This is a genomic window from Methylobacterium sp. D48H, from assembly GCF_053345715.1.
On record NZ_JBKFAP010000011.1, the window covers coordinates 112,204 to 167,693 of the forward strand.

Here is a 55,490-nt window from a genome sequence, read left to right on the forward strand (position 1 = left end):
GCGCTCGCCGCCGCGGGGGTTGACCCGCGGCGCCTCGAGCTGGAGATCACCGAATCGGTCCTGCTCGCCGACAGCGCCGCCAACCTCGCGACGCTGCACGCGCTGCGGGCCATGGGCATCCGGATCGCGATGGACGATTTCGGCACCGGCTATTCCAGCCTCGGCTACCTGCGCAGCTTCCCGTTCGACAAGATCAAGCTCGACCGCTCCTTCGTGAGCCAGGTCGGCGAGAACACCCACTGCACGGCGATCGTGCGCGCGGTGGCGAGCCTGGGCACCAGCCTCGGCATCGCCACCACCGCCGAGGGCGTCGAGACCGCCGAGCAGCTCGCGATGCTCCGCGCCGAGGGCTACGACGAGGTTCAGGGCTTCCTGTTCAGCCGCGCGGTCCCGGGCCCCGAGGCCCGCCGCCTGATCGAGCGCGCGCGGGCGGCGGTCCCGGACGACCGGGCGGCCTGATCCGCCCGGCCCGCGCGGGACCTACTTGGTGACCTTCACCGAGACCGGGTCGCTCGACGGGAAGGTCTCCTCTAGGGCGTCGTCCAGGCGCTCGTTCAGCTTCTCCTGCTTGTTGTCGGGGTTCTTGGCGTCGCCCGGCTTGGCGCTGCCCTGCTGGAAGCCCGGCTTGGTCTCGTTCGGCTTGTGGGTCTCGGCCATGTCGCTCGCTCGTCCGTGACGGAGGCACGCAAGGGTGCCGGTGGGCATCAACGCGAGGGAGGGCGGGTGTTTCCGATCTTTCGGGCCTGATCGGTGCGCCCCGTCATCGCGCGCGCAGCGGAGCGACGCAGAACCGCGCCGCGTGCCGAGGCGACCCGCTGCCCTGGATTGCTCCGCCGCGCTCGCGAGGACGTGCGCACCGGAATCTCCGTCAGGCGGTCGCCAGCGGCCGCCCGAGCGGGCCGCGGGCCGGCGCGCGGGCCGCGGCCTCGCGCAGGACCGTCCCGTAGACGGCCTCGAGACGGTCGAGATGGGCATCCAGGGTCAGGGGGGCGGCCCAGTAGCGCTCGTGCGCGGCCCGGCCCATCCGGGCGGCGAGGCCGTCGTCGGTCAGGCGGCGCAGGTGCGCGGCGAGGTCGTCCGGGTCGCCCGAGCGGAACCAGAATCCGGTCTCGCCGTCGGCCACGGCCTCGCGACCCGCGCAGGCGTCGCTCACGATCACCGGCGCGCCGCAGGCGAGCGCCTCGTAGACGGTGAGCGGCTGGCCCTCGTACCAGACGCTCGGGAAGACCAGCGCCCGGGCCCGCCGCATCAGCGCCTGCACGGCCGCGGCGTCGCGCCAGCCGAGCATCACCGCCTCGGGATAGCGCGCCGCGAGCTCGGCCCGCTCGGGGCCGTCGCCCACGAAGGCCGCCCGCACGCCCGCCCGGCGGGCCGCCTCGGCGAAGATCGGCGCGCCCTTCTCGGTGGAGATCCGCCCGACGAACAGGAAGTCGCCCGGCGGCCCGTCGTGGACCGGCGCCGGCGCCACCGCGATGGGGTTGTCGACCCGGTGGAAGGCGGTGCCGCGGGGCAGGAGTGGCCGCACGACGCTCTCCTGCAGGTCGCTGATCGTGATGACGTGGGCGAACAGCTCCGGCAGCCGGGCCACGTGGGCGAGCCCGGCATGGCGGACCATCCGGGCCACCTTGCGCGGGTAGCTGCGCGCGTCGCAGTTCGCCACGATGCAGGCGGGCGACATCGGGGTGCGGTGGCAGATCCGCTGCGCCGGGTAGGCGTAGAAGCCGCCGGTCGGGCAGACGAGGAAGAACTCGTGCATCGTGTAGAGGCAGGGCAGCCCCGAGGCCCGGAGCGCGGTGCCGATCGACGGCGACAGCGCCTTGGCGAAGGCGTGGACGTGGACCAGCGTGTCGCGGGGATCGCAGGCGGCGAGTTCCGCCGCCAGGGCGCGGCAGGCCGGCCCGTTCCAGATCGCCTGGGCCGCGAAGGCGAGCTTGCTGCGCGCCGTGGTGACGTCGTCCTGGTCCAGGCAGACCACCCGGACGCCGGCCGGCTCGAGCCGCGGGTCCACCGGGCCGACCGCGGCGAACAGGCTGACGCGGACCCCCCGGGCGGCGAGCCCCAGGGCGGATTCGATGGCGACCTTGGCCTGGCCGCCGTTGATCGCGGCGTGGTCTGCGACGAGGACGACGTGCACGTCAGGACTTCCGCCGCTGCGATCCGGGACCGACAGCTGTATCCGGCCGCGGTTGATCGCCCGTAAACCGGTCTGCCCCATCCTCCCGGCGCGCGAGAGCGATCGATCCCCGGGAGGGTTCACCGTGCACGTCGTGATCCTGGCCGAGTTCGCGGCCGCCAGCGGCGGCGCCGAGAAGGTCGCGCTCGAATCGGCCCGCGGGCTCGCCGAGGCCGGCCTCGGCGTCACCTACATCCAGGCGATCCCGGGTCCCGTCGACCCGCTCCTCGACCATGCCGGCATCCGCCGGATCGACCTCGGTCTGCCCGACATCTGGTCGCTCGGCGCCGCGCGGGCCGCGGCCGCCGGGATCTGGCACGCGGCCGCCGCCCGCCGGCTCGCCGCCGCCCTCGCCGGCCTCGCGGTGCCGCCGGACTGCATCCACCTGCACCAGTGGACCCGGACCCTGTCGCCGGCGATCGTCCCGGTCCTGTCGGAGACCGGGGTGCCGCTGGTCGTCACGCTGCACGACTACGCCCTGGTCTGCCCGAACGGCGTCTACTACCGCTTCGACCGGGCCGAGCCCTGCGGGCTCGCGCCCCTGTCGGCCGCCTGCCTGGCGGCGCCCTGCGACCCGCGCAGCCGGGTGCATAAGGCCGTGCGCGTCGCCCGCGCCGCGGCGCTGCGTCAGGTCGTCGGCCGGGCCAGCCGGCGCCGCCCGCTCCACGTCGTCCATGTCTGCGACGCCAGCCGCCAGCGGCTCGGCGCCCTCCTCGGCCGCTACGCCCTGACGCATCACAGGATCGACAATCCCGTCCGGCTCCCGGAGGGGCCGGCGGCCGAGCCCGCCCGTGGCGACGCTATCGCCTATGTGGGGCGCCTCACCCGGGAGAAGGGCGCCGACCTCGTGGCCGACGCCGCCCGCGCCGCCGGGCTCCCGGCCCTGTTGATCGGCGCCGGGCCGCTGGAGGCGGAGCTGCGCGCCCGGGACGGCGTGGAGGTGATCGGCTGGCAGCGGCCCGAGGCGGTCTGGGCGACGCTCCGGACCCGCGCCCGGGCGCTCGCCGCGCCCTCCCGCTGGTACGAGACCGGGCCGCTAACGGTCTACGAGGCGCTGGCGGCCGGCATCCCGGTCGTCGCTTCCGACCGCTCCGGCGCCGCCGAGAAGGTCCGGCACGGCCGGACCGGCTTCGTGGTCGCGCCGGAGATCGCGCCCCTCGCCGAGGCGTTCGCTGCGCTCCGGAACGACGCCCTGGCGGCCGCCCTCGGGGCCGAGGCGCGCCGCCTCTTCCGGGTGGCCCCGATGGGTCTGGCGGCGCACACGGCGTCGCTCCGCGCACTCTATGCCGGCCTGGCCGAATCGGCGGCCGGTGCGATGCAGCATCCGTCCCGGCTCGCCCTGGATCAACGGTCCTGACTCCTCCGATGCGCTTGGTATACCAGAAGAATTCACGATCCGTTCGCGCCCATCTGGACAGGGAGATAGTTTTTTGCCAATCGGGTTTCCGCTGGGATCAGCAATCATAGCCGACTGAGTCAATGGTGTAGCTTGCTCGCAACCTGCTATCGGGCAGCGGCACCGTGCCGATGACTTCGTGACATCATCGGATCGGAACTTTATCGGGCCTCCGGATCCGTGAGTGCGCCCCGAACCTGCACTTGACTTCTTGTTGCAGTGCAACATATAGAGGGGCGTCAATGCGGACGCATGCGGCGTCCCGCTCCAAGGATGATGCTGGAGACATCGATGCAGACCCCGAACTTCGAGATCCCGACCGAGATGCGCGACTTCGCCGACAAGAGCGTCGATCAGGCCCGGACCGCCGTCGGCACCATGATGGCGAACGCCGTGAAGGCCGCCGAGCAGGTCCAGGCCTCGGGCCAGACCTTCCAGTCGACCCTCAGCGCCGCGGTCGCGAAGGGGTTCGATCACGCGCAGGCCAACGCCAACGCGACCTTCGACTTCGCCCAGAAGCTGGTGCGCACGAAGGATCTCCGCGAGGCGTTCGAGCTCCAGTCCGAGTTCGTCCGCAGCCAGTTCGCCGCCCTCCAGGCCCAGGCCAAGGATTACGGCACCCTGGCGCAGAACGCCGCCGCCCGCTGAGGCCGGCCGCCCCGGTCCGCGATCGGGGCACGAAGACCGGGATCCGGCAGGGCCGTCCAGGCCCGCCGGATCCCCCGCTCTGACGCCCGGGCGTCACGGGCCCGGCGCCGACACCGCCGGCGAGCCGGCCGCGCACGACCTCCGGCCGCCGTTCCGTCGGGATGGGCCGACGCCGACAGGAGGAGATCGCGCGATGGGAAAGCCGCGTCGACCGAGGAGCCGTCCCGCCGGGACGCCCCAGCCGTTGCAGGACGCGTCGGCCAACCCCGAGATCCCGGCCGCGAACGTCCCGATCGCGGCGGATGAACCCGCTCAAGCACCCGCAACAGCGCCTGACCAATCGCCTGACCACTCCGCCGAGGCCGTCCGGACCGGCGCCGAGACGGAGGACGCGGTCATGACCGCCGCGGCACCCGGTGGGGCGTCCGAAGCCGAGACCGCGCCCGACGGCGCGGTGGACGTCCCGTCCGACCCGGTGGCCACAGCCGCTACGACGACGTCCGAAGCCGAGTTCGAAGCCCGGTCCGAAGCCGAGTCCGGAACCGGGGCGGTGATCGACATCGCCCCCCCGCCGGTGCCGGGCGCGGGTCTGGGACTCGCCGCGGCCGCGAACCGAATCAGCTTCACCCCCGACCGCCTCGACGTCGTCGAGATCGGCTCGATCATCGCCCGCTACGTGCGCGGCGAGGGCGAGGCGGCCGTCGCGCATCTGCGGGCGCTCTCGGGTGCCCGCTCGCCGGCCGACGTCATCCGCCTGCAGGTCGGCGAGGTCCAGCGGGCCGCCGACGCGTCCCTGACCTGCTGGGTCACGGTGGTCGGGCAGGCGAGCCGGGTCGTCGCGTACCGCTGAGGCGCTGCGCGCGGGCGGCCGGGACTTGTCGCATCCCGGCCACAAGGCCGGCCCGATCGAACCCGCGGCGGCAACGGCCCGTTAACCAAGCCGGTCCCATGCCTTAACGGAGGGCACGGGAGACGACACCGGACCGATGCCGAACTGCGCGCGCCTGATCCGTTCCGCATGGCTCCGCCTCGCCGTCGCGCTCCTGCCGGCGCTGGCGGGGATGCCGGCTGCCGCGCAGAACGGCGAGAAGCCGGCCGTCGCCATCGGGGCCGACGTCGCGAGCCAGGCCGGCACCACGCGCCTCACCCTGACGCTGTCCCGGGCCGTCGAGGCCCGCGGCTTCGTGATGGAGCGGCCCGACCGGGCGGTGATCGACCTGCCCGAGGTCAACTTCCAGCTCGATTCCGGGACCGGCAGCCGCCGCGACGGCCTCGTGCAGAGCTTCCGCTACGGCCTGTTCGCGCCCGGGCGGTCCCGCATCGTGATCGACCTCACCGCGCCCGCCATCGTCGGGAAGATCGAGACCGCGACGCGGCCGCGCGACGGCGCGGTGCTGCTCACGATCCCGCTGCAGCGCGCCGACCGCGACGCGTTCCGCAAGGCCGCCGCCACCGCCGATCCCGCCCCCGCCCAGGCCCGCGCCGCGCCGCCGGAGCCCGCCGACCAGCGGCCGCTGATCATGGTCGATGCCGGCCACGGCGGCACCGATCCCGGCGCCATCGCGGTGGGCGGCGTGTTCGAGAAGGACATCGTGTTCGGCTTCGCCCAGGCCCTCGTGGCGAAGCTGGAGGCGGGCGGCCGCTACCGGGTCCGGATGACCCGCGACCGCGACGTTTTCGTGCCGCTGGCCGAGCGGGTGCGCCTCGCCCGCGACGCCAGAGCCGACCTGTTCGTGTCGATCCACGCGGACTCGATCTCGGCGGCCCCCCAGGTGAGCGGCGCCACGATCTACACCAATTCCGAGAAGGCCACGGACGCCGAATCCGCCAAGCTCGCCGAGCGCGAGAACCGGGCGGATTCCGCCGCGGGCGTCGACGCCGCCGAGGCGCCGCCGGACATCGCCGACATCCTGCAGGAGCTGACCCTGCGCGAGACGCGGGGCTTCTCGTCGGGCTTCGCCCGCACGCTGATGGGCCAGCTCGCCCCCGTGATGAAGATGAGCGCCAAGCCCCACCGCGAGGCGCGCTTCGTGGTGCTGCGCTCCCCCGACGTGCCGAGCGTGCTCGTGGAACTCGGCTACCTCTCCAGCAAGCGCGACCTGGAGATGCTGCAATCGCCGGAGTGGCGGGCCGACGTCACCGGCTCCATGGCCAAGGCGATCGACCAGTTCTTCACCAACCGCGCCACGCTCGGCCGGCCGGCCCCGACGCGCCGCGCGGCCGCCGCCGCCCCAGTTTCACCATAGATAGAGTGTCGATACGGGACGTCCGACGCCCCGTCGCACGGCCGCCGAAACCGGCATTCCGAGGGGGTCTCACGGGACCGTCCGGGGGCCGGCCGCGCAGCGCGCGGGGTGCACGCGCCGGATGAGCCGATTCCGGCATTCGGCCGGGCCAGCGACGAGCGGAACACCGGATGCGTCTGATCCTCCGTTTCTTTGGGATCCTGTTCAGCGCCGCCGCGGTGCTGTTCGTGGTCGGCGCGGCGGTGGGCGGTTACTTCTACTGGAAGTACAGCCAGGACCTGCCCGACCACGCCGCGCTCTCCAATTACGAGCCGCCGGTGATGACCCGCGTCCACGCGGCGGACGGCTCGCTGCTGGCCGAGTACGCCCGCGAGCGCCGGCTGTACCTGCCGATCCAGGCGATGCCGAAGATCGTCGTGGCGGCCTTCCTGTCGGCCGAGGACAAGAACTTCTACAAGCACGGCGGCATCGACCCCGAGGGGATCGTGCGCGCCTTCCTGACCAACGCCAAGTCGGGCAAGCGGCAGGGCGCCTCGACCATCACCCAGCAGGTCGCCAAGAACTTCCTGCTCTCCTCAGAGCAGACCTACGACCGCAAGATCAAGGAGGCGCTGCTGGCGCTCCGCATCGAGGCGGCCTACTCGAAGGACAAGATCCTCGAGCTCTACCTCAACGAGATCTTCCTCGGCACGATCGTGCCGGGCCGCAACCTGCACGGCGTCGCGGCCGCCGCGCTCGACTATTTCGGCAAGTCGGTCCACGAGCTGACCATCAACGAGGCGGCCTACCTCGCCGCCCTGCCGAAGGGTCCGAACAACTACCACCCCTACCGCAAGACCCAGGCGGCCCTCGACCGCCGCAACGAGATCATCCGCCTGATGGCGGAGAACGGCTACATCACCCGGGAGGAGGCGGAGTCCGCCAAGAAGATGCCGCTCGGCGTCAACCCGCGCGTCGCCTTCCCGAACGCCGCCAACGCCAACTACTTCACCGAGGAGGTCCGCCGCGAGATCTCCGAGCGCTACGGCGAGAAGAAGCTCTACGAGGGCGGCCTCTCGGTGCGCACGACCCTCGACCCGAAGATGCAGGCCTGGGCCCGCAAGGCGCTGGTCGACGGCCTCGTGCGCTACGACCAGGCCCATGGCTGGCGCGGTCCGGTCACCAAGGTCGACCTGACCGGGCGCGACTGGGGCATGGCGGCGGCCGAAGTTCCGGCGCTCGGCGACGTGGCGCCCTGGCGGCTCGCCGTGGTGCTGGGCAACGGCGGCGGCGGCGTGCAGATCGGCCTGCAGCCCCGGCGCGAGGCCTCCGGCCAGGTCGGCAAGGACCGCGAGACCGGCGTGATCACCCCCGAGGGCATGCGCTGGGCCGGCCGCGCCAACCTCCAGGCCGGCGACATGGTCTACGTCGAGGCGATGGACGGCGGCCGCGGGCAGTTCCGCCTGCGCCAGAAGCCCGAGGTCTCCGGCGCCATCGTGGCCATGGACCCGAATACGGGCCGCGTCCACGCGATGGTCGGCGGCTTCTCGTACGACGAATCCGAGTTCAACCGCGCCACCCAGGCGATGCGCCAGCCCGGCTCCTCGTTCAAGCCGATCGTCTACTCGGCGGCGCTGGACAACGGCTACACCCCCGCCTCGATCATCCAGGACACCCCGATCACCATCGAGGCCGGCCCCGGCCAGGAGGCCTGGACGCCCTCGAACTACGACGGCAAGTCGGGCGGCCCGCACACCCTGCGCTACGGCATCGAGCACTCGAAGAACCTGATGACGGTCCGGCTCGCCAAGGATGTCGGCATGCCGCTCATCGCCGAGTACGCCCGCCGCTTCGGCGTCTACGACGACATGCTGCCGGTGCTGCCCATGTCGCTCGGCGCGGGCGAGACCACGGTCATGCGCATGGTCACCGCCTACTCGATGCTGGCCAACGGCGGCCGGCGCATCCGGCCGACCCTGATCGACCGGATCCAGGACCGCATCGGCGAGACGATCTACCGGCACGACAACCGAAAATGCATCGGTTGCGACGCCGAGAAGTGGTCGGGCCAGGACGAGCCGAAGCTGGTGGACGATTCCGAGCAGGTGCTCGACCCGCTAACCGCCTACCAGATGGTCTCGATCATGGAGGGCGTGGTCCAGCGCGGCACCGCCACGATCCTGAAGCAGATCGGCAAGCCGCTCGCCGGCAAGACCGGCACGACGAACGACGCCAAGGACGCGTGGTTCGTGGGCTTCTCGCCGGACCTGGCGGTCGGCATCTATATCGGCTTCGACAAGCCCCGCTCGCTCGGCGACCGCGCCACCGGCGGCGGCCTGGCGGCGCCGATCGCCCTGGAGTTCCTGAAGACGGCCCTCAAGGACAAGCCGCCGACGCCGTTCCGTGTGCCCCCGGGGATCAAGCTGATCCGCATCAACCTCGCGAGCGGCACCCGCGCCGGCTCGGGGGAGGGCGCCGGGACGATCCTGGAGGCGTTCAAGCCGGGCACCGCGCCGCCGGATTCCTACTCGGCGCCGTCCTCCGGCGGCGGTGGCGGCCAGGCGGCCGCCCCGGCGGCGGTCGCGCCCGATCCCGACCGGGCCGCGCAGGCCGGCGGGCTGTACTGAGGCGGCTCGCCCCCGCCCAACTCCCTCTCTGCCGAGAGGGCTTCCGGCCAAGATCGCTATTAACCCAGGTCGGGTCCTCCGGCCTGGGCTTTCGCGTACGGATCCGGGGCGACGGTGCGACGGACGGGGCATCGCCGGGTCGAGCGGCCCGCGACCGTGACCGACGCCGTCCGGGAGCGCGCAGCTTTGTCCGAAGGGCCGGATGGCGGGGCGGCCATGTCCGCGCGGGCCGTTCTCGGGCGAGACCCGCCCCTCGGCACCGACCCGCGTCGCGCTCCGCAGGCGCACAGAAAAAAGCCGCCCCGGAGGGAGCGGCTCGAGGAGTCATCAGGGAGGCATCAAAACAGAGCGGACCAACATGTCCAACTCGACATCCAGATCACTGGATGCCTGTTTATGCCTCGAAAACCTTAATGCGAAGTTAAGACGCGTTTTCGCGCGTCGATCTCAGGCCGCCAGACTGTCGAAAAGCCCGCGCCCGTCGGTCCCGCCGACCAGATCCTCGACGAAGTTCTCCGGGTGCGGCATCATCCCGAGGACGTTCCCGGTCTCCGACAGGACGCCTGCGATGGCGTTGAGGGAGCCGTTGCGGTTCGCCTCGACGGTGATCGCGCCGGTCGCGTCGCAGTAGCGGAAGGCGACCCGGCCCTCGCCCTCGATCCGCGCAAGCGTCTCGGGATCGGCGAAGTAGTTGCCTTCGCCGTGGGCGACGCAGACGTTGATCACCTGGCCCTGCGTGTAGGCGCTGGTAAAGCGGGTATCGGTGCGCTCCACCCGGAGCGTCTGCCGGTGGCAGATGAAGCGCCGGTCGATGTTGCGCATCAGCACGCCGGGCAGCAGGCCCGATTCGCACAGGATCTGGAAGCCGTTGCAGATGCCGAGCACGAGGCCGCCGCGGGCCGCGTGGGCCCGGACCGCGTCCATGGCGGCGGCCCGGCCGGCGATGGCGCCGCAGCGCAGGTAGTCGCCGTACGAGAAGCCGCCGGGCAGGACGGCGAGGTCGGTGCCGGCGGGGAGCGCGTGGTCCGCGTGCCAGACGAGGCTCACCTGCGCGCCGGAGCGCCGCAGGGCCCGGACGACGTCCGACTCGCGGTTGGAACCCGGGAAGACGACGACCGCGGCGCGCATCAGAGGATCTCGATCGCGTAGTTCTCGACGACGGTGTTGGCCAGGAGCTTCTCGCAGGCCGTGCGCAGCGTCGCCTCGGCGGCGGCGCCGTCGGCCGCCGACACCTCGATGTCGAAGACCTTGCCCTGCCGGACGCCGTCGACGCCCTCGATGCCGAGGGACCTGAGGGCGGCCTCGATCGCCTTGCCCTGCGGGTCCAGCACACCGGTCTTCAGGGTGACGATGATACGGGCTTTCATGGATCTACGGGTCTCACGCGTGTCAGGACGGGGGTGTGACCTGCGACAACGTCACACAGACCGGCGCCGGTCGCTTCTAACAGGAAGGCCGGCGCACTGTCGAACACGCCGCACGCATAGGGATCATTCCGCCGCTGGATGCAACTTGAACGAAGAAGCCGTCCGCAGGCGCTCGTTCAGCGATGCGCCGCCGGCGCCGGGCCCCGCAGGGGCTCGATGCTGGTCGCCCGGCGCCAGAGCTGGAGCATGATCCAGGCCGCGAACAGGCTGAACAGCCCCATCAGGACGTGCCCGACCCGGTCGCCGAGATCGAAGATGCCCGCGATGGCCCAGCCCGCCGCGATGGCCACGGCGAACACCTCGGTGCCGACGAGGACCATCATGCTGATGATGGTGATGGCGTTGCGCCCGTTCACGAGATCCGCCCTCGAAAAGATTTCGGGCCCCGGACGAACCGTCCGGGACCCGCGCAGCTAGCCCACAGAGGTGGGGCGATGCAACCGACCGGACGGCGCCGGAGCGGTCCGGCCTCAGCGCGGCGCGCGCTTGGCCAGGATCCGCTGCAGGGTCCGCCGGTGCATGTTGAGGCGCCGGGCGGTCTCGCTGACGTTGCGGCTGCACAGTTCGTAGACGCGCTGGATGTGCTCCCAGCGGACCCGGTCGGCCGACATCGGGTTCTCGGGCGGGTCGGCCCGCTCGCCCGGCTGCGCCATCAGCGTGCCGTGGATCTCGTCGGCGTCGGCGGGCTTGGCGAGGTAGTCGAAGGCGCCGAGCTTCACCGCGGTGACCGCGGTGGCGATGTTGCCGTAGCCGGTGAGGATCACGCCGCGGGCCTCGGGCCGGCGCTCCTTGAGGCGGGCGATCACGTCGAGGCCGTTGCCGTCGCCGAGGCGCATGTCGATCACCGCGAAGGCGGGCGCGCGCGCCTCGACGGCGGAGACGCCGTCCGCGACGCTGTCGGCCACCTGCACGTGGTAGCCGCGGCTCTCCATGGCGCGCGCGAGGCGGGTCTGGAAGGGCTTGTCGTCGTCGACGATCAGCAGGCTGCGGTCGGAGAAGGCGGCCAGCGGATCGGCATCGTTGATCACGGCGGGGTCGGTCGCCGCCGAGGTCCCGGGCTGCGTGAGCATCCGGCACTCCTTTCGGGTTTTCGTCGTCGGGTTCTTGGTCTGTCCCTCATATAGGTACGGCATCGCCCGGTGGCAGGGGGGCGCGGATACTGAGTTCCGGAGAATGTCGCGGCGCGGCGCCGCGCTCGAAGATGTGCCGGGCCCAGGAGACGCGCACGATCGCCCCGTGGGCGTCCGGCGCCGCGACGTTCATCAGGGCGAGCTGCGCTCCCGAGCGCTCGATCAGGGTCTTGGCGATGAACAGCCCGAGGCCGAGGCCGGCCCCCACGGTCCCACCGGATTGCGGCCGGTCGTGGCTGCGGGTGGTCACGTAGGGCTCGCCCGCCCGCAGCAGCACCTCGCTGGAGAAGCCCGGGCCGTCGTCGCGGATCTCGATCCAGACCCGGTCGGGCGTCCAGCGCCCCTCGACGGTGACGCCGGCCTCGGCGAAGTCGACGGCGTTGTCGAGGATGTTGGCGAGCCCGAACATGACGCCCGGGTTGCGCCGGCACGCCGGCTCCGGCCCCTCGCCGGCGCTGGTGACGGCGAGGGCAGCGCCGAGTGCCCGCTGCGGCGCCACCAGCTCCTCCACGAGGTGGCTGAACGTCACCGTCTCCAGGAAGCCGGCCCCGGCCCCGTCCCCGTCGAGGGAGGTCAGCTTGCCGAGGATGCCGCGGCAGCGGTCGACCTGCTCGCGCAGCAGGTTGAGATCCTCCGCCACCGCCGGCGAGGCGGTGGGGCCGAGCTGGCGGATCAGCTCCTTGGTCACCACCATGATCGTGCCCAGCGGCGTGCCCAATTCGTGGGCAGCCGCGGCCGCGAGCCCGTCGAGCTGCGACAGGTGCTGCTCGCGGGCGAGCACCAGCTCGGTGGCGGCGAGCGCCTGGGCGAGGAGCCGGGTCTCCTCGGCGACCCGCCACGCGTAGACGCCCGTGAAGGCGGTGCCGAGCAGGATCGCGGTCCAGACGCCGGAGACGTACAGGAACGGCAGCTCGATCCGCCCGTCCGCGAACCAGGGCAGGGGCCGGTGCACCAGGGCGAGCAGCGTCGCGAGGCCCACCGCTAGGAGGCCCAGCGCCAGGGTCCGCTCGGGGGGCAGGGCGGTGGCGGAGATCAGCACGGGCGCGAGGAACAGCAGCGAGAACGGGTTCTGGAGCCCGCCCGTGAGGAACAGCAGGGCCGCGAGTTGCACGATGTCGAAGGCGAGAAGCAGGGCCGCGGAATCGTCGCTGAGCCGGTAGCTCGCCGGGAAGCGGATCCGCAGGGCGAGGTTCAGCCAAGACGAGGTGGCGATCACTAGGAAGCACCAGCCGAACGGCAGCGGCAGGCCGAGGCCGAACTGCGCCCCGACGACCGCCGCGCTCTGGCCCGTGATGGCGAGCCAGCGCAGGCGGACGAAGGTGTCGAGCCGCAGGTGTCGCGCGTCGCGACCGAGGCCGCTGAGATCGGTATCGGGCATGGGCTGTAATGGGCTGTATCGGTGCGTCGCCGGACGGACCCGCCGGCGCGGCGTCCCGTGGACTCCCTTCGCATGACGCGGCGATGGGAATCCCGGCTCACCGCCCCGGACACGTCGTCGCTGGCGGACGATCGCCCGCGGACGTGGTCACAGGCAAGTCGCCGCAGCTCCGGGATGTTCCGCCCGCGTTCAGGGTGGAGCATTATCCTACCGACTCGGGTTGCAGGGGGTATGGGCCGCGCGGCTCGATGCCCGCGGCCGGAGCGAGACCGCGAGGTGACGATGCTGCTGGCCTATTCCCTGTACGAGGGCGCGCGCGCCCTGATGGCACCCGCCCGCGTCGCCGCCGACCTCACCCGCTACGGGCTGCAGATGCCGGGCAATCCCCTGGCCTACGGACCCTATGCCCGCGCGGTCAGCGCCGGCTGCGAGATGTTCGAGCGCGTCACCCGCCAGTACGGCAAGCCCGCCTTCGGCTTCACCGAGACGGTGGTGGACGGCGCGGCGGTCCCGGTCACCGAGCGGGTGGTCTGGGAGCGGCCGTTCTGCCGCCTGATCGCCTTCGACCGCGCGTTCCCGGCGGCCCCCGCGGAGCCGCAGCCCAAGCTGCTGATCGTCGCGCCGATGTCGGGGCACTACGCCACGCTGCTGCGCGGCACCGTCGAGGCGATGCTGCCGAACCATCGCGTGTTCATCACCGACTGGACCGACGCCCGGATGGTGCCGCTCTTCGCGGGCCAGTTCGATCTCGACGACTACATCGACTACCTGCAGGAGATGTTCGCGGTCCTCGGGCCGGACCTGCACGTCATGGCGGTGTGCCAGCCGGCGGTGCCGGTCTTCGCCGCGGTGGCGCTGATGGAGGCGGCCGACGAGCCGGCGGTGCCGACCTCCATGACCCTGATGGGCGGCCCGATCGACACCCGCCGCTCGCCCACCGCGGTGAACTGCCTCGCGCAGGAGCGCGGCCAGAAGTGGTTCGAGCAGAACACGATCAGCCTCGTGCCGCCGATCTACCCGGGCGCGTGGCGCCGGGTCTATCCGGGCTTCCTGCAGCTGTCGGGCTTCATGGCGATGAACCTCGACCGCCACGTCACCGCCCATTCGGACATGTTCGACCATCTGGTGACGGGCGACGGCGACTCGGCCGAGAAGCACCGCGAGTTCTACGACGAGTACCTCGCCGTGATGGACCTGACGGCCGAGTACTACCTCCAGACCGTGCAGACCGTGTTCGTCGACCACGCCCTGCCGACGGGACAGATGACGCACCGCGGCACGCCGGTCGATCTCGGCGCCATCCGCCGCTGCGCGATCCTGGCGGTCGAGGGCGAGAACGACGACATCTCCGGCGTCGGCCAGACCAAGGCGGCCCTCGACCTGACGCCGAACCTTCCGGAAGCGCGCAAGGCCTACCACCTCCAGGCCGGCGTCGGCCATTACGGGGTGTTCAACGGCTCGCGCTACCGGTCGGTGATCGCCCCCCGCATCGCGGCCTTCATCCGCGCCATGCAGGCGGTTCCGGGCGCGCGGGGCGGCCACCTGCGGCAGGTGGGCTGAGGCGTCCATTCCGGTGCCCGCCGCCCCGGCTGGCCCTCCTCCGCGGGGGGCTCGCGGACTCACACAGCGCAGGCCGAAGGGCGAGGGGATCTCCGGCCTCACGCTCGATCCCAAGCTGCGAAACGCTGTGCGATCCCGTTTCCGATCGATGAAGTCGGCATAGCCGTCATCGCTGCGCTCGCGATGACGGTGCGGGACATGTCGACCGAGACGCCGCGCGCTCCGCGATCATGAATACATAACGCAGTGCCGGCCGGGCTGGCGCGGGCCTTGCGAGACGCGGCCCGTGAGTTCGAGCCGCACCGACACAGCCCCTCTCCATGCCGCCGTCGCCCCGAGGCCGGCGGCGATGCGGACGCGCGCCCGGACGTCGTTGTCACCACGGGCCATTGCGCCCGCGCATCAGAACCGTTCAAACTCGCCCGCAAGGTGCGGGCCGGCGACCGATGCTTGAGATCCGCACCGCCAGGGAGAAGACGATGGACCGCAGGACCTTTCTCAAGGGTTCGGCTGCGCTCGGTTTGGCTGCGCCGCAGCTCGCGCGGCCGGCCCTAGCGCAGGGGGGCAAGGTCCTGCGCTTCGTGCCGCAGGCGAACCTCGCGAATTTCGACCCGATCTGGGGGACCCAGTACGTGGTGCGCAACGCCGGCACCCTCGTCTGGGACATGCTCTACGGCGTCGACGCGCAGCTGAAGCCGCAGCGCCAGATGGTCGAGTCCGAGGAGGTCTCGGGCGACAAGCTCACCTGGACCTTCCGGCTGCGCCCCGGCCTGAAGTGGCACGACGGCGAGCCGGTTCTCGCCAAGGACGTGGTGGCGAGCCTCACCCGCTGGATGGCCCGCGACCCGATCGGCCTGATGATCCGCGGCATCCAGGACGACCTCGCGGCGACCAACGACAGGACCTTCCAGTGGCGCCTGAAGAAGCCGTTCCCGAAGCTGCTCTACGCGCTCGGCAAGACCAACGCGCCGATGGCGCTGATGATGCCGGAGCGGATCGCCAAGACCGACCCGTTCACGCAGATCACCGAGTATGTCGGCTCGGGCCCGATGAAGTTCGTCCGCAACGAGTGGGTGCCGGGTGCCCGGGCGGTGTTCGAGACCTTCACCGACTACAAGCCCCGCGACGAGCCGAATTCCTGGCTCGCGGGCGGCAAGCGCATGCTGGTCGACCGTGTCGAGTGGGTGATCATGCCGGACGCCGCCACCGCTTCGGCGGCCCTGCAGAACGGCGAGGTCGACTGGTGGGAGAACCCGATCTCCGACCTCGTGCCGCTGCTGCGCAAGAACAGCAACCTCAACGTCGACATCGCCGACCCGCTCGGCAATGTCGGGTCGTTCCGGATGAACCACCTGCACCCGCCCTTCGACAATCCGAAGATCCGCCAGGCGGTCATGACCGCGATGAGCCAGGAGGATTACATGCGGGCGATCGTCGGCGACGACGACAGCCTGTGGAAGACGCTGCCGGGCTTCTTCACGCCGGGGACGCCCCTCTACAGCGAGGCGGGCGGCGGCAATGTCGGCAAGGGCGACATCAAGCTCGGCCAGAAGCTGCTCAAGGAAGCCGGCTACAAGGGCGAGCCGGTGGTCTGCATCGTGGCCCAGGACCAGGGGATCACCAAGGCGCAGGGCGACATCACCGCCGACCTCCTGAAGAAGATGGGCTTCAACGTCGACTTCGTCGCCACCGATTGGGGCACCACCGGCACCCGCCGGGCCTCCAAGGCGCCGCCGTCTCAGGGCGGCTGGAACATGTTCCACACCTGGCACGCGGGCGCCGACTGCATCAATCCGGCGGGCTACCCGGCGGTGCGGGCGAGTGGCGACAAGGCGTGGTTCGGCTGGCCGAACATCCCGCCGGTGGAGACCGCCATCGCCGAGTGGTTCGACGCCGCCGACCCGGCCGCCGAGAAGGCCGCCATCGACAAGGTCAACGCCGCCGCCTGCGAGGGCGTGGTCTACGTGCCCACCGGGTTCTTCCTCGGCTACCAGGCGTGGCGCAAGAACGTCTCGGGCATCGTGAAGGGGCCGATCCCCTTCACCTGGGGCGTGTCGAAGGCGTGATGGCGCCCGCTCTCGCCACGTCGGGTTGCCCGACCCGCCCGGTCTCTCGGGCGGGCTCCCGGCTTCGGATACCGCGCTCGGCAACGCGGTCGCGGGACCGGGCGCGGGTCCCTTCTCCTGTCTCTCTCCCGCACGGGAGAGGGGGCGCGTCGCGCTCCGCCGCCGGCGTTCGCGCCCGACCCGGACGCGTGAAGGTCGGCACCCGCGAGGGGGGCAGGGGCGGCCGCACCCGCCGCGCCCTCCCGCCCACAGCCTAGCGAGGCCCCATGCTCGGCTATATCGGCAGGCGCATCCTCGCCACCATCCCGGTCATGGCGGTGGTCGGGCTGTTCGTCTTCAGCCTCCTCTACTTCGCCCCGGGCGACCCGGCGGCGATCATCGCGGGCGACCAGGCGACCCCCGACGACGTCGCCCGCATCCGCGCCACGCTCGGCCTCGACCGGCCGTTCCTGGTGCGGTTCTGGGAATGGTCCTGGCAGATCCTCCACGGGGATCTCGGCACCTCGATCTTCACCAACCTGCCGGTCACCACCATGATCGGCCAGCGGGTGCAGCCCACCGTCTCGCTGATGCTCGTCACCCTGGTCTTCGCCATCGTGGTGGCGGTGCCGCTGGGCGTCGTCGCCGCCTGGAAGGCCGGCAGCCTGATCGACCGCCTCGTGATGGGGCTCGCCGTGACGGGCTTCTCGGTGCCGGTCTTCGTGGTCGGCTACATCCTGGCCTACGTCTTCGCCCTCGAGCTCGGCTGGCTGCCCGTGCAGGGCTACACGCCGATCGAGCAGGGCGTGTGGCCCTGGCTGTCCAACCTGATCCTGCCGGCGGTGACGCTCGGCCTCGTCTACATCGCGCTGATCGCCCGGGTGACCCGCGCGACCATGCTCGACGTGCTCCAGCAGGATTACGTGCGCACGGCCCGGGCCAAGGGGCTGTCGCAGGGGCCGGTCCTGTTCGTCCACGCCCTCAAGAACGCCGCGGTGCCGATCGTCACCGTGATCGGCATCGGCATCGCGTTGCTGATCGGCGGTGCGGTGGTGACCGAGACGGTCTTCGCGATCCCCGGCCTCGGGCGCCTCACCGTCGACGCGATCCTGCGGCGCGACTACCCGGTCATCCAGGGCGTCGTGCTGCTGTTCAGCTTCGTCTACGTGCTCGTGAACCTCGCCATCGACCTCTTCTACACCGTGCTCGACCCGAGGATCCGCTATTGACCGCGACCGTCGCGCCCTTCCCCAGCAGCGCCCCGCAGGCGGGCGCCCCGCCCGAGGGGATCACCCCCAAGGCGCCCCCACCGCCGGGCCTCGCCGTCGCGGCGCCGCTGCCCGACGTCATCCCGGCCCGCAAGCGCCGGGGCCGGGTCTGGACCTATGTGCGCCGCAACCCGACCATCGTGGTCGGCGGCGTGCTGCTCCTCATCGTCTTCCTGATGGCGGTGCTGGCCCCCTATCTCGGCACCGTCGACCCGACCGCCCTGGCGCCCGCCAAGCGCACCCGGGCCCCGTCGGCGCAGTACTGGTTCGGCACTGACATGCTCGGCCGCGACGTCTACTCGCGGGTGGTCTACGGCGCCCGGGTCTCGCTGCTGGTCGGCTTCTCGGTGGCGTTCCTCGCCTCGGTCGCGGGGCTCGCGGTCGGCCTCGTCTCCGGCATGGTGCGCTGGCTCGACGGGATCGTCATGCGGGTCGTCGACGGCATGATGTCGATCCCGCCGATCCTGCTCGCGGTCGCGCTGATGGCGCTCACCCGCGGCTCGGTCCAGAACGTGATCATCGCGATCACCATCGCGGAGATCCCGCGCGTCGCCCGCCTCGTGCGCGGCGTGGTGCTGTCGCTGCGCGAGCAGCCCTACGTCGAGGCGGCGGTCACCACCGGCACCCGGATGCCGGCGATCATCTGGCGCCACATCCTGCCCAACACGCTGGCGCCCATGACCGTGCAGGCGACCTACATCTGCGCCTCCGCGATGATCACCGAGGCGATCCTGTCGTTCATCGGCGCGGGCGTGCCGCCCTCGACGCCCTCCTGGGGCAACATCATGGCCGAGGGCCGGGCCCTCTGGCAGGTGAAGTTCTACATCATCCTGTTCCCGGCCATCTTCCTCTCTATGACGGTGCTCGCCGTGAACCTCGTCGGCGACGGCCTGCGCGACGCCCTCGACCCCCGCATGGCGAAAGACGTCTGATGAGGACCGGCAGCATGAGCGGCACCCCCCTCCTGTCGATCGAGAACCTGCAGGTCCATTTCCGCACCCCCGACGGGGTGAACCGGGCGGTGGACGGGGTCTCGTTCGCGATCCAGTCGGGCGAGACCCTGGCGATCGTGGGCGAGTCCGGCTGCGGCAAGTCGGTGACCTCGATGTCGATCCTGCGGCTCCTGCCCGAGCCGCCGGCCCGCATCGCCGGCGCGATCAAGTTCGAGGGCAGGAACCTCCTCGACCTGCCGAACAGCGCCATGCGCAAGATCCGCGGCAACGACATCAGCGTGATCTTCCAGGAGCCGATGACCTCGCTGAACCCGGTGCTGACGGTCGGCCGCCAGATCGGCGAGACCCTGCGGTTGCACCAGGGGCTCGGCCGCCGGGAGGCCGAGGAGCGGGCTGTGGAGATGCTGACGCTGGTCGGCATCCCCGAGCCGCGGCGCCGGGTGCGGGAATACCCGCACCAGCTCTCCGGCGGCATGCGCCAGCGGGTGATGATCGCCATCGCGCTCGCCTGCTCGCCGAAGCTCCTGATCGCCGACGAGCCGACCACGGCGCTCGACGTGACCATCCAGGCCCAGATCCTCGACCTGATGCGCGACCTGAAGGCCCGGGTCGGGGCCGCGATCATGCTGATCACCCACGATCTCGGCGTCGTGGCCGAGGTCGCCGACCGGGTGGTGGTGATGTATGCCGGCCGCAAGGTCGAGGAGGCACCGGTCCGCGAGCTGTTCCGCTCGCCGCGCCACCCCTACACCCGCGGCCTGATGGGGGCGGTGCCGAAGCTCGGCGCCGTCGAGCACGGGGCCGACGCGCGGCTCGCCGAGATCCCCGGCATGGTCCCGAGCCTGAAGGGCCGGATCGAGGGCTGCGTCTTCGCCGGGCGCTGCCCGGACGTGACCGACCTGTGCCGCGCCTACGCGCCGGCCCTGGAGCCCAAGGCGCCGGGCCACCTCGCCGCCTGCCACTACGCGCCGAAGGACGCCCTCGCGGCATGAGCGCCACGCCCGCACCCGCCGCCCGCACCCTGCTGGAGGTCAACGACCTCAAGAAGCACTTCGCCCTCGGCGGCGGCCTGTTCGGCCAGTCCAAGCGCGTGCTCAAGGCGGTGGACGGCCTGTCCTTCACGGTGGCCCGGGGCGAGACCCTCTCGCTCGTCGGCGAGTCCGGCTGCGGCAAGTCCACCGTCGCCAAGGCGCTGATGCGCCTCTACGCGCCCACCGCCGGCCAAGTGGTGCTCGACGGGCGCCGCATCGACGACCTCTCGGCCGGAGCGCTCCGGCCCCTGCGGCGCCACATCCAGATGGTGTTCCAGGACCCGTTCTCGTCGCTCAACCCGCGGATGCGGGTGCGGGCGATCCTGGCCGAGCCGATCCGCAATTTCGGGCTGGCCCGCAACGCCGCCGACCTCGAATCCCGCCTCGCCAGCCTGATGGAGCGGGTCGGCCTGCCGCGCGAGGCGCTGGGGCGCTTCCCGCACGAGTTCTCCGGCGGGCAGCGCCAGCGCATCGGCATCGCCCGGGCGCTCGCCGCCGAGCCGGACCTGATCATCTGCGACGAGGCGGTCTCGGCCCTCGACGTCTCGGTGAAGGCGCAGATCGTCAACCTGCTGCGCGACCTGCAGCGCGAGCTCGACCTCGCGATGCTGTTCATCTCGCACGACCTCGCCATCGTCGAGCACATGACCCACCGGGTGGCGGTGATGTATCTCGGCAAGATCGTCGAGATCGGGCCGCGCCGCGATCTCTTTCTCGCGCCCAAGCACCCCTACACGCAGGCGCTGCTCTCGGCGGTGCCGATCCCCGAGCCCGGGGCCGGGCGCACCCGCATCGTGCTCAAGGGCGACGTGCCGAGCCCGATCAACCCGCCCTCCGGCTGCCGCTTCCACACCCGCTGCCCGCACGCCTTCGACCGCTGCCGGACCGAGGTGCCGGGCCTCGACGCGGTCGGCGCCGGCCATCTCGCCGCCTGCCATCTCAACGACACGGCCGCCCCCGCCCGGGCGGCCTGACGGCGCCGTCCTCGCGAGCGCGGCGAAGCGACCCAGGGCAGCGCGCGATCCCCGAGCGTGGCGGATCCCTGGGTCGCTTCGCTTCGCTCCGCTCGCGAGGACGGGTCGGATTCCCGCGAACCACATCCGGAGTCTCTCGTGCAGCACGACCTCATCCTGAAGGGCGCCCGGGTCATCGACCCGTCGCAGAACCACGACGGGATCTGCGACGTCGCCTTCGCGGACGGCCGCGTCTCGGGCTTCGGCCGCGACTTGCCGGCGGGCCCCGGCACGCAGGTCCGCGACATGGCCGGCGCGATCGTCACGCCGGGCCTGATCGACCTGCACACCCACGTCTACTGGGGCGGCACCTCGCTCGGCATCGACGCCGACGATTTCTGCCGGACCTCGGGGGTGACAACCTCGGTCGACACTGGCAGCGCCGGGCCGGGCAACTTCGCGGGCTTCCGCAGCCACGTGATCGAGCGGTCGCAGGCGCGGATCCTCGCCTACCTGCACGTCTCCTTCGCGGGCATCTTCGGCTTCTCGAAGACCATCATGGTCGGCGAGAGCGAGGATCCGCGGCTCATGGCGCCCCGGGAGGCGGTCGAGGTCGCCGACGCCAACCGGGACGTGATCGTTGGCATCAAGGTCCGGGTCGGGCGCCACGCTTCGGGCGACCAGGGCACCGCGCCCCTCGACATCGCCCTGCAGGTCGCGGAGGAGACCGGCCTGCCGCTGATGGCCCATATCGACGAGCCGCCGCCGAGCTACGAGGAGGTGCTGGCCATGCTGCGGCCCGGCGACGTGCTGACCCACGCGTTCCGGCCGTTCCCGAACTCGCCCATCACGGCCCAGGGCGCCGTGAAGCCGGCGCTCCGCGAGGCGCGGGCGCGGGGCGTGCTGTTCGACATCGGCCACGGCAAAGGCTCCTTCGCCTTCAGGACCGCGCGGGCCATGCTGGCGGGGGGCTTCCTGCCCGACACGATCTCGTCGGACGTGCACCAGCTCTGCATCGAGGGGCCGGCCTTCGACCAGGTCACCACCATGTCGAAGATGCTCTGCCTCGGCATGAGCCTCACCGAGGTCGTCGCCGCCTCCACGGTGAACGCCGCCGTGGCGCTGAAGCGGATGGAGTACGGGACCCTGAAGGTCGGAGCGCTCGGCGACGCCACGGTGCTGGCGGTGCGGGACGGCGCGTTCGACTACGTCGACACGCGCGGCGAGCACATGACGGGCGACCGGCGGATCACCGCCGAGGGCGTGGTGCTGAAGGGCCGGTGGTGGCACCCGGCCTGACCCGTCGGGCCTGACGATCGGGACGAAGATCCCATCGCATACAAAATATCGACCTTTACAGCCTCTTCCGCGGGCCGATACACTTTCCCGTGAGGGACGGACCATCTCCGGCCCTCAGCGAAACGCGGTTCAAACCGCGGCGCCAGGGAGGATGGATGGACACGGGTCAACCTCTGCTGGAGGTCGACGGCGTCACGCTCCGCTACAAGACGCCCGAGCACCTCGTCACGGCCACCTACCGGGTGAGCTTCCGGGTCTGGCCCGGGGACCGGTTCGTCCTGCTCGGGCCGTCGGGATGCGGGAAGTCGACCCTGCTCAAGGCGGTGGGCGGCTACATGGCGCCGACCGAGGGCGAGATCCGCCTGAAGGGGCGCCCGGTCACCGAGCCCGGTCCCGACCGGATGATGGTGTTCCAGGAATTCGACCAGCTCCTGCCGTGGAAGACGGTCCGGCAGAACGTGGTCTTCGCCCTCGAGGCCTCGGGCCGGCTGAGAGGCCGCGAGGCCCTGGACCGGGCCAACCTCTACATCGACAAGGTCAACCTCACGAAATTCGCCGACAGCTACCCCCACACCCTGTCGGGCGGCATGAAGCAGCGCGTCGCCATCGCCCGCGGCATGGCGATGGAGCCCGACATCCTGCTGATGGACGAGCCCTTCGCGGCGCTCGACGCGCTCACCCGGCGACGCATGCAGGACGAACTGCTCGCCCTGTGGGAGGGCACGCGCTTCACCGTCCTGTTCGTCACCCACTCGATCCCCGAGGCGATCAAGGTCGGCTCGCGCATCCTGCTGCTCTCGCCCCATCCCGGCGAGGTGAAGGCCGAGCTCAACAGCGCCGAATCGCCGGAGGCGGCGCTGCAGCTCGAGGGCCGGATCCAGCACATGCTGTTCTCGGAAGAGATCCAGGAGGCGGAGAATGTCTAGCGCGCAAGCCCTGAGCGGCGCCCCGCTGGCCGGGACGGGCCCGGCGCCGCGCCTCGCGGCCCTGCCGCCGTCCGGCCGGCCCGAGATCGTGCGCGAGACCGGCCACGCCCACGGCGCCACCGTGGTGGAGAAGCCGCTGTCGGTCGCCGAGCGGCTCTACAACCAGGCGTGGCTGCGCAAGGTCGTGATCCTCGTGCTCCTCGCCGGGATCTGGGAGGCCTACGGGCGCTACCTCGACAACGACCTCCTGTTCCCGACCTTCACGGCGACCGTGGAGGCCTTCTTCCGGGGCATCGCGGACGGCACGCTGCCGGCCCGGGCCTGGAGCTCGCTGAAGGTGCTGCTCATGGGCTACGCCGCCGGCGTCGCCCTGGCGACCGTGCTCACCGGCGTCGCCATCGCGTCGCGGATCGGGACCGACCTGCTCGAGACGCTGACGTCGATGTTCAACCCGCTGCCGGCGATCGCGCTCCTGCCCCTGGCGTTGATCTGGTTCGGCCTGGGCAACGGCAGCCTGATCTTCGTGCTGGTCCACTCGGTGACCTGGGCGATCGCCCTCAACACCCATTCGGGCTTCCTGTCGGTCAGCCGCACGCTCAAGATGGTCGGGCGCAATTACGGACTGTCGGGCCCGCGGCTGATCGGCAAGATCCTGATCCCGGCGGCCTTTCCGTCGATCCTCACCGGCCTGAAGGTCGGCTGGGCCTTCGCGTGGCGCACCCTGATCGCCGCCGAGCTGGTCTTCGGGGTGTCGTCCGGGGCGGGCGGCCTCGGCTGGTTCATCTTCGAGAACAAGAACATGCTCGACATCCCGAACGTGTTCGCCGGGCTGCTCACCGTGATCCTGATCGGTCTCGTGGTCGAGAACCTGATCTTCCAGACGATCGAGCGGCGCACCGTCCAGCGCTGGGGCATGCAGGCCTGAGCGGCCGCGGGCCGGGCGAAGCGCTCCGGCCGCGCTCCGCCCGAGGCCGGCCCCGATCTCTGCGGAGACGTGTCTTCTCGCATGTTGCTCGAATAGAGATCGAACTTCTCTGTTGCGACGGTGCGGCGAACGTTTTCTTCCTATAGGCTCCGCCGACGACCCCCGGAGCCCGTTCCCGTGAGCCCTGACGCCCCATCCAAGACGGCCCCGACGCCGGCCCGCCCCGACCGGGGTGGCCGGTCGGACACGGCCGCCTCGGTCCTGCCCGGCATCGGCCTGTGCGCGGTGATCACCGCGGTGGCGATGGCCGCACAGGCGGTAGAGGAGCGGGTCGCCGGTCACCCCTACATCGAGGCCCTGGTCCTGGCGATCCTGATCGGCATCGCGGTGCGGACCGCCTGGACGCCCCCGGCGCGGTTCCGCACCGGCATCGCCTTCTCGGCCAAGCAGCTCCTCGAGGTCGCCGTGGTGCTGCTCGGCGCCTCCCTGAGCCTCGGGGCGATCCTCGCCTCCGGCCCGGCGCTGCTGGCCGGCATCGTCGGGACCGTGGTGCTCGGCATCGCCGCCAGCGTGGCGATCTGCCGGGCGCTCGGGCTGCCGGCCCGGATGGCGATCCTGGTGGCCTGCGGCAACGCCATCTGCGGCAACTCGGCCATCGCCGCGGTGGCACCCGTGATCGGCGCGGAGGCGAAGGACATCGCCGCCGCCATCGCGTTCACCGCCGTCCTCGGCGTGCTGATGGTGCTCGGGCTGCCGCTGTTCGTGCCCCTCGCGGGCATGACCGACAACCAGTACGGGGTGCTGGCGGGGCTCACCGTCTACGCGGTGCCGCAGGTCCTGGCCGCGACCGTCCCGGTGAGCCTGCTGTCGACCCAAGTCGGCACCCTGGTCAAGCTGGTGCGGGTGCTGATGCTCGGCCCGGTCGTGGTGGTGTTCTCGCTGATCGCCCCGTGTCTGCCGCAGGCAGCGGGGGCGCCGCCGGCGCCGTCCCGTCCGGGCTTCACCAAGCTGGTGCCCTGGTTCATCCTCGGCTTCCTGGCGCTGGCCACCCTGCGCTCCCTGGGCCTCGTCCCGGACCCGGCGGTGAAGCCGCTGACCCAGCTCGCCGGCGTGCTCACGGTCCTGTCCATGGCCGCCCTCGGCCTCGGGGTCGACGTCCGGGTCCTGGCCCGGGTCGGCGGCCGGGTCACCCTCGCGGTCACCGCCTCCCTGGCGGTCCTGATCGCCCTCAGCCTGACGCTGATCCGCGCCCTCGGGATCGGGTGACGCCGCGCGCGGTCTTTCCCGCCGCGCGGGCTCCCGACCCGTGTAACAGGCATTCCATCGGCACCTTTGTGCAGGTGACCGGAGCCTTTCGCGCCGGCGATCCGGCCCATCCGCACCGAAAAGCGCTTCGGGTGATCATCCCTCAGTCAAGACCGTCTTGACACATACGCGGTTTTTGCTTTGGAACCGCAGGCATCGTCGTCGAAAGCTTCGTGTGGACTCGCGCAGTGCCTGAAAAGAATCCCGAGAACAGCCTCAGGTTGGTCACGCTGGTGGGCGAGATCGTCGCCGCCTACGTCTCGAACAATTCCGTTCCGCCGACGGCCCTGCCCGAGCTGATGGCGAGCGTGCACGCGGCCCTGGCATCCCTCGACGGGCAGGCGCCGGCGGCCGCGGTCGAGCCGGCCGTGGAGCGGCCGACGCCGGCCCAGATCCGCAAGTCGGTCCAGGAGGACGGGATCGTCAGCTTCATCGACGGCCGGACTTACAAGACCCTGAAGCGCCACCTCACCGCCCACGGCCTGACGCCGGAGCGGTACCGCGAGCGCTACGGTCTGCCGGACGATTACCCGATGACGGCGCCGGGCTACGCCGCGCAGCGCTCCGCGCTGGCGAAGGCGATCGGCCTCGGCGTGCCCGGCGGGCGCGTCGATCAGCGCAGGACGGGCACCGGCGGCTGATCGGCGGCGCGGCGCGGGGCCGCGCGCGGCGCGGTCTCGCTCCGCCGCCCCAGGAACGGCAGCACCTGCGCGGGGGCCGGCTCGGATCGGCCGGGCTCGGCGCGGCCCGGGCGGCCGAACGTGTCGGCCCAGCTCAGTTTGATCACCCGGTTGTCCGCAGCCGCGGGCCCCTCCGCGGGGCGCGGCGCCTTGCGGTTCGCGGCGCCGATCCAGCGCACGATCCGGTGCTCGCGCCCGCGGCGGAGCACCGGCGGCAGATTCGTCTCGCTGCGCTTGCGGTTCGGCCGGATGTCGTCGGTCTTGTCTGAGATCGACACGCTCGATAACCCTGTCCCCGTGCGAGGTGCGGGCGGGGACGGATAGCGGGTGCAGCCGTGGATCCGCCGGGGTGCTCCACCCTCGACAACGGCGCTATCCTACTGAACTTGCAGGATCCGGACAGGGCGGTCCCGTCCAAAAAACTTGTCTCTGCGTCCCAGATTGGCCCGTCCGGGGCCGGAACGGCTCAGGAGGCGCGCGCACCCGGCACCGCGGCGAGCAGGGTGCGGGTGTAGGCGTGCGCCGGCGCGGCGAACAGGTCCGCGGTGCCCCGCATCTCCACGATGGCGCCGCGGTGCATCACGGCGATCCGGTCGCAGATCGTGGCGGCCACCCGCAGATCGTGGGTGATGAACAGCATCGCCAGCGACAATCTCTGCTTCAGGTCCTCCAGCAGGTCCAGCACCTGCCGCTGGACCGAGACGTCCAGCGCCGAGACCGCCTCGTCGGCCACCAGCACGTCCGGCTCCATCGCGAGCGCTCGGGCGATGCCGATGCGCTGGCGCTGCCCGCCCGAGAAGGCGTTGGGGTAGCGGGCGGCGGCCTTCGGATCGAGACCGACGAGGTCGAGGAGGCTGCGCGCCCGCTCCCGGGCCTCGGCGGCCGGGACCCCGTGGGCGATCGGGCCCGCCGTGATGATCTGCTCCACGGTGCGCCGCGGGTTCAGCGACGCGAACGGGTCCTGGAAGATCATCTGGATCCGGCTGCGCTTGTCGCGCAGGTCGCCGCTCTTGAGCGCCGTGTAGTCGAGCTCGCCCAGCCGGACCGTGCCGCCGTCGGGCTCGATCAGCCGGATCGCGAGCCGCGCCGTGGTCGACTTGCCGGAGCCGGATTCACCGACGATCCCCAGGGTCTCGCCGCGGCGGACGTCGAACGAGACCTCCTTGACGGCCGCGACGACCCGCGGCTTGCCGAACAGGCCGGAGCGCCCGGAATAGGTCTTGGACAACCGGTTCACGGAGAGCGCGACCGGGGCCGCCTCCAGGGCTGAGCGCGGCGGCGGCGTCAGGCTCGGGACGGCGGCGAGCAGCGCCTTAGTGTAGGGCGCCTGCGGATTGCGCAGCACGGCCTCGGCGGTGCCGGATTCGACCAGCCGTCCGCGCTGGAGCACCGCCACGTGGTCGGCGATCTCCGCCACCACGCCGAAATCGTGGGTGATGAACAGGACGCTCATCCCGCGCTTCCGCTGCAGGTCGCGGATCAGCCGGAGGATCTGGGCCTGGGTGGTGACGTCCAGCGCCGTGGTCGGCTCGTCGGCGACCAGCACCGAGGGCTCCAGCGCCAGCGCCATGGCGATCATCGCCCGCTGCCGCTGGCCGCCGGAGAGCTGGTGCGGGTAGGCCCGCACCGCCTCCTCGGGGTTGGGAAGCCCGACCTCGGTGGCGAGCGCCACTGCCCGGGCCCAGCGCTCGCTGCGGGTGAGCAGGTTGTGCGCCTCGAACATCTCGGCGATCTGGTCGCCGACCCGCATCACCGGGTTCAGGGCCGTCATCGGCTCCTGGAACACCATGGCGATGCGCCGGCCCCGCAGCGACCGCCACGCGGGCTCGTCGAGGGTCAGGAGATCCCGGCCCTCGAACAGGATCGTGCCGGCCGTCGGTTTCAGGGCCCGGGGCAGGAGGCCGGTCAGCGCGTAGGCGCTCATCGACTTGCCCGAGCCCGATTCCCCGACGACGCACAGGATCTTCCCGGCCTCGAGGTCGAGGTTCAGGCCCTCGACCGCGTGCGGGCGATCGGCGCCCTTGGGGAGCGCGATCGTCAGATCGCGGATGCGGACGACCGGCTCGCTCATCGTGTCAGGCCCTCGCTGTGCGGCGGCGGAGGATGTCGGGTCCGGCCTCGGCCAGATCCCAGAACAGGCCGGCCATGATCGCCAGGCCCTCGCGGGTGCCGGAGGCGAGCATGTGCTCGTCGGGCCCGTGCTGGCGGCAGGCCGGGTAGGAATGCGGTACCCAGAGGGTCGGCAGGCCCAGAATCTCCGAGAAGGCGTCGTTCGGCAGCGAGCCGCCGAGATTGGGCAGCAGCGCCGGCTTTTTTCCGCTGCTCGCCTCGATCGACTGGAGCGCCCACTCGACCCAAGGATCCTCCACGGGCAGCCGCGTCGCCTGGAAGACTTCCGCGGCGCGGGCCGGCCGGACCTCGATCATCGGGAAGCCGTGCGCGTCGAGATGGGCGCGCACGTTCTGGATGAGGTTCTGCCAGTCGGTGCCGACCACGAAGCGCAGCTGCAGGGTCGCCTTGGCGTGGGGCGGCACGGCGTTGAGCGGCCCGTCCGGGTCGCCGGTCTTGAAGGCCAGCACCTCCAGCGTGTTCCAGGCGAAGACCCGCTCGGCCGGGGTGAGGCCCGGCTCGCCCCAGTCGGTGTCGATCGTGGGTGCAGTCGGGTCCTCGCCGACGCGGATGTCGGCGAGCGCCGCGCGCACCCCTTCTGGGATCGGCGGCGGCCGCAGGGCATCCACCAGGATGCTGCCGCGGGCGTCGACCATCGAGGCGATCGCCGAGGCCAGCACCGTGCCGGGGTTGCGCAGCAGCCCGCCCCAGTTGCCGGAATGGTGCGGGCCCTCGCGCAGGTTCAGGCTCAGCTCGAAATTGTAGGCGCCGCGGGAGCCGAGGAAGAGGGTCGGGCGCTCGCCGTTGAGGCGCGGCCCGTCCGAGGCGATCAGCACGTCGGACCGGAGGGCCTCGGCTTGCTCGCGGCAGAACGGCCGCAGGCCCGGGGAGCCCGATTCCTCGCCCATCTCGATCAGCAGCTTCACGTTGAAGCCGAGCTGGCCCTCGCGGGCCGCGATCACCTGCTCCAGGGCGGCGAGGTTGAGGACGTGCTGGCCCTTGTTGTCGGCGGTGCCGCGCCCGTACCAGCGGTCGCCCTCGACCACGATCTCCCAGGGGCCCAGGCCCTCGCGCCACTGCTCGGGGTAGCCCCGCACCGTGTCGCCGTGGCCGTAGATCAGCACGGTCGGCAGGTCCGCGCCCTCGCGCCGCTCGGCGATCAGGAACGGGCCGTGCACCCCGTCGGGGTTGGGGAAGATCTTCGGGGTCTCGAAGCCGAGGCGGGCGACGAGCGGCGCGATGAAGGCGTCGAGATAGGCGCGGAGCGCCGCCTCCTGGCCGGGGGCCTGGCTCTCGGTCGGCATCGCCACGGCCTTCCGCAGGAGCGCGAGGAACGCGCCCGAATCGAAGCTGTCAGTGGCGCGCGCGATGGCGGCGTCTCGCGTCATGGTGTGATCCCGGAGGAGGGTGTCTGAGAGGGATTGGCGGCCCCACCCGTCATCGCGAGCGCAGCGAAGCGACCCAGAGAGGCGCGACCGCGGCAAGCGTGGCGCCGCTGGGTTGCTTCGCTCCGCTCGCAGAGACGGCGGCGCATCAGTTGCGCGCCTCGGGGGCGGTGATGTCGCGCAGGCCATCACCTAAGAGATTGATCGCCAGCACGAGGAGGAGGAGCGCCACGCCCGGGATGGTGATCACCCAGGGCTGGAAGAACATGTACTGCTTGCCCTCGGCGATCATCAGGCCCCAGGAGGGCAGGGGCGGCTGCACGCCGAGTCCGAGGAACGACAGGGCGGCCTCCAGCAGGATCGCGTGGGCCATCTCCAGGGTCGCCACGACGATCAGGGCGTTCATGATGTTGGGCAGGATCTCCTGGCGGATGATGCGCAGGTCGGTCAGCCCCGCGGCGCGGGCGGCCGAGATGAAGTCCTGGTTGCGGATCTGCTGGGTCGCGGCCCGGGTCACCACGGCGAAGCGGTCCCAGAGCAGGAAGCCCAGCACCAGCACCACCACCTTCAGGGAGCCGCCGACCAGCGCCGCCATGGCGAGCGCCACCAGCACCACCGGCATGGCGAGCCGGGTGGTCACCACGTAGCTCACCACCGAGTCGACCCAGCCGCCGAAATAGCCGGCGCAGAGACCCAGCGTCGTGCCGATCAGCCCGGAGATCAGCGCCGCCGAGATCCCGATCAGGAGGGAGATCTGGCCGCCGTAGAGCAGGCGGCTCAGGTAGTCGCGGCCGAGCTTGTCGGTACCGAGCACGTGCTCCCAGGTGCCCTTGGCCTGCCAGACCGGCGGGATCAGCCGGCGGGACACGTCCTGCGCGTAGGGGTCGTGCGGCGCGATGAGCGGGGCGGCGAGCGCCGCCAGCACGATCAGCCCGAGGATCCCGGCCCCGATCAGGAAGCCGGTGTGGCGCAGGCCCCGCCGCAGGATCAGGCGGGTGGGGGAGGGGACCGGCGCGAGCGCGACCGGCGCGTCCGGGGGCAGGGCCGGGGCGGCGAGTGCCGCCGTGTCGGGGGGGAGGCTCATCGGCGGATCCTCACGACTGGCGCAGGCGCGGGTCGAGGAAGGCGTTCAGGAGGTCGGCCGCCAGCGTCAGGCCGATGTAGATCATGGCCAGAACCAGCACGATCGCCTGGACGACGGGGAAGTCGTTGCGGGCGATGGATTCCCAGGCGAGCTGCCCGAGGCCCTGGAGCGAGAACACCGCCTCGATCACGATCGAGCCGCCGAGCATGAAGCCGAACTGCACCGCTGACAGGGCGATCACCGGGATCACGGCGTTGCGGAGCGCGTGCCGCACCAGGATCTTCCGGGGCGGCAGCCCCTTGGCGCGGGCTGTGCGGACGTAGTCGGAGGCCAGCACCTCCAGCATGCCGTTGCGGGTGAGCCGCATCACGGCGGGCATCGCGTAGTAGCCGAGCGCCACCGCGGGCAGGACGAAGTTCTTCCACGTGGCGTTGCCCGAGACCGGCAGCCAGCGGAGGTTGACGGAGAAGATCAGGATCAGCGTCAGGCCGAACCAGAAGCTCGGCATCGCCTGGCCGAGCACCGAGACGGCGAGCGCCGTCCGGTCGATCCACGTGTCCCGCTTCACCGCGGCGACGACGCCGAGCGGGATCGCCACGAACAGCGCCACGGCCAGCGCGATGATGCCGAGATAGAGGGTGATCGGCAGGCGGGCGGCCAGCAGGTCGATCACGCTCTCACGGAAATAGAAGGAGTTGCCGAAGTCGAGGTGCAGCGCCCGCCAGCCCCAGGTGAGGAACTGGGTCAGCAGCGGCTGGTCCAGGCCGTAATCCTGGCGGATCTGGGCGATCTGCGGCCCGGTGGCCTCTGGGCCGGCGATGGCCGTGGCGAGGTCGCCCGAGAGGTGGAGGAGCAGGAAGCTCGCCACCGAGACCGTGAAGGCCACCGCCAGGGCGACCAGCACGCGCCGGAACGTGAAGGCCAGCATGGCTCAGGCTCCCTTTCGGCGATGCGGACCGGATCGGCTGCCGCCTTCGGAACCCGGCCGGATCGCGGGTGCCCTCTCCCGCACGGGAGAGGGGGCGCGGCGCGCTACGGCCACCGCCGTCACTTCCACGACGCCGCGTAGAAGCGCGCCACCTCGTCGGGCTGGGCGGTGAAGTTGAGGTCCGACGTGAAGGCGTAGTTGGTCGAGTAGGAGAACATCGGCAGGGCGTAGGCCTGCGCGGCGATCCGCTGGAGCGCCTTAGCGTAGGCGGCCTTGCGCTTCTCGGGATCCATGGAGCTGTCGCCCTCCTGCAGGTCGGCGATCACCTGCGGATCCTTGGTCAGGTCCTCCTCGCCGCCGCGGAAATACACCCCGTCGAAGGCCGAGACGTCGAGCACCGAGAACGACCCCCAGGTCTGGTAGCCGATCGAGGTCTTGCCGGCCCGCAGCGCGTCGCGGAACGCCGCGTAGCGCAGGTAGTTGAGCCGCGCCTTGATGCCGACGGCGCCGAGATAGCCGATCACCGCCTCGGCGTAGTCGCGCTCGCGATAGGCGCCGAGGTCGATCTCGAACCCGTTCGGGTAGCCGGCTTCCTTGAGCAGCGCCTTGGCCTTGGCGGGGTCGTAGGGGTAGCGCATCACCCCCTGGTCGGTGCAGCCGAACTGGTCGACGAAGCACAGCGCGTTCATCACCCGCGAGGCGCCGCGCACGAGGTTGTCGACCATCGCCTTGCGGTCGATGGCGTAGGAGATCGCTTGCCGGACGCGCACGTCCTTGAGCGGCGAGTTCTCCTTCGCCCGGCCCAGCGTGTCGAACTGCAGGAACCCGACCCGCATCGTCTCGGAATTGAGGACCGTGATGTTGGGCGCGGCGCGCAACTGCTCGGCTTGGTCGCTCGGCACCCGCCAGATCCAGTCGACGCCGCCGGTCATCAGCTCGGCCATCCGGCTCTCGCCGTCCGGGATGACGCGGAACTGCAGCTTGCCGATCTTCGGCTTACCCAGAGGGCTCTCGGCCCAGTACTTGTCGAACCGCTCCATGGAGACGCCGCGGCCGCTGTCGACCTTGGTGATCCGGTACGGGCCGCTGCCGACCGGCGCCTTGGCGAAACCGTCGAGGCCGACCTTCTTGAAGTAGTTGGCCGGGAAGATCGGGGTCGGGCCGGCGAGGTATTCCAGCGCCGCCGGGAACGGGGCCTTCAGGTGGATGCGCACGCTGTGCGGGCCGGTCACCTCCACCGACTTCATCCAGTCGACGTTCTGGCGGGTGACCGTGCGCGCTTCGGGGGTCAGCACGTAGTTGAACGTGAAGGCCACGTCCTCCGGCCCGAGCGGGTCGCCGTTGTGGAAGACCACGCCCTCGCGGATCGTGAGGTCGAGGGTCGTGTCGTCCGCCCATTTCCAAGCGGTCGCCAGGAACGGCTTGTAGGTGCCGTCCTTGGGATCCCGGTACAGCAGCGTGTCCCAGCAGTTCCGGGCCAGGATCACGCCCTCGCGGGCGCTGTTGTGGTACGGGCTGACGTTCTCGGGCTCGCTGTCCGACGCGTAGACCAATGTGTCGTTGGCCTTGCCGGCCAGCGCCGGGTGGGCAGCGATCAGGGTCGCGAACGAGGCGGCCAAGGTGGCGGCTCGGGTGAGGGTCCGTAGCGGCATGCAGGCTCCGACGGCGCGGCGGACAGGCCCGGCGGACGGTTCCGCGGCTGCCGCGTTTTTCACCCTGCCATGGTGTTGTGCATCTGGGATCGCAACAAGTAGAATTTAGCGAGTGCTGCGTTGCCGTATCGGCAATGTGCACGGCACCATACAGCGCACCGAGCACGATAATGCAGAGTACGGGCCTGCGCTACTTCCTGGCCGTGGCCCGCACCGGGTCGATCGCAGCCGCCTCGTCCCAGCTCAACGTCGCGGCCTCGGCGATCAGCCGGCAGATCGCCAACCTGGAGGCCGAGCTCGACTGCGTGCTGTTCGAGCGCCGCCCGCGCGGCATGGTGCCGAGCCCGGCCGGTGAGCTGCTGGCGCAGCACGCCCATCAGGTGCTGATCCGCTCCGAGCAGGTGGTCACCGAGATCCGGGAGCTGGAAGGGCTCGCCCGCGGGCTGATCCGGGTCGCCTGCTCGGAGGGCTTCTCCCTCGACATCGTGCCGAACGCGATCGCGGCCTTTCACGCGGCCCATCCCGGCATCCGCTTCGAGGTCACGGTCCAGCCCCCGGCCCAGGTCACCCAGACGGTGTCGGTGGGGGATGCCGATCTCGGGATCACCTTCGCGCTGACACCCACCGCGCAGGTCGAGGTGCTCTACGACGGGCAGGTCGACATGCTGGCGCTGGCCGCGCCCGACCATCCCCTCGCGCGGGCGCCGGCCCTGCGCCTCGTCGACCTGCTGGAGTATCCCGTCGCCCTGCCGACCCGGGACACGACCCTGAGGCAGGTCTTCGACGCCGCCTGCGCGCACGAGGGCATCGCGGTGGAGCCGGTGCTGACCTCCAACACGCTCTCGGCGCTGCTGCCCTTCGTGCGGCGCTCCCGCGGCATCGCCCTGATGTCGGCGCTGTCGGTGCAGACGCCCCTGCGGCTCAACGAGCTTGTCAGCCTGCCGATCCAGTCCCGGACGAGCCTCGCCCGGAGCGTGAAGATCCAGGCGATGCGCGACCGGCGGCTGCCGAAGGCGGTGCGGGCATTCCTGCGCCAGCTGCTCGACGCGCTGCCACCCCCGCGCTCGCCGTGACCCTCGACGCGCTCGGCCCGCGGCTCTGCATCCTGGGGCCGTCGAACAGCGGTAAGTCCACCCTGGCGGTCGCCATCGCGCGGGCGCGCGGCCTGCCGCCGGTCCACCTCGACCGGCTGTACCACCAGCCGGGCACCGACTGGGATCCGCGGCCCTTCGCGGAGTTCCAGGCCCTGCACGACGCGGCGATCCGCGAGCCGCGCTGGGTCATGGACGGCACCTATGCCCGGTGCCTGCCGCAGCGTCTGGAGCGGGCGACGGGCGTGATCCTCCTCGACGTCCCGACCGCCACCGGCCTGATCCGCTACCTGCGCCGGTCGTGGTTCGTGCGCGACCGGCTCGGCGCCCTCGACGGCGGCCGGGACAGCGTGAAATGGGCGATGATCTGCCACATCGCCGTCACCGAGCGCGGGAACCGGGCGCGCGACGCGGCCCTGTTCGACCGCGTCGCCCTGCCCAAGATCCGGCTCGCCGCGGGGGCCGGCCTGGCCGGCTTCTACCGCGCGGAGGGACTGAGCCGGTGACCGGGCCCGCTCAAGCGCCGCCGCGGGACGCAGCGACGGTGCAGCTGTGGTCCATCACGTCCTCGGCGCTGGCGCTCGGCGCCCGGTAGGCCAGCAGGATGTAGCCCGGCTCGGGATCGCCCGGGGGCGTGGCGAGCGCCGCGAAGCTCGTCCGGTGCAGGTCCGGCCGGGCGCCCGGCAGGGTGTGCAGGGCCGCGAACGGGTTGAACTGCGCGGCCTCCGCCTCCGGCACGCGCAGGGCGTAGTACCGGTCGCCGGCCAGCGGCACCGGGAAGCGGCTCCAGGTGTGGCGCACCTGCCGGCCGTGCGCCCGGACGGCCTTGAGCACGCTCGGCTTCAGGCAGTCGAGGTGGATGTGGAGCTGGTCCTGGCTGCGGCCCCGGGCCGAGTTGACCGCGAGCCCGACCTCCGCGGGGGTGAGCTTCCCCTTCAGCACGTCCGACACGAGCGGCCGCGCCGCCAGGGCCGCCCGCCAGTAGGCGGCACCGCGCGGTCCCCGCAGGACCGGCGCCTCCAGGCCCGGCACGGTGTCGGTGGGCATGACGACGCTGTGGGTCGGCTCGCCGGGCGCGCGCAGGACCGCCGAGCCGGGACGGTCACCGTCCCCGAGATCGACCGACAGGCACGGGAAGGTCCGGTTGGCGAGCCGCTTGGCGAGGACGCAGGTCTTCAGGGCGGCCCACAGCACGTCGCGGCTCGGGTCCGGCGCGGCGGCGGCCGGTGCCGCGGCGGCCGCCAGGGCCGCGACGGCCGAGAGGGCCGCGACGAGGAGGGCGGCGGGCGGCGCGCGGCGCATGGGGGCTCCCGGTGAGGCCGGCGCGTCCGGCCCGGCCTCACCGCGATAGCCGATCCGGGGCCGTGCCGGCAAAGGATCCGCGAGCCCTGACGCCGTGCCGGGAAACCCGCTATGCCGGCGGTCGCCGAGTCCCCGCAGAACGCCCGCCGGAATGCCGCGATGACGCCCACTCCCACGCCCACTCCCACGCTCACCCCCGACATCGCCGCGCGTTTCGCCGCCGTCGCCCTCGGCCATGTCGGCCGCGAATATCCGAACAAGCCGGGGCACGTCCTGGCCGGGCCGGCGGATGCCCGCACCCCCGCGGCCCTGCACCCGGCCTTTCACGGCAGCTACGACTGGCATTCCTGCGTCCACGGTACGTGGCTGCTGGCGCGGGTGCTGCGGCTGTTCCCGGACGGCCCGCAGGCCCCGGCGATCCGCGCCCGGCTCGACGCGCAGCTGACTCCCGCGACGGTGGCGGGGGAATGCGCCTACTTCGCCGCCCCGACCGCCCGGGGCTTCGAGCGGCCCTACGGCTGGGGCTGGCTGCTGAAGCTCGCCGACGCGCTCGCCGCGCTCCCCGAGCGCCGCTGGTCCGAGGCCCTGGCGCCGCTGGCCGCGGTGATCGTCCGGCGCTTCGCGGAGTTCCTGCCGGTGGCGTCCTACCCGGTGCGGGTCGGGACCCATTTCAACACCGCCTTCGCGCTGCGCCTGGCGGCCGATTACGCGGAGGGCGCGGGGGATGCCGGGCTGACCACTCTGCTGCACGACACCGCCGTCGGCTGGTACGGGGAGGATGCGGATTGCCCGGCCTGGGGCGAGCCCGGCGGCGACGACTTCCTCTCCTCGGCGCTGATCGAGGCGGAGTGCATGCGCCGGCTGCTGCCGCCCGCCCGCTTCGCGCCCTGGTTCGACCGGTTCCTGCCCGGTCTCGCGACGTCCCGGCCCGCGACCCTGTTCCGCCCCGCGGGCGTGACCGACCGCTCCGACGGGAAGATCGCCCATCTCGACGGGCTGAACCTCAGCCGCGCGTGGTGCTTCCGCGCGCTCGCCGCGTCCCTCGGCCCGGACGATCCCCGCCGGCCGCCGCTCCGCGCGGCCGCGGAGGCGCACCTCGCGGCCGGGCTCCCGCACGTCACCGGCGACTACATGGGCGAGCACTGGCTCGCGACCTTCGCGCTGCTGGCCCTCGAGGCCGGTGCCGAGACCGGTGCCGGGACCGTTGCTCTGGGCGAGGCCCAGGACGGCGGGAAGTAAATCTGAGAGATTCTTGAGAGCTGTCCGTCGCGGGCCATGTCGACGACTGCCCGGCGACTGACCGACGACAACAAAAAAAGGACCGCCCTCAGGAGAACGGTCCGGAAGTCTAGGGAGGAAACGCCCACGAGGGGCTGCAAGACAGCGACGCCGTCGCTGTCTTGCCTGCCGTCAACCCGACAGGGACGGCCTTGTTCCTGGCTCCGGCCCGCCGCGCGGCAGGGCCAGCCCGCCCGGGACCGCCGTGAGGCCGGCGGGGCGGCGCGGCTCGCCGGGGCCGAACTCGGCGCGGTAGGTCCGCTCCAGCGTCATGAGCCCCCGCAGGGGCCCCTCGGCCAGATCGAGGAGCCGCGCGTCGCGCCAGCGCAAGGTGCGGCCGAGGCGGCGCCGGAACCAGCGCCCGCGCTCCTCCTCGACGAGCAGGACCAGCTTGCCAGTCCAGGTCCGGCGGAACCAGAAACGTCCGGTCAGCGGCATGGCGGTCGAGGCCCCGATGGTGGATGGGGATAGACTACATCCGGAGCCCGTCTGCGGGAAGATTTCCGGATGATGCGCCGATGAATTCTGGCGAAGACTGTTAATCGGAGGCGGGGTCCGGCCGTACGCGGGCGTCCGGCTGCCCGCCCCGCTGCGCCGCCTCGGAGAGGACCTGGGCGAGCTGCTCGGCCGAGTAGGGCTTGCGCAGGAGGGCGAAACCGTGGGCGTCGTCCTCGGCCAGGACGTGGCTGTAGCCCGAGGTCAGCACCACCGGCAGGTCGGGGCGGCGGGTCCGGAGCTGCCGGGCGAGGGCGAAGCCGCCCATCCCCGGCATGACCACGTCGGAGAAGACCGCGTCGAACCGGTCCGGAGCCCGGTCGAGTTCGGCCAGCGCCTCCTCGGCGGATTTCGCCCAGACCGGCGCGTGGCCCAGATCCTCCAGGATCTGGGTGCAGAAGCGCCCGACCCCGAGATTGTCCTCCACGACGAGGATGCACAGGCCCCGCCGCGGCTCCGCCTCGGGGCGGGCCTCGCGGTCGGCCTCGGACGCCGCGGCGGGCGCGGCGACCTGCGGCAGGTAGAGCGAGAAGGTCGTGCCGCGGCCGAGCGCGCTCGCCACGTCGATGTCGCCGCCCGACTGCTTGGCGAAGCCGATGACCTGGCTGAGGCCGAGGCCGGTGCCCTTGCCGACCTCCTTGGTGGTGAAGAACGGCTCGAAGATCCGTCCCAGATCTGCGTCCGGGATGCCGGCGCCGGTATCGGAGACCCGCACGGCCACGAACGGTCCCTTCGCGCCGGCATGCCCGCGGATCGGCGGCATCGGGCTGTCGCCCTCCAGCCGCAGGGTCAGGCTGCCTTCCCCGTCCATGGCGTCGCGGGCGTTGACCGCCATGTTGATCAGCGCGGTCTCGAACTGGCTCTGGTCGGCGCGCACGTAGCGGGGCGTCGCCGGCAGGTCGATGGCCACGCGGATGCGCGCGCCGGTGACCGAATCGAGCATGTCGGCGATGCTGCGCAGGCGCGCGCCGATGTCGAACACCTGGGGTTTCAGCGCTTGGCGCCGGGCGAAGGCGAGGAGCTGGCCGGTGAGCCTGGCCGCCCGGTCGACGGTGTCGGAGACGGCGTCGAGGTAGCGGCGCCGGCGCGTCTCGGCCAGGTCCGGCCGGCGCAGGAACTCCACGGACGACCGGATGATGGTCAGGAGGTTGTTGAAGTCGTGCGCCACCCCGCCGGTGAGCTGGCCGATGGCCTCGAGCTTCTGCGACTGGCGCAGCGCCTCCTCGGCCTGGCGCTGCTCGGTGATGTCGCGCCCGAAGCCGTAGAACAGCCCGTCCTCCGGAACGACGGTCCAGAGCACCCGCCGCCGGTCGCCGGCGCGGGTCAGGCAGGCCAGTTCGACATCCTCGACGCGGGTCTCCGCGCAGAGGGGCCGCAGCGCCGCCTGCGCGGCCGCCCGCTCGGGGGCCGCCACGAAGTCGAGGGCGGCCCGGCCCAGGGTGTCGGCCTCCGACCAGCCGAGCGCCCGGCTCCAGGACGGGTTCACCGACTGGACCCGCCCGTCCCGGTCCGCGACGAGCTTCAGCACCGGCGACAGCGTCCAGACCCGGTCGCGGTCGCGGGTCTGGGCGGCGACCTGCGCCTCCAGGTGCTCCGCCCGGGACCGGAGCAGGACCTCGTTCCGCTTCCGCTCGGAGACGTCGTGGGCGAAGACGTAGAACCCATCGACGCGTCCGTCCGGACCGCGGCGCGGGAGGTAGCGGGTGTCGGCGATCCGGGCCCGCCCGTCCGGGAACGTCCAGGCCCACTCTTCGCGGACCTCCTGGCCGGCCAGCGCCCGCTCGATGCCGGCGCGCCGCGCCTCGAACGCGCCGGGGCCGAGGAGGTCGCCGACGCTCTGCCCGACGACGGCTTCGGGCGCCTGGCCGGTCCAGGTCTCGTAGGCGGCGTTCGCGAACCGGTAGGTCAGGTCGCGGTCGATGAAGGCGATCAGGACGGGCATCGCGTCCGCGACCAGCCGGAGCTCCGCCTCGCGGGCCCGGAGGGCGATCTCGCTCCGGCGGCGCTCGGTGATATCGTTGAACAGGATCGCGACGCGGTTCCGCGCCGGCCCGTCGACCCGGTAGGCGTGCACGTCGTACCATCGGCCCAGCGCCGCGGCGGCCTGCTCGAACCGGACCGGCTCGCCCGTCAGGGCGACCCGGCCGTAGACGTCGAACCAGTGCTGCTCGTGGTCCGGGGCGAGGTCCCGCATGCGGCGGCCCACCGCGTCCCGCAGGCCGGTCTGCCGCTCGAAAGCGGGGTTGACCTCCAGGAAGCGGTAATCCACCGCCCGGTCGCCGCCGGCGAAGTCCACCTCGATGAGGCAGAAGCCGGCATCGATGAACTCGAAGAGCGAGCGGTAGCGCTCCTCGTTCCGGCGCAGGGCCGCCTCGGCGTTCCGGGATTCCAGCTGCGTCATCACCGTCCGGGCGAGCGCCTTCAGGATGAAGCGCTGCTGGTCGGTCAGCGTGCGCGGGACGCGGTCGAGGACGCAGAGCGTCCCGATGGCCCAGCCGTCCGGCGTCACCAGGGGCACGCCGGCGTAGAAGCGCAGGTGCGGCGCGCCGGTCACGAGCAGGTTGGCGGCGCTCTCCGGCTCCGCGGCCAGGTCGGGCAGCACGTGGATGCCATCCGCGCCCATGGCCTCGGTGCAGAACCCGAGGTCGAGCGCCATCGTCCGCGCGGCGTGGCCGAACGCGGCCTTGATCCACTGCCGGTCGGCGTCGATGAAGTTGATGTGGGCCATCGGCGTGCCGCAGGCCTGGGCGGCCATCTCGGCGATCTCGTCGAACGCGCGCTCGGGCGGCGTGTCGAGGATCGCGTAGGCGCGCAGGGCGGCGAGCCGCTGGGGATGCTGGGGCTCGAAACCCGACGGTCGGGATACTGTCTCGTTCGGCGACACGGAGCCGTCATAGCTCAAGCTTTCGCTTCTCCCTAGTGAAACTCTGCATCGCGCGTCCGGCGGCGGGACCAGGGCAAGCATTCCGCGATCGTTCAAGACTAGACAGTCCCGCCGGATCATCGGTGGGGGTGCGATTTCACGCGCGCCGTTCAAGTCTTGCTGGTCCGGCCGACCGGGCTTCGGGCGCCCGCCGGGATCTCTTCCTGCCTCGCCCGTCGCGGGCCCCGCGAAGAGCTCGGGCGGGCCCCGCGCGGCGGCTGTGGATCGGATCGCCGCGGCCGGGAGCCCGCGGGGCCGGTGCGGCGTTGCCGGCTCACGAGGGATGGGTTCGGATCAGGCATGGCCAAGCGCAGGACGAAGGCGGGCGCCCGACAGGGGCTGGAGGACGCGCCGCTGATGCCCACCGGCGCCCTGGCGGTGGTGCTCCTGGCCTTCGCCGAGGGGCCCGGGCCGGTGGTGCACGTCGCCCGGGACGCCCGCCGCCTCGAGGACCTCGCCGCGACCCTGCGGGCGCTCGATCCCGACGCGCGGGTCGCGGTCTATCCCGAGTGGGACTGCCTGCCCTTCGATCACGCCTCGCCGTCGCGGGCCACGATGGGCGCCCGGGCCGCCGTGATGCGCTGGCTGACCGACCGGGACGCGCTGCCGGACTTCGTGCTGACGACCGCCCCCGCCCTCGTGCAGCGCGTGCCGCCGCCGGAAACCTGGGCCTCGGCCCGCGTGACGCTCCGGGTCGGCGATCCCCTCGACGTCGCGGCCGCGACCGCCGACCTCAAGCGCCTCGGCTACATCCTCGACGAGCGGGTCGACGAGCCCGGCGAGATCGCCGTCCGCGGGCGCACCGTGGAGGTGTTCCCCGCCGCCGCGCCGCTTCCCTGCCGGATCGAGCATGCGGCGGGCCGCGTCACCGCGATCCGCTCCTACGACCCGATCTCGCAGCGCTCGGTGGCGGAGGCCGACGAACTCGTCATCGACCCGGCCACCGAGATCGTCCTGGAGCCCGGCTCCGGCCAGAGCTTCGAGCCGTTCACCGGCCAGGAGCACCGCCTGGACCGCTACTACCCGCGCCTCGTCACGCTCCTCGACTACGTGCCCGAAGCGCGCCTCGCGGTCGAGGACGGCACGCAGGCCCGGATCGACGCCTTCTTCGAGCAGATGGACGAGGCCCGGGGCCGGCTGAAGACCCGCGACGCGCCGGCGGGGCCCGGCACCGGCCTCTACCTGACGCCGGAGGCGTGGCGCGCCGTCGTGGCGGATCGCGGCCGGCTCGCCGCCACCGAGGCGGCCGGCGAACCCCGCGCCATGCCGCGCTTCGCCGGGGAGCGCCGGCCCGGCACGGCCTTCGCCAAGGTCCTGCGCGCCCGTCTGAAGGCCGGCGACGTCGTCGTGCTCGCCGGCTCGGTCCGGCCGCTCCGACGCCTCGTGCGCCAGGCGGGCAAGATCGCCGAGCGCCCGATCCGCCTGATCGACGCCTGGGCCGACGTCGCCGAGGCGGCGCCCGGCGACGTCCTCGCCCTGGAGGCCCCGCTGGCGGCCGGCTTCCGGGTGCCCGAGCAGGGCGCCACCGTGATCGCGGCTGCCGACCTGTTCGGCCCGGAGGCCGCCGTGACCGGGGCCGCCCGTGCGATCCTGCCGATGGGCGAGGTCGACCTGCGCCCCGGCGACGTGGCGGTCGACCGGGACCACGGCCTGTGCGTGTTCGAGGGGCTGGAGCCGGTCTCCGCGCCGGGTGCCGCGCAGGACGGGGAGCCCTCCGAGGCCCTGCGCCTGCGCTTCGCCGGCGACGCGATCCTGATGGTGCCGGTCACCCAGGCCGACCGGATCTGGCGCTACGGGTCAGAGCCCGACGCCGTCACCCTGGACAAGCTCGACGGCGGCACGTGGCCGCGGCGCCGCCTGGAGGCCGAGGCCACCATGGCGCGGACCGCCCGCCTGATGCTGGAGGCCGCCCGGGCCCGCCGGGAGACCGAGGCGCCGGTCCTGGCGCCGCCGGCCCGCGAGATGGAGCGGTTCGCCGCCGGCTTCGGCTTCGCGCCGACCCCCGACCAGGCGGCGGCGGTCGACGCCCTGATGGCCGACCTCGCCTCCGGCCGGCCGATGGACCGCCTGGTCTGCGGCGATGTCGGCTTCGGCAAGACCGAGGTGGCGCTCCGGGCGCTCGCGGCGGCGATCTTCTCCGGCCGGCAGGCGGCGCTGATCGCCCCCACCACCGTGCTGGCGCGCCAGCACGCCGAGACGCTGCGCCGCCGCTTCGGCCGGTTCGGCGTCGAGGTGGCGCAGCTCTCGCGCCTCGTGGCGCCGGCCGAGGCCAGGCGCGTCAGGGCGGGGCTCGCCGACGGCTCGATCCGGCTGGTGGTCGGCACCCACGCGCTCGCCGGCAGCGGGGTGGCGTTCGCGGATCTCGGCCTGACCGTGATCGACGAGGAGCAGCGCTTCGGCGCGAAGATGAAGGCCGACCTGCGCCGCCTCGCGGATGGCGGCCACGTGCTGACTCTCACCGCGACGCCGATCCCCCGCACCCTCCAGGCGGCCCTCGTCGGCCTCCAGAGTCTCAGCGTGCTCGCCACGCCGCCGGCCCTGCGCCAGCCGGTCCGGACCGTGGTGGCACCCTTCGACGCCGAGGCGGTCCGCGAGGCCCTCGTCCGCGAGCACCGCCGGGGCGGCCAGAGCTTCGTGGTCTGCCCGCGGATCGAGGATATCGGCCCCATGGCCGAGCGCCTGCGCGCCCTCGTGCCGGGCCTCGACATCCTGGTGGCGCACGGGGACCTGAAGCCCTCCGCCATGGACGAGGTCATGGTCCGGTTCGCGGAGGGCGACGGCGACGTCCTGCTCGCCACCGCCATCGTTGAGAGCGGCCTCGACGTGCCGCGGGCCAACACCATGCTGGTCTGGGAGGCCGCCCGGTTCGGGCTGGCACAGCTCCACCAGCTCCGGGGCCGCGTCGGTCGCGGCCAGCGCCGCGGCACCGTCCACCTGCTCAGCGACCCGGCCGCGCCCCCGCCGGCGGCGGCGCTGCAGCGCCTGCGCGCCCTGGAGGCCCTCGACCGCCTCGGCGCCGGCTTCGCGGTCAGCGCCCGGGACCTCGACCTGCGCGGCGCCGGCGACCTCGTCGGCGAGGATCAGGCGGGGCACGCCAAGCTCGTCGGGCTCGGCCTCTACCAGCACCTGCTGCAGCTGGCGCTCACCGCCGCCAAGGGCGAGCGCGCCGAGGACTGGAGCCCCGAAATCGAGCTCGGCCTGCCGAGCCGGATCCCCGAGGACTACGTTCCGGAGCCCGAGATCCGCCTCAGCCTCTACACGCGCCTGCTGCGCCTCCGCGAGCCCGAGGCGATCGAGGCGCTCGCCGGCGAGGTCGAGGACCGGTTCGGCGCGGCCCCCGCGCCGGTGCTCGCGCTGTTCGACCTCGCGCGGCTGCGCGCGTCCTGCTGCGCGCTGGGCGTCGCCCGGCTCCGGGGCGGGCCGCAGGGCGTCGCGGCCGACCTGCGGCCCGACCGGCCGCTGACCGCGATGGCCGCCGAGGCGGGGATCGCGCTGCGCGACGGGCGGGTGGTGTGGAAGCGGCCCTGCCCGGATTCCGCCGCCTGCGCGGCGCTCGCGACCGACCTCCTGGAGCGGATCCGCGCCGCCCGGGAACGTGAGGCCTGAGCGAAGGCCCGAGCGCGCCAGTCGAGCGTGATGACGATCTGCGGTCGATCTTGCATCGACCGCTTCAAACCGCCACAGGCTGTCGCGCCAACAACGCGAACGGGAGTGTCCCATGCACGTGACGATCGAGCAGGCCGAGAAGGCGATCGCGGCCGCCCGCGCCAAGGCCGTGGAACTCGGCACCCAGATGTGCATCGCGGTGGTCGATTCCGGCGGGAATCTCAAGGCGTTCCACCGCATGGACGATGCCTGGGTCGGGTCGATCGACATTGCCCAGAAGAAGGCCAAGACCTCGGTGTTCTTCGGCATGATGACCGGCCAGATCGGCCAGCTGTCGCAGCCGGGCGGGCCGCTCTACGGGATCGAGCACTCCAACGACGGGCTGATCACCTTCCCGGGCGGGATCCCGATCGTCGACGCCGACGGCGTCATGTCGGGCGCCATCGGGGTCAGCGGCTCGACGGTCGAGAACGACCACACCGTCGCGGAGGCCGGCGCCAAGGCCATCGGCCGGACCGAGCTGCCGGCCCATCCCTGGCGGACCTGAGCGGCCGGGGCTCTCCCCAGGGCCTCTTCCTAGGGGGCGCGTCAGGGGTCGCGCCGCGCCAGCGCGCGGCCGATCCCGTGGAGCAGCATCCCCGAGACCGAGCGGAGATAGGGGTCGCCGTGGCGCTCCAGCGCCGCGTGGATCTGGATGCCGTGGTCGGCCGCGGCGTTCAGGTCCGCCCCGTCGGTGGTGCCGTGCGTGACGCCGTTCATAGGGCTGTTCACGGCTCCGTTCATGGCCCCGGACTGGATCCCGTGCCGGTGGAGGTCCGTGACGTCGATGTAGGCGCCGCGCCCGCGCAGCAGGCCGTCCGAATCGGGCGTCAGGCAGCCGCGGTTGAGGATCCAGCGGATCTCGCCCGCCCCGGTCACGACGCGGAACTCGAGGGAGACCGGGCCGCCGGTCTGGCGGACGTGGCGGATCCGGCCGAACACCCAGTCCCGGTCGGCCGGGTGGATCCGGCCGAGGGCCGCGTCCAGCGGCAGCGGCGTCCCGGCGAGCCCCGGATCCCCCGCCATCAGCGAGGCCGCGCCCGAATCCAGCATCGACCGGCCGGCCCGGACGTCCGTGTCCCAGATCCCGATGAATCCGGCGGCCTGCAGGGCCGAGGCTGTCGTGGAAGCCAGCACCATGGAATCCCCTCCGAACTGGCTACAATCGACGATTGTACGATGGCGGACAGACTGATCCGCAACACATGCTGTCCGCGAGCCCGAAGTCCAGTATCGGCTGCGCGAACGGCTTTTGACACGGCGTCGCGGCCCCCCGCCACCGGGTTGCATTGCGGATGATCAAGACTTCGGTTCCGGACAATCCCGTTCTCGATAATGCAGGGCCGCTCCGGCGCGGCGCAAAGACCGGATTCACAGCGCCGCCGCGTGGACAGTTCGATCACAAATGATCGGTAGACGCCGCGATCCGGCGGGAATCCGCACTTCGGCCCGTGGATCGCTCCACCGTCGGGCGCCATCGGGCGCCATCGGGTGCCGCCGGCCCGCGAAGCCCGTGGCTCGCGCCGGGCCCGCCCTGGTGCGGGTTGCCGCTGCGCCGTAACCTGCACCTTCCGGTAGGCATCCCGCCGGGAGGCCAGCAGCAGAGACGCCATGGACCGCACGGTGAACCGCACAAACCTCCCGCTCTCGCGGGAGCGGCTCTGGGACAGCCTGATGGAGCTCGCCCGGATCGGCGCGCTGCCCAACGGCGGCAACGACCGGCAGGCCCTGACCGACCGCGACGCCGAGGGGCGCGTCCTGTTCCAGCGCTGGGGCGAGGCGGCGGGGCTGACGCTCACCGTGGACCGGGTCGGCACCATGGTCTTCCACCGGCCCGGGCGCGATCCGGGCCGGAAGCCGGTCGCCGTCGGCAGCCACCTCGACACCCAGCCCACCGGGGGCAAGTTCGACGGGCCGCTGGGCGTCCTCGCCGGGCTGGAGATCATGCGCGCCCTGCAGGAGGCCGGGATCGAGACCGAGGCCCCGCTCCTGCTGATCAACTGGTGCAACGAGGAGGGCGCGCGCTTCGCGCCGCCGATGAGCGGCAGCGGCGTCGCCATGGGCATCGTCCCGGAGGCCGACATCCTGGCGACCCGGGACCTCGCGGGCCACGCCTTCGGCGACGAGCTGCAGCGCATCGGCTGGCAGGGGACGGCGGACCCGGCCGCCCTGCGGGAGATCGGCGCCTATTTCGAGCTTCACATCGAGCAGGGCAAGCGCTTGGAGGAGGCCGGGCTCACCGTCGGGGTGGTCGACCGGGCCCTCGCCCAGATCTGGTACGAGATCACCGTGCTGGGCGAGGAGGCCCATGCCGGCAGCCCCATGGCGGGCCGGCGCGACGCGATGATGGCCGCGGCGGCGCTGATCGCGTCGCTCGAGGGCATCGCGGAGGCGGCGGTCGGCGCCGGCGGGGAGCGCGGCCGCGCCACCGTCGGCGTGCTGCGGGCGGAGCCGGCGAGCCGCAACATCACGCCCGGCCGGGTCTGGTTCAGCCTCGACACCCGCCACGGCGACACCGCGCAGCTGGAGGCGATGGGCGCGCAAATCCGGGCCCGGGCCGACGCCCTGGCGGCGGAGCGCGGCGTCACCGTCCAGGTCGCGGAGTTCTGGCGCGCGCCCCCGACTCCGTTCGACCCGGTCCTGGTGGACCGCGTGCAGGCGGCGGCCGAGGCGCGGGGCCATGCCTGGACGCGGATGCCGACCGCGATCTACCACGACGCCGTCTACTGCGCCCGCGCGGTGCCGGCGGCCCTGGTGTTCTGCCCCTGCCACGGCGGGATCAGCCACAACGAGGCCGAGAGCATCACGCCGGCCTGGGCCGGGGCCGGCCTGGAGGTTCTGGCCGACGCCGTGCTGGCGACGGCGGGCCTCGCCGGCCCCCGGACCGGGCCGGAATGAGCCGCGCCGCCGGCCGCGCACGAACGGAGACCGGGTTCCCGCATGTCCGACGACAACGTCATCCGCCCCGCCTTCGGCGTCCCCCGCAACCCGGCGCCGGAGCCCGATCCGGCCCAGGCGCCCCTGCGCGTCTTCGGCACGGGGGCCGGCCACCGGGTCGGCCTGATCCACGACCCGTCGGCGGTCGAGGGCGACGTCATCCGCATCGTGGTCGGGCCCGAGGACGAGCCGGGGGTCGAGACCGTGGCGCTGCTCCCCGCCGACGCGGAGGCCGAGGCCGAGCGGATCGGCTTCGCCATCCTGCGGGCGCTGGAGGTGGTCGAGGGCGCGGTCTGAGCCGCGCGCTGGATTCGCCGGCTGAACCGCGGTCTGCGCCGCGGTCTGGACCGCGGAGCGGGCGGTGCGCGTTCTCGGAGAGCGGGAGCGGCCGGCGCGAACGGTCGCCGGATCGCCGGGAGGGACGGATGACGGGCGCTCGGATCAGCAGCACGGAGATCGCGATCCCCGCGCGGGCCGGACTGGTCTGGTCCGTGCTGACGGACCTCGATTCCTACCCGGCCTGGAACCCGTACATCCGCAAGGCGGAGGGCCGCCTGCGCGAGGGCGCGCGCTGGCGCCTGGAGCGGACCCTGAACGGCCGCGCCTACCGGGCGCGCCAGGTGACGGTGACCTGCTGGGAGCCCGGCCGCCGGCTCACGTGGCGCGGCGGCATCCCGACGCCGCCCCTGCTCATCGGCGAGCACGAGATCCGGATCACCGAGACCGCCGACGGCGTCCGCCTCGTCCAGGCCGAGACCGTCGCGGGCCTGCTCGCCCCCGGCCTGTTCCCGTGGCTGCGGACGCGCATGCAGGCCCGGTTCGCCGCGATGAACGAGGCCCTGCGCGAGGAGGTCGCGCGCCGGCTGGCCGAGAGCGCCTGACGGCCGGTCTCGGCCGTTCCGGACCGCTCCGGGCCGCTCCGGGCCGACGCGGTCAGGCGACCGGCTTCGGCTTGACGATCGGCGAGCGGGTCAGGCTCTCGATCGCGCGCCCCGGCCGCCCGGCCTTGCGGGCGATCTCCTCCTCCTGCTCGGCGATGAGCTGCCGGGCGGGCTCGTCGCCGTCGAGGCCGCCGAGGATCTCGGCCGGCACGCGCCGGTTCGAGGCCCGGGACCCGTCCGCGAAGACGATATCGAACAGAACGGAGCCCCGCTCCTGCGGTCTCGACTTGATGCGCTTGGCCATAGGTGCTGATACGCCGCCGGAATCGGTCGCGGCAAGGCGCGGTGCCGGGCGGGGGTGCGCGGCGCGCACGGCCGGGCCCGCGCGCCGCGCCGCTCTCGCCGCGATCCCTCCACCGCCCGCACGACAGGGCGCCGGCAAACGAGGACGCGCGCGTGATACCCTGGGTTCATCTCGATACCGGATCCGTGCCCGGCGGCGGCACCGACCTGCGCCTGATGCGGCGCGGCGACGAGTTCGCCATCATGGCCGACACGATCGAGCTGATGAACAACCGGCGCAGCGGCTCGGAGGTGGCGCTCGCGGCGATGACCTGCGCGCGGCTCCAGGACAGGCCCCGCGCCCGGGTCCTGATCGGCGGCCTCGGCATGGGCTTCACCCTGCGGGCGGCGCTCGAGGGCCTCGGACCGCAGGCGCAGGTGGTGGTCGCCGAGCTGGTGCCCGCCGTGGTGGCCTGGGCCCGGGGGCCGCTCGCCCACGTCTTCGCCGGCTGCCTGGACGATCCGCGGGTCGACCTGCAGGAGGCCGACGTCAACCGCCTGATCCAGGCCGGACCGGAGCGCTACGACGCGATCCTGCTCGACGTCGACAACGGCCCGGAGGGGCTGATGCGCAAGGCGAACGACCGGCTCTACGACAATTGGGGGCTGAAGCGCGCCCGCTGGGCCCTGCGGCCGGGCGGCATCCTGGGCGTCTGGTCGGGCGCCCCGGACCGGAAGTTCAAGAGCCGCCTGCAGCGCTCCGGCTTCGCGGTCGACGAGCAGCGCGTCCATGCGAGCGGCCGGGGCAGCGGCCCGAAGCACGTGGTCTGGCTCGGGACCCGGACCGAGGGGCGGGTCGAGGGCCCGGGTCAGAGCGACGGGAGGCCGGGCGACGACCGGGCGGCGGGCGGCCCGAGACCGCGCGGACCGGCCCAGGGCCGGCGCCGGCCGGGACGCTAGGGCGGCTTCAGCGCGGGCTGCGGCGGTCCGGAGGACGGGGCTGCCGCGCACGGTCGCACCCCCTGTCCCGGCGCCGGACGCCTCCGCACATTCCCGGCATGGGTGCGACGGGCGGGCATCTCTACACGGTCGAGGTCAGGCCGAGCCGGCATGATCCCGGTCACTTCACCTGGGCAATCCGCGACCGCGGCAAGCTGGTCCGGGGGTCGTACCGCCCGCACACCTCCGAGCACGCGGCGCGCGCCGTCGCGGAAGCCGAGGTCGAGCGCCTGATCGGCCAGGACGGCCGGTCCGGCGGCGCCTAGACCCGCCGCGCGGGACCCGGTTTCAGGTCCGCCCGAAGGGCATCGCGTCCCTAGATCCCGGCCCGCTCGTGGGCCGGCGTGGCGCCATGCGTAGCTCGCATGGGTGTGCAGTCGGACCCGGGTACATATGCATGCCTCCGCGGCGCCCGATCCGTTGCATGCCGCAATGCGGTATCCTATCTTTGCACTGCGGGATGGCGATGGCGTCGCGATCCCGCTGCCCTTCTTGGGCGTTTCCTCCCTAGACTTCGGGCCGCTCCTTCGGGAGTGGCCTTTTTTCTTTCCGCCGGCCGACCCGCCGCGCGGACCGCGCCCCGACGTCTCGACCGCGCGGAACCCGGAGCTTGGCGGTACGTTTTTCCGCCATGGAACACTATCGCTCCACACTCGGGACCACTGCCGTTGCCGTATTCGGGCTGGTGGCGGCTGCGCATATTCTGCATCCGGGCAATTACGAGGTGCAGACGCGTCCCGTGCGTCCTACCGTGACGGACGCCGCGCCGGTCTCGAAGCCGGCCGCCGCACCGGTCACGCGGAGCGCCTGGGTCGACCCGCCGGCCAAGCTCACAGCGCCGGAGACCACGGGCGCCCTGGCGGCCGTCCCGGCGCCGCGGGTCGCGGCGGCGGTCCCGGACACCGCGATGCCGGCCGCCCCGCTCCCCGCCGAGATGGCACGCCCGGCCGGGCCGCCGCGCAGGACCGCGGCGCACCGCGCGAAGGGGACGGAGCGCGGCGTCCACCGGGCGGCCCGCCTCCGCCACGCCGCCCTCGTCCGCACCGCCGAATCCGACCGGCCGACCGTCACCGCCGCGGCGCCGCAGCCCGCGCCGGCGGCCGCCCCGTCGCAGAAGATCGATCCCATCGGCGACATCATCCGCGGTCTCGGACTCGGCCGCGACGGCTGAGGGGCTCCCGGACCCCTACTCGACGTGGAGGGTGAGCTTCATCTTCGGATGAATGCCGCACTGGATGACGAAATCGCCCGGCTCGGCCAGGGTCAATCGGGTCTCGGTGCCGGGTTCCTGAGTGCCGGCGTCGAACGAGAACCGGTCCGCCTCGATGAAGGCGTGGTGGGTCAGGCGCGCGTCGCCGTTGCGCAGGGCGATGGTGTCGCCGCGGCGCAGGTACAGGTCGGTCGGCATGTACCGGCCCGCCTTCTGCAGCACGATCCGGGTCGTGGCCGGCAGCGAGGCCCGGGCCGTCCCGAGACCGATGGTCGTCCCGATCAGCGCCAGGATCCCGGCGAACACGAGGGCGCGCAGGCACCGGCTGCGGAGGGACATGACCGAGATCCAGACGTGACGCGCTGCGGGCCGGACCCTCGGGGCCCCGGGCCGTGCGGCCGAGCTTGCCGCCGCGTCGCAGCATGCGCGCAGCCTCTCAACCGGGCGCTACGATATCCGGTAAAAATTTATCGAGTTGGGCCGATGTAGAGCGCATATACAGATAAATAAATCTATTTATCTGTATTCGCCTTCTGATCCCGCGCTGTCGCGGGGGCATCCACGCGAGGCCAGGACGGTCCGGACGTGCTCGCGGAAGACCTGGACGCGGGCCGGCAGCTCGCGCCCGGCCAGGGTGACGGCGCGCAAGGTGCTGCTGCGGGTCGCCCAGGGGCTCAGCACGCGCACGATCTGCCCGGCCTCCACGGCCCGGGCGGCCACGAGGCTCGGGAGGTGGCCGATCCCGGCGCCCGCGAGGGTGAGACGGAGCGCGGTCGCGAAGTCGCTGACCCGGATCGCCGGGCTCAGGGACAGCGGCTCCGTGCGGCCCCGGCCGTCGGAAAGGGTCAGCCCGGCCGTGCCGATCCGTTCCCGGGCGAGGATCAGGTCGTGGTCGCGCAGATCGGCGAGGTCCGCCGGGGCCGGGCGGCGCTCCAGGTAGGCGGGGGCCGCGTAGAGGGCCAGAGCCAGGGTCGCGAGGACCATCGCGCGGTAGCCGGTCTCCTCCGCGCCGCCCAGCCGCAGGGCGAGGTCGATCCGGTTGGCCGCGAGGTCGAGCCGCGCGTCGGTGTTGAGCATCTCCACGGTGATCTGCGGGTAGGCGGCCCGGAAGCTCGCGACGATCTCGGGCATCACCTCGATCCCGAAATCGATCGAGGTCGTGATCCGCAGGTGCCCCGCCGGCACCGTGCGGGCGTCCCGGGCGGTCTCGGCCGCGTCGTCGAGGAGCGTCAGGCTCTCCTGGGCCTTGGCGTAGAAGGCGAGGCCCTCGGCGGTCGGCGAGACCGCCCGGGAGGTTCGCGCCATCAGCCGGACGCCCAGCGCCTGCTCCAGGCGGGAGATCCGCCGGCTGACGCTGCCCTTGGTCTCCTGCAGAGTCGCTGCGGCGGCCGTCACCGTGCCGAGATCCACGACGGCGCAGAAGGCCCGCACATCGTCGAGCCCGCCCCGGAAGGTTTCCGTTCTCGCAACCATGGGGTTCCGGATAGCAGGCTCAACCGGTACCGTGAACGGGTCTACACGGCTGCCGCGGCGCAGCGAATCGCGCTCGTCCGTCTGCTCTGCAGGAGACACCCTTGAAGTCGATTCTCGCCTCCGGCCTTCTGGCCCTACTGGTCGCCGCCCCGGTCGCCACCTCGGCGCTGGCCCAGACCCCGCCGACCCGGGATCCGGCGCAGATCCAGGCCGGCACCTACGCGGTCGATCCCGGCCACACCCAGGTCGGCTGGCGCGTCTCCCACATGGGCTTCTCGAACTACGCGGGCGGCTTCTCGGACGTGTCCGGCACGCTGGAGCTGCAGCCGAAGAACCCGGCCGCCGCCAAGCTCTCGGTGAAGATCCCGGTCGCCTCGGTGACGACCACCAGCGCCAAGCTCACCGACGAGCTCAAGGGCGACCAGTGGCTCGACGCCGCCAAGTTCCCCGACATGACCTTCGTCTCGACCAAGGTCGCGCCGGCCGGCAAGGACCACGCGAAGGTGACGGGCGACCTGACGCTCCACGGCGTGACCAAGCCGGTGACGCTCGACGTCACCCTGGTCGGCGCCGGCGTGAACCCGCTGAGCAAGAAATACACGGTCGGCTTCGAGGCCACCGGCACGCTCAAGCGCTCCGAGTTCGGGGTGAAGACCTACGTGCCGCTGATCGGCGACGAACTGCACCTCACCATCGCGGGCGCCTTCGAGAAGCAGGACTGACCTGGGAGAATCCGCCATGGCGAACGGGGTCTCCGCGCGGCGGTACTCCGCCGTGGCGATCCTGCTGCACTGGGCGAGCGCGCTGGGCGTGCTCGTCCTGATCGGCCTCGGCCTGACCATGACGCACGCGGCCCTGGCGCCGCTGCGTCAGTTCCAGCTCTACCAGTGGCACAAGTCCGTCGGGATCACCGTGCTGGCGCTGACGGCCCTGCGGGTCCTCTGGCGCCTGACCCACCGGCCGCCGCCGCACCCGGCCGGGATGCCGGCGCGGGAGCGCCGGGCGGCCGCGGCCGCCCACCACCTGCTGTACCTGCTGCTCGTCGGGCTGCCCCTGACCGGCTGGGCCGTGGTCTCGCTGTCGCCGTTCAACATCCCGACGGTGCTGTACGGGATCGTGCCCTGGCCGCACCTGCCGCTGGCGGCCCTTGTTCCCGACCCCGCCGTCGCCGAGGCCGTCCTGAAGCGGGTCCACGCCCTGGGGGCGTGGTTCCTGGCGGCTCTGCTCGCCGTCCACGTGGCGGCGGCCCTGCGCCACCACCTCCTCCTGCGCGACGACGTGCTGCGCCGCATGCTGCCGGGGCGCCGGCTGTCACCCGCCCCCAATGTGGAGCCGACCCGATGAACGCGCGTCACCTCTGCCTGCTGGCGGTTCTCCAGGCCGTCACCCTGCCGACCGCCGCCGCCGATTGGGCGGTGGATCCGGCCAGGAGCGCGATCCGGTTCTCCGGCGTGCAGGTCGGCGTCCCGTTCACCGGGCGGTTCGAGCGGTTCAAGGCCGACATCGATTTCGACCCCGCCAAGCCCGAGGCGGGGCACGCGCTCGTGCTGGTCGACCTCGCCAGCGCGCGGACCGGGGACGTCCAGCGCGACGAGGCCCTGCCGCAGAAGGACTGGTTCGACGTCAAGGCGGGAAGCGAGGCGCGCTTCGAGGCGACCCGCTTCGTCGACAAGGGGCAGGGCGACTACGCGGCCGTCGGCACACTGACGATCCGCGGCACGAGCCGGCCCGTGACGCTGCCGTTCCACCTGACCCTCGAGGGCGGCGCCGCGCACGCCGCGGGGCGCGTCGGTCTGGTCCGCACCGAGTTCGGCGTCGGGCAGGGAGCCTGGGCCTCGGGCCAGTGGGTGGCGCTCGAGGTCGGCGTCGAGGTCGACCTCGTCGCCACGCCGAACCCGGCGGCCGGCCACTGAGGTTGGCTCGGGTCGGATCCTTCGGACGTCGCGCGCTCCGTCATCGCGAGCGCAGCGAAGCGACCCAGGGCAGCGCGCCCTCCGTAAGTGTGGCGCGACTGGATCGCTTCGCTTCGCTCGCGATGACGGCGGCCGGGCGTCGGAGGCCGCCCGGTCCCGGCCCGCTACCCCGGCCTGTCCTCCGACCCGGTTCCCAGCGCGCGCTGGACCATGACGCTGTCCGACCAGTGGCCGTACTTGAACCCCACCGCCCGCAGGTAGCCGACCCGCTCGAACCCGCAGGCCTCGTGGAGCCGCAGGGAGGCCGCGTTCTCGGCGTCGATGTAGCCGATCATCTGGCGGTAGCCGCCCGCCGCGCAAGCCTCGATCAGGGCCGGCAGCAGCCGCCGGCCGATCCCCGCGTGCAGGTGGTCGGGATGCACGTAGATCGAGTGCTTGAGGGTGTAGCGGTAGGCCGGCCGCTTCCGGAACGGCACCGCGTAGGCGTAGCCCGCCACCGCGCCGTCCCGGTCGGCCACGAGGTGCGGCAGGCGCTTCTTGCGCATGGTCTTGCGCCGCCGCTTTAGGTCGTCGGGGAGCAGCCGGTCCTCCTCGGCGACGCTGACATCGGTCACGCCCTTGCCGATATGGTGCTCGTAGATCGCCACCATCGCCTCGACATCGGCGTCCGAGGAGGCGCGGATGACGATGTCGGGGCAGGACCGGGCCGGGAGCAGGCCGGGCGTCTCGGCCTCGATCTCCATCAGGCGCCCTCCCGCGCCACGTAGGTGTGGAAGCGGATCCGCCCGTCCGGGTCGACCTCGCGGTAGACGCCCTGGATCTCGGCCTCGAAGCCCGGGAACAGGTTGGCGGACGCCTCGAACATCTTGAAATAGTCGAGCATGGGCTTGGCCCGGTCGTCCAGGCGCTCACCGGGCAGCACCGTGCCGATGCCCGGGGGGTAGACCAGCATCAGCGTGGTGGCGATCCGCCCCTCGGCCTCGGCGATCGGCACGTAGTCGACCTTGTTGCGCGTCAGCAGCTGGGCGGCCCGCTTGGGCGGCATCACCATCTCGGGCAGGTGCTCGGGGGCGAATTGCCGCCGCTGCAGCGTCGAGGTGCCGGCCTCCCGGTGGAACGCGTGGAACTCGCCGCAGAGGTCGCGCAGGCGCACGCCCCGGTAGCGGTTCGGCCGGCGGTTGACGAATTCCGGCATGGCCTCCTCCAGCGGGACGTTGTCGTCGTGGAGCCGCTTGAAGGCGACGAGGCCCGAGATCAGCGTGCCGGCCTTGGAGGATTCCACCCCCGGGGTCAGCAGGAAGAGCAGCGAGTTCAGGTCGTTCTTCTCGGCGACGATCCGGTTCTCACGCAGGTACTGGGCCACGATCGGCGCCGGCACGCCGTGCTGGGCATAGGCCCCCGTGTGCCGGTCGAAGCCGGGGGTCAGCACGGTGAGCTTGTTCGGGTCGGTGATGGCGTAGCCCGGCGCCACGTGGGTGAAGCCGTGCCAGCGCGCGCCCGGCTTCAGCTCCCAGTGGCGCGGCGTCGCGGCGAGTTCGTCCGTCGGCACGCTCTCCCACGGCACCTCGGCGCCGTCGGCGTTCACCGTCACGTCCGGCACGAAGGGGTCGAAGAACCAGCGCCGCGCGGGATCGCGCTCGTTCTCCTCGAACTCGCGCCGGATCGCCCGGACCTTCTTGCGCCACTCGATCCCGAGCCGGATCGTGTCGTCCCACAGGATCATCCCGGAGCGGCCCTTCATCATCTGGGCGCCGACGTCGAGGGAGGCGAAGAGCGGGTAGAAGGGCGAGGTCGAGGCGTGAACGAGGAAGCTCTCGTTGAGCCGCTTGTGCTCGACCCGCCGGGTCTGGCCGCGGATATGGCCGTCCCGGGTGTGGATCTGCGAGGCCTGGGAGAAGCTCGCGAGCTGCTTGTGGGTCGATTGCGTGGCGACGATGCCCGGCGAGGTCTCGTC

At 72.3% G+C, this 55,490-nt stretch carries 53 protein-coding genes (2 of these 53 only partly in view); 31 read left to right on the forward strand and 22 right to left on the reverse strand.

Annotation, left to right across the window (positions count from 1 at the left end; translation table 11 throughout):
• A protein-coding gene (locus ACLBX8_RS18715; RefSeq protein WP_447699747.1) for a putative bifunctional diguanylate cyclase/phosphodiesterase crosses the window boundary here: on the forward strand, nt 1-459 show its 3' end. Its footprint begins 2,061 nt before the window's first position; 459 of the gene's 2,520 nt are visible here — the last part of the coding sequence; its start codon lies off the left edge, out of view; the stop codon is at nt 457-459.
• A 21-nt stretch (nt 460-480) separates the two neighbouring features.
• Here the strand turns inward: ACLBX8_RS18715 and ACLBX8_RS18720 are convergent, their stop codons facing one another.
• Both ACLBX8_RS18720 and ACLBX8_RS18725 read right to left on the reverse strand, forming a co-directional pair.
• Nucleotides 481-657 (reverse strand): hypothetical protein, encoded by a 177-nt coding sequence (locus ACLBX8_RS18720; protein ID WP_165923182.1) that lies wholly within the window; start codon nt 655-657, stop codon nt 481-483.
• 211 nt (nt 658-868) lie between these two features.
• On the reverse strand, nt 869-2,134 hold the full coding sequence (locus ACLBX8_RS18725; RefSeq protein ID WP_447699748.1) for a glycosyltransferase family 4 protein: 1,266 nt from the start codon (nt 2,132-2,134) through the stop codon (nt 869-871).
• 124 nt (nt 2,135-2,258) lie between these two features.
• Here ACLBX8_RS18725 and ACLBX8_RS18730 point away from each other — a divergent pair, with 124 nt between their 5' ends.
• From ACLBX8_RS18730 to ACLBX8_RS18750, 5 genes are all read left to right on the forward strand, one after another.
• Nucleotides 2,259-3,530 carry a glycosyltransferase gene (locus tag ACLBX8_RS18730; protein ID WP_447715616.1) on the forward strand — a complete coding sequence of 424 codons (1,272 nt, stop codon included), beginning with the start codon at nt 2,259-2,261 and terminating at the stop codon, nt 3,528-3,530.
• 330 nt (nt 3,531-3,860) lie between these two features.
• Nucleotides 3,861-4,217, forward strand: coding sequence for a phasin (locus ACLBX8_RS18735; protein ID WP_026605054.1), 357 nt, complete (start codon nt 3,861-3,863; stop codon nt 4,215-4,217).
• Nucleotides 4,218-4,614: 397 nt separating this feature from the next.
• Nucleotides 4,615-5,067, forward strand: coding sequence for a hypothetical protein (locus ACLBX8_RS18740; RefSeq protein ID WP_447699750.1), 453 nt, complete (start codon nt 4,615-4,617; stop codon nt 5,065-5,067).
• A gap of 136 nt (nt 5,068-5,203) precedes the next feature.
• The gene (locus ACLBX8_RS18745) at nt 5,204-6,463 is read left to right on the forward strand and encodes an N-acetylmuramoyl-L-alanine amidase (RefSeq protein WP_447699751.1); all 1,260 of its coding nucleotides are present in this window, start codon (nt 5,204-5,206) and stop codon (nt 6,461-6,463) included.
• Nucleotides 6,464-6,633: 170 nt separating this feature from the next.
• Nucleotides 6,634-9,069, forward strand: a complete 2,436-nt coding sequence (locus tag ACLBX8_RS18750; RefSeq protein WP_103985566.1) for a penicillin-binding protein 1A — start codon at nt 6,634-6,636, stop codon at nt 9,067-9,069.
• Between the two features lie 447 nt (nt 9,070-9,516).
• Here ACLBX8_RS18750 and purQ read toward each other — a convergent pair whose 3' ends face one another.
• The 5 genes from purQ to ACLBX8_RS18775 all read right to left on the reverse strand — a co-directional run bounded on the left by purQ (nt 9,517) and on the right by ACLBX8_RS18775 (nt 13,004).
• A complete protein-coding gene (gene purQ / locus ACLBX8_RS18755) occupies nt 9,517-10,197 on the reverse strand; it encodes a phosphoribosylformylglycinamidine synthase subunit PurQ (RefSeq protein ID WP_447699752.1) in 681 nt (226 codons plus the stop codon).
• Nucleotides 10,197-10,436 (reverse strand): phosphoribosylformylglycinamidine synthase subunit PurS, encoded by a 240-nt coding sequence (purS, locus tag ACLBX8_RS18760; RefSeq protein WP_020093986.1) that lies wholly within the window; start codon nt 10,434-10,436, stop codon nt 10,197-10,199. The genes purQ and purS overlap by 1 nt, the downstream gene beginning before the upstream one ends.
• A 176-nt stretch (nt 10,437-10,612) precedes the next feature.
• The gene (locus ACLBX8_RS18765; protein WP_012321282.1) at nt 10,613-10,852 is read right to left on the reverse strand and encodes a hypothetical protein; all 240 of its coding nucleotides are present in this window, start codon (nt 10,850-10,852) and stop codon (nt 10,613-10,615) included.
• 114 nt (nt 10,853-10,966) lie between these two features.
• Entirely contained in the window at nt 10,967-11,566 is a 600-nt protein-coding gene (locus tag ACLBX8_RS18770; protein ID WP_012321283.1) for an ActR/PrrA/RegA family redox response regulator transcription factor, read from the reverse strand.
• A gap of 46 nt (nt 11,567-11,612) precedes the next feature.
• Nucleotides 11,613-13,004, reverse strand: a complete 1,392-nt coding sequence (locus ACLBX8_RS18775) for an ActS/PrrB/RegB family redox-sensitive histidine kinase (protein ID WP_020093985.1) — start codon at nt 13,002-13,004, stop codon at nt 11,613-11,615.
• A gap of 282 nt (nt 13,005-13,286) precedes the next feature.
• Here ACLBX8_RS18775 and ACLBX8_RS18780 point away from each other — a divergent pair, with 282 nt between their 5' ends.
• From ACLBX8_RS18780 to ACLBX8_RS18830, 11 genes are all read left to right on the forward strand, one after another.
• Nucleotides 13,287-14,564, forward strand: a complete 1,278-nt coding sequence (locus tag ACLBX8_RS18780; protein WP_020093984.1) for a polyhydroxyalkanoate depolymerase — start codon at nt 13,287-13,289, stop codon at nt 14,562-14,564.
• A gap of 479 nt (nt 14,565-15,043) precedes the next feature.
• Nucleotides 15,044-16,630, forward strand: a complete 1,587-nt coding sequence (locus ACLBX8_RS18785) for an ABC transporter substrate-binding protein (RefSeq protein ID WP_447699754.1) — start codon at nt 15,044-15,046, stop codon at nt 16,628-16,630.
• 266 nt (nt 16,631-16,896) lie between these two features.
• Nucleotides 16,897-17,838: an ABC transporter permease gene (locus ACLBX8_RS18790; protein WP_020093982.1), complete on the forward strand. Its 942-nt coding sequence runs from the start codon at nt 16,897-16,899 to the stop codon at nt 17,836-17,838.
• On the forward strand, nt 17,835-18,809 hold the full coding sequence (locus ACLBX8_RS18795; protein ID WP_082558120.1) for an ABC transporter permease: 975 nt from the start codon (nt 17,835-17,837) through the stop codon (nt 18,807-18,809). The genes ACLBX8_RS18790 and ACLBX8_RS18795 overlap by 4 nt, the downstream gene beginning before the upstream one ends.
• Nucleotides 18,809-19,822, forward strand: a complete 1,014-nt coding sequence (locus ACLBX8_RS18800; protein WP_100252516.1) for an ABC transporter ATP-binding protein — start codon at nt 18,809-18,811, stop codon at nt 19,820-19,822. Before ACLBX8_RS18795 ends, ACLBX8_RS18800 begins: the two co-directional genes overlap by 1 nt.
• Nucleotides 19,819-20,835: an ABC transporter ATP-binding protein gene (locus tag ACLBX8_RS18805; protein ID WP_091681003.1), complete on the forward strand. Its 1,017-nt coding sequence runs from the start codon at nt 19,819-19,821 to the stop codon at nt 20,833-20,835. The genes ACLBX8_RS18800 and ACLBX8_RS18805 overlap by 4 nt, the downstream gene beginning before the upstream one ends.
• 138 nt (nt 20,836-20,973) lie before the next feature.
• On the forward strand, nt 20,974-22,113 hold the full coding sequence (locus ACLBX8_RS18810) for an amidohydrolase/deacetylase family metallohydrolase (protein ID WP_447699755.1): 1,140 nt from the start codon (nt 20,974-20,976) through the stop codon (nt 22,111-22,113).
• 155 nt (nt 22,114-22,268) lie between these two features.
• A complete protein-coding gene (locus ACLBX8_RS18815) occupies nt 22,269-23,039 on the forward strand; it encodes an ABC transporter ATP-binding protein (RefSeq protein WP_042674808.1) in 771 nt (256 codons plus the stop codon).
• Entirely contained in the window at nt 23,032-23,964 is a 933-nt protein-coding gene (locus ACLBX8_RS18820; RefSeq protein WP_427508993.1) for an ABC transporter permease, read from the forward strand. Before ACLBX8_RS18815 ends, ACLBX8_RS18820 begins: the two co-directional genes overlap by 8 nt.
• Nucleotides 23,965-24,141: 177 nt before the next feature.
• On the forward strand, nt 24,142-25,230 hold the full coding sequence (locus tag ACLBX8_RS18825) for a YeiH family protein (protein WP_447699756.1): 1,089 nt from the start codon (nt 24,142-24,144) through the stop codon (nt 25,228-25,230).
• 227 nt (nt 25,231-25,457) lie between these two features.
• Entirely contained in the window at nt 25,458-25,910 is a 453-nt protein-coding gene (locus ACLBX8_RS18830; RefSeq protein ID WP_026605051.1) for a MucR family transcriptional regulator, read from the forward strand.
• On the opposite strand, the gene ACLBX8_RS18835 is transcribed toward ACLBX8_RS18830, so the two are convergent.
• The 6 genes from ACLBX8_RS18835 to ACLBX8_RS18860 form a co-directional block, all read right to left on the reverse strand.
• Nucleotides 25,883-26,227 carry a hypothetical protein gene (locus tag ACLBX8_RS18835; RefSeq protein ID WP_447699757.1) on the reverse strand — a complete coding sequence of 115 codons (345 nt, stop codon included), beginning with the start codon at nt 26,225-26,227 and terminating at the stop codon, nt 25,883-25,885. The two genes, ACLBX8_RS18830 and ACLBX8_RS18835, sit on opposite strands and share 28 nt — an antisense overlap.
• Before the next feature lie 188 nt (nt 26,228-26,415).
• Nucleotides 26,416-28,020: an ABC transporter ATP-binding protein gene (locus ACLBX8_RS18840; RefSeq protein WP_447699758.1), complete on the reverse strand. Its 1,605-nt coding sequence runs from the start codon at nt 28,018-28,020 to the stop codon at nt 26,416-26,418.
• 4 nt (nt 28,021-28,024) lie between these two features.
• Entirely contained in the window at nt 28,025-29,446 is a 1,422-nt protein-coding gene (locus ACLBX8_RS18845) for a M20 family metallopeptidase (RefSeq protein ID WP_447699759.1), read from the reverse strand.
• A gap of 145 nt (nt 29,447-29,591) precedes the next feature.
• Nucleotides 29,592-30,527 carry an ABC transporter permease gene (locus ACLBX8_RS18850; RefSeq protein WP_447696038.1) on the reverse strand — a complete coding sequence of 312 codons (936 nt, stop codon included), beginning with the start codon at nt 30,525-30,527 and terminating at the stop codon, nt 29,592-29,594.
• Nucleotides 30,528-30,537: 10 nt separating this feature from the next.
• A complete protein-coding gene (locus tag ACLBX8_RS18855) occupies nt 30,538-31,455 on the reverse strand; it encodes an ABC transporter permease (RefSeq protein WP_042669601.1) in 918 nt (305 codons plus the stop codon).
• A gap of 119 nt (nt 31,456-31,574) precedes the next feature.
• Nucleotides 31,575-33,107 carry an ABC transporter substrate-binding protein gene (locus ACLBX8_RS18860; protein WP_056533748.1) on the reverse strand — a complete coding sequence of 511 codons (1,533 nt, stop codon included), beginning with the start codon at nt 33,105-33,107 and terminating at the stop codon, nt 31,575-31,577.
• Nucleotides 33,108-33,277: 170 nt separating this feature from the next.
• Here ACLBX8_RS18860 and ACLBX8_RS18865 point away from each other — a divergent pair, with 170 nt between their 5' ends.
• Complete coding sequence (locus ACLBX8_RS18865) at nt 33,278-34,180, forward strand: LysR family transcriptional regulator (RefSeq protein ID WP_091927007.1); 903 nt, start codon at nt 33,278-33,280, stop codon at nt 34,178-34,180.
• On the forward strand, nt 34,177-34,704 hold the full coding sequence (locus ACLBX8_RS18870) for an AAA family ATPase (RefSeq protein ID WP_091927008.1): 528 nt from the start codon (nt 34,177-34,179) through the stop codon (nt 34,702-34,704). Before ACLBX8_RS18865 ends, ACLBX8_RS18870 begins: the two co-directional genes overlap by 4 nt.
• 10 nt (nt 34,705-34,714) lie before the next feature.
• Here the strand turns inward: ACLBX8_RS18870 and ACLBX8_RS18875 are convergent, their stop codons facing one another.
• Nucleotides 34,715-35,500, reverse strand: a complete 786-nt coding sequence (locus ACLBX8_RS18875; protein WP_447699760.1) for a CDP-diacylglycerol diphosphatase — start codon at nt 35,498-35,500, stop codon at nt 34,715-34,717.
• A 159-nt stretch (nt 35,501-35,659) separates the two neighbouring features.
• Here ACLBX8_RS18875 and ACLBX8_RS18880 point away from each other — a divergent pair, with 159 nt between their 5' ends.
• Complete coding sequence (locus tag ACLBX8_RS18880; protein ID WP_447699761.1) at nt 35,660-36,739, forward strand: DUF2891 domain-containing protein; 1,080 nt, start codon at nt 35,660-35,662, stop codon at nt 36,737-36,739.
• 171 nt (nt 36,740-36,910) lie between these two features.
• Here ACLBX8_RS18880 and ACLBX8_RS18885 read toward each other — a convergent pair whose 3' ends face one another.
• The gene (locus ACLBX8_RS18885; RefSeq protein WP_056533754.1) at nt 36,911-37,216 is read right to left on the reverse strand and encodes a hypothetical protein; all 306 of its coding nucleotides are present in this window, start codon (nt 37,214-37,216) and stop codon (nt 36,911-36,913) included.
• Between the two features lie 100 nt (nt 37,217-37,316).
• On the reverse strand, nt 37,317-40,175 hold the full coding sequence (locus ACLBX8_RS18890; protein WP_447699762.1) for a PAS domain-containing protein: 2,859 nt from the start codon (nt 40,173-40,175) through the stop codon (nt 37,317-37,319).
• A 321-nt stretch (nt 40,176-40,496) separates the two neighbouring features.
• On the opposite strand from ACLBX8_RS18890, the gene ACLBX8_RS18895 reads away from it, so the two are divergent.
• A complete protein-coding gene (locus ACLBX8_RS18895) occupies nt 40,497-43,802 on the forward strand; it encodes a DEAD/DEAH box helicase (RefSeq protein WP_447715617.1) in 3,306 nt (1,101 codons plus the stop codon).
• A gap of 112 nt (nt 43,803-43,914) precedes the next feature.
• A complete protein-coding gene (locus tag ACLBX8_RS18900) occupies nt 43,915-44,349 on the forward strand; it encodes a GlcG/HbpS family heme-binding protein (RefSeq protein WP_020093960.1) in 435 nt (144 codons plus the stop codon).
• A 41-nt stretch (nt 44,350-44,390) separates the two neighbouring features.
• On the opposite strand, the gene ACLBX8_RS18905 is transcribed toward ACLBX8_RS18900, so the two are convergent.
• Entirely contained in the window at nt 44,391-44,981 is a 591-nt protein-coding gene (locus ACLBX8_RS18905) for a PAS domain-containing protein (protein WP_056533759.1), read from the reverse strand.
• Between the two features lie 471 nt (nt 44,982-45,452).
• Here ACLBX8_RS18905 and ACLBX8_RS18910 point away from each other — a divergent pair, with 471 nt between their 5' ends.
• From ACLBX8_RS18910 to ACLBX8_RS18920, 3 genes are all read left to right on the forward strand, one after another.
• Nucleotides 45,453-46,739: a Zn-dependent hydrolase gene (locus tag ACLBX8_RS18910; RefSeq protein WP_447715618.1), complete on the forward strand. Its 1,287-nt coding sequence runs from the start codon at nt 45,453-45,455 to the stop codon at nt 46,737-46,739.
• 42 nt (nt 46,740-46,781) lie between these two features.
• On the forward strand, nt 46,782-47,075 hold the full coding sequence (locus ACLBX8_RS18915) for a hypothetical protein (RefSeq protein WP_020093957.1): 294 nt from the start codon (nt 46,782-46,784) through the stop codon (nt 47,073-47,075).
• Nucleotides 47,076-47,203: 128 nt separating this feature from the next.
• The gene (locus ACLBX8_RS18920) at nt 47,204-47,659 is read left to right on the forward strand and encodes an SRPBCC domain-containing protein (RefSeq protein WP_042670097.1); all 456 of its coding nucleotides are present in this window, start codon (nt 47,204-47,206) and stop codon (nt 47,657-47,659) included.
• Between the two features lie 52 nt (nt 47,660-47,711).
• Here the strand turns inward: ACLBX8_RS18920 and ACLBX8_RS18925 are convergent, their stop codons facing one another.
• Nucleotides 47,712-47,963: a hypothetical protein gene (locus tag ACLBX8_RS18925; RefSeq protein WP_020093955.1), complete on the reverse strand. Its 252-nt coding sequence runs from the start codon at nt 47,961-47,963 to the stop codon at nt 47,712-47,714.
• A gap of 152 nt (nt 47,964-48,115) precedes the next feature.
• Between ACLBX8_RS18925 and ACLBX8_RS18930 the strand changes: the two genes are divergently transcribed.
• The 3 genes from ACLBX8_RS18930 (at nt 48,116) to ACLBX8_RS18940 (ending at nt 50,111) form a co-directional block, all read left to right on the forward strand.
• Nucleotides 48,116-48,901, forward strand: coding sequence for a spermidine synthase (locus ACLBX8_RS18930; protein ID WP_026605050.1), 786 nt, complete (start codon nt 48,116-48,118; stop codon nt 48,899-48,901).
• A 98-nt stretch (nt 48,902-48,999) separates the two neighbouring features.
• Nucleotides 49,000-49,206: a hypothetical protein gene (locus ACLBX8_RS18935; RefSeq protein ID WP_042670101.1), complete on the forward strand. Its 207-nt coding sequence runs from the start codon at nt 49,000-49,002 to the stop codon at nt 49,204-49,206.
• Between the two features lie 473 nt (nt 49,207-49,679).
• On the forward strand, nt 49,680-50,111 hold the full coding sequence (locus ACLBX8_RS18940; RefSeq protein WP_447699765.1) for a hypothetical protein: 432 nt from the start codon (nt 49,680-49,682) through the stop codon (nt 50,109-50,111).
• Nucleotides 50,112-50,126: 15 nt separating this feature from the next.
• Here the strand turns inward: ACLBX8_RS18940 and ACLBX8_RS18945 are convergent, their stop codons facing one another.
• Together ACLBX8_RS18945 and ACLBX8_RS18950 are read right to left on the reverse strand one after the other, a co-directional pair.
• Nucleotides 50,127-50,489, reverse strand: coding sequence for a hypothetical protein (locus ACLBX8_RS18945; RefSeq protein WP_042670121.1), 363 nt, complete (start codon nt 50,487-50,489; stop codon nt 50,127-50,129).
• Nucleotides 50,490-50,666: 177 nt separating this feature from the next.
• Nucleotides 50,667-51,623 carry a LysR family transcriptional regulator gene (locus ACLBX8_RS18950; protein ID WP_447699766.1) on the reverse strand — a complete coding sequence of 319 codons (957 nt, stop codon included), beginning with the start codon at nt 51,621-51,623 and terminating at the stop codon, nt 50,667-50,669.
• Nucleotides 51,624-51,724: 101 nt separating this feature from the next.
• On the opposite strand from ACLBX8_RS18950, the gene ACLBX8_RS18955 reads away from it, so the two are divergent.
• From ACLBX8_RS18955 to ACLBX8_RS18965, 3 genes are read left to right on the forward strand one after another with little or no spacing between them, the layout of a single operon-like run.
• A complete protein-coding gene (locus tag ACLBX8_RS18955; RefSeq protein ID WP_447699767.1) occupies nt 51,725-52,345 on the forward strand; it encodes a YceI family protein in 621 nt (206 codons plus the stop codon).
• Nucleotides 52,346-52,361: 16 nt separating this feature from the next.
• Entirely contained in the window at nt 52,362-52,967 is a 606-nt protein-coding gene (locus tag ACLBX8_RS18960) for a cytochrome b (RefSeq protein ID WP_447699768.1), read from the forward strand.
• Nucleotides 52,964-53,536 carry a YceI family protein gene (locus ACLBX8_RS18965; protein ID WP_447715619.1) on the forward strand — a complete coding sequence of 191 codons (573 nt, stop codon included), beginning with the start codon at nt 52,964-52,966 and terminating at the stop codon, nt 53,534-53,536. Before ACLBX8_RS18960 ends, ACLBX8_RS18965 begins: the two co-directional genes overlap by 4 nt.
• Before the next feature lie 164 nt (nt 53,537-53,700).
• Here ACLBX8_RS18965 and ACLBX8_RS18970 read toward each other — a convergent pair whose 3' ends face one another.
• Together ACLBX8_RS18970 and ACLBX8_RS18975 are read right to left on the reverse strand one after the other, a co-directional pair.
• A complete protein-coding gene (locus ACLBX8_RS18970; RefSeq protein WP_020093947.1) occupies nt 53,701-54,279 on the reverse strand; it encodes a GNAT family N-acetyltransferase in 579 nt (192 codons plus the stop codon).
• Nucleotides 54,279-55,490, reverse strand: partial view of an Orn/Lys/Arg family decarboxylase gene (locus ACLBX8_RS18975; protein ID WP_091979049.1) — the 3' portion only. Its footprint extends 1,134 nt past the window's final position; 1,212 of the gene's 2,346 nt are visible here — the last part of the coding sequence; its start codon lies beyond the right edge, outside the window; it ends in the stop codon at nt 54,279-54,281. The genes ACLBX8_RS18970 and ACLBX8_RS18975 overlap by 1 nt, the downstream gene beginning before the upstream one ends.

What these genes read in the sequence shown, in the direction of transcription:
- ACLBX8_RS18720 (WP_165923182.1), bottom strand. Translation starts at nt 657, where the DNA reads ATGGCCGAGACCCACAAGCCGAACGAGACCAAGCCGGGCTTCCAGCAG.
- ACLBX8_RS18735 (WP_026605054.1), top strand. Translation starts at nt 3,861, where the DNA reads ATGCAGACCCCGAACTTCGAGATCCCGACCGAGATGCGCGACTTCGCC.
- ACLBX8_RS18740 (WP_447699750.1), top strand. Translation starts at nt 4,615, where the DNA reads ATGACCGCCGCGGCACCCGGTGGGGCGTCCGAAGCCGAGACCGCGCCC.
- ACLBX8_RS18745 (WP_447699751.1), top strand. Translation starts at nt 5,204, where the DNA reads ATGCCGAACTGCGCGCGCCTGATCCGTTCCGCATGGCTCCGCCTCGCC.
- ACLBX8_RS18750 (WP_103985566.1), top strand. Translation starts at nt 6,634, where the DNA reads ATGCGTCTGATCCTCCGTTTCTTTGGGATCCTGTTCAGCGCCGCCGCG.
- purQ (WP_447699752.1), bottom strand. Translation starts at nt 10,197, where the DNA reads ATGCGCGCCGCGGTCGTCGTCTTCCCGGGTTCCAACCGCGAGTCGGAC.
- purS (WP_020093986.1), bottom strand. Translation starts at nt 10,436, where the DNA reads ATGAAAGCCCGTATCATCGTCACCCTGAAGACCGGTGTGCTGGACCCG.
- ACLBX8_RS18770 (WP_012321283.1), bottom strand. Translation starts at nt 11,566, where the DNA reads ATGCTCACGCAGCCCGGGACCTCGGCGGCGACCGACCCCGCCGTGATC.
- ACLBX8_RS18775 (WP_020093985.1), bottom strand. Translation starts at nt 13,004, where the DNA reads ATGCCCGATACCGATCTCAGCGGCCTCGGTCGCGACGCGCGACACCTG.
- ACLBX8_RS18780 (WP_020093984.1), top strand. Translation starts at nt 13,287, where the DNA reads ATGCTGCTGGCCTATTCCCTGTACGAGGGCGCGCGCGCCCTGATGGCA.
- ACLBX8_RS18785 (WP_447699754.1), top strand. Translation starts at nt 15,044, where the DNA reads ATGGACCGCAGGACCTTTCTCAAGGGTTCGGCTGCGCTCGGTTTGGCT.
- ACLBX8_RS18790 (WP_020093982.1), top strand. Translation starts at nt 16,897, where the DNA reads ATGCTCGGCTATATCGGCAGGCGCATCCTCGCCACCATCCCGGTCATG.
- ACLBX8_RS18800 (WP_100252516.1), top strand. Translation starts at nt 18,809, where the DNA reads ATGAGGACCGGCAGCATGAGCGGCACCCCCCTCCTGTCGATCGAGAAC.
- ACLBX8_RS18805 (WP_091681003.1), top strand. Translation starts at nt 19,819, where the DNA reads ATGAGCGCCACGCCCGCACCCGCCGCCCGCACCCTGCTGGAGGTCAAC.
- ACLBX8_RS18815 (WP_042674808.1), top strand. Translation starts at nt 22,269, where the DNA reads ATGGACACGGGTCAACCTCTGCTGGAGGTCGACGGCGTCACGCTCCGC.
- ACLBX8_RS18820 (WP_427508993.1), top strand. Translation starts at nt 23,032, where the DNA reads ATGTCTAGCGCGCAAGCCCTGAGCGGCGCCCCGCTGGCCGGGACGGGC.
- ACLBX8_RS18840 (WP_447699758.1), bottom strand. Translation starts at nt 28,020, where the DNA reads ATGAGCGAGCCGGTCGTCCGCATCCGCGATCTGACGATCGCGCTCCCC.
- ACLBX8_RS18845 (WP_447699759.1), bottom strand. Translation starts at nt 29,446, where the DNA reads ATGACGCGAGACGCCGCCATCGCGCGCGCCACTGACAGCTTCGATTCG.
- ACLBX8_RS18850 (WP_447696038.1), bottom strand. Translation starts at nt 30,527, where the DNA reads ATGAGCCTCCCCCCCGACACGGCGGCACTCGCCGCCCCGGCCCTGCCC.
- ACLBX8_RS18855 (WP_042669601.1), bottom strand. Translation starts at nt 31,455, where the DNA reads ATGCTGGCCTTCACGTTCCGGCGCGTGCTGGTCGCCCTGGCGGTGGCC.
- ACLBX8_RS18860 (WP_056533748.1), bottom strand. Translation starts at nt 33,107, where the DNA reads ATGCCGCTACGGACCCTCACCCGAGCCGCCACCTTGGCCGCCTCGTTC.
- ACLBX8_RS18865 (WP_091927007.1), top strand. Translation starts at nt 33,278, where the DNA reads ATGCAGAGTACGGGCCTGCGCTACTTCCTGGCCGTGGCCCGCACCGGG.
- ACLBX8_RS18875 (WP_447699760.1), bottom strand. Translation starts at nt 35,500, where the DNA reads ATGCGCCGCGCGCCGCCCGCCGCCCTCCTCGTCGCGGCCCTCTCGGCC.
- ACLBX8_RS18880 (WP_447699761.1), top strand. Translation starts at nt 35,660, where the DNA reads ATGACGCCCACTCCCACGCCCACTCCCACGCTCACCCCCGACATCGCC.
- ACLBX8_RS18885 (WP_056533754.1), bottom strand. Translation starts at nt 37,216, where the DNA reads ATGCCGCTGACCGGACGTTTCTGGTTCCGCCGGACCTGGACTGGCAAG.
- ACLBX8_RS18895 (WP_447715617.1), top strand. Translation starts at nt 40,497, where the DNA reads ATGGCCAAGCGCAGGACGAAGGCGGGCGCCCGACAGGGGCTGGAGGAC.
- ACLBX8_RS18900 (WP_020093960.1), top strand. Translation starts at nt 43,915, where the DNA reads ATGCACGTGACGATCGAGCAGGCCGAGAAGGCGATCGCGGCCGCCCGC.
- ACLBX8_RS18905 (WP_056533759.1), bottom strand. Translation starts at nt 44,981, where the DNA reads ATGGTGCTGGCTTCCACGACAGCCTCGGCCCTGCAGGCCGCCGGATTC.
- ACLBX8_RS18910 (WP_447715618.1), top strand. Translation starts at nt 45,453, where the DNA reads ATGGACCGCACGGTGAACCGCACAAACCTCCCGCTCTCGCGGGAGCGG.
- ACLBX8_RS18915 (WP_020093957.1), top strand. Translation starts at nt 46,782, where the DNA reads ATGTCCGACGACAACGTCATCCGCCCCGCCTTCGGCGTCCCCCGCAAC.
- ACLBX8_RS18920 (WP_042670097.1), top strand. Translation starts at nt 47,204, where the DNA reads ATGACGGGCGCTCGGATCAGCAGCACGGAGATCGCGATCCCCGCGCGG.
- ACLBX8_RS18925 (WP_020093955.1), bottom strand. Translation starts at nt 47,963, where the DNA reads ATGGCCAAGCGCATCAAGTCGAGACCGCAGGAGCGGGGCTCCGTTCTG.
- ACLBX8_RS18935 (WP_042670101.1), top strand. Translation starts at nt 49,000, where the DNA reads ATGGGTGCGACGGGCGGGCATCTCTACACGGTCGAGGTCAGGCCGAGC.
- ACLBX8_RS18945 (WP_042670121.1), bottom strand. Translation starts at nt 50,489, where the DNA reads ATGTCCCTCCGCAGCCGGTGCCTGCGCGCCCTCGTGTTCGCCGGGATC.
- ACLBX8_RS18950 (WP_447699766.1), bottom strand. Translation starts at nt 51,623, where the DNA reads ATGGTTGCGAGAACGGAAACCTTCCGGGGCGGGCTCGACGATGTGCGG.
- ACLBX8_RS18960 (WP_447699768.1), top strand. Translation starts at nt 52,362, where the DNA reads ATGGCGAACGGGGTCTCCGCGCGGCGGTACTCCGCCGTGGCGATCCTG.
- ACLBX8_RS18965 (WP_447715619.1), top strand. Translation starts at nt 52,964, where the DNA reads ATGAACGCGCGTCACCTCTGCCTGCTGGCGGTTCTCCAGGCCGTCACC.
- ACLBX8_RS18970 (WP_020093947.1), bottom strand. Translation starts at nt 54,279, where the DNA reads ATGGAGATCGAGGCCGAGACGCCCGGCCTGCTCCCGGCCCGGTCCTGC.